This is a genomic window from Streptomyces sp. NPDC001492 (genome assembly GCF_053597275.1).
The window spans coordinates 1-57,671 of sequence record NZ_JBSFHW010000045.1; the positions used below are offsets into that span (position 1 = coordinate 1).

Annotated in this window: 47 protein-coding genes and 2 tRNA genes (1 of these 49 running past the window's edge); 36 read left to right on the plus strand and 13 right to left on the minus strand. The window is 70.3% G+C overall.

All coding sequences use genetic code 11. The features are described from left to right. Positions 1-423 precede the first annotated feature (423 nt). The 5 genes from ACWC1K_RS39705 to ACWC1K_RS39725 all read left to right on the plus strand — a co-directional run bounded on the left by ACWC1K_RS39705 (position 424) and on the right by ACWC1K_RS39725 (position 7,113). Complete coding sequence (locus tag ACWC1K_RS39705) at positions 424-1,713, plus strand: ABC transporter substrate-binding protein (RefSeq protein ID WP_450837910.1); 1,290 nt, start codon at positions 424-426, stop codon at positions 1,711-1,713. A 109-nt stretch (positions 1,714-1,822) separates the two neighbouring features. Then, positions 1,823-2,788, plus strand: coding sequence for a carbohydrate ABC transporter permease (locus tag ACWC1K_RS39710; RefSeq protein ID WP_450837912.1), 966 nt, complete (start codon positions 1,823-1,825; stop codon positions 2,786-2,788). Beyond that, positions 2,785-3,669 (plus strand): carbohydrate ABC transporter permease, encoded by an 885-nt coding sequence (locus tag ACWC1K_RS39715; RefSeq protein WP_450837913.1) that lies wholly within the window; start codon positions 2,785-2,787, stop codon positions 3,667-3,669. The genes ACWC1K_RS39710 and ACWC1K_RS39715 overlap by 4 nt, the downstream gene beginning before the upstream one ends. A gap of 8 nt (positions 3,670-3,677) precedes the next feature. Further along, on the plus strand, positions 3,678-4,268 hold the full coding sequence (locus ACWC1K_RS39720; RefSeq protein WP_450837914.1) for a hypothetical protein: 591 nt from the start codon (positions 3,678-3,680) through the stop codon (positions 4,266-4,268). 115 nt (positions 4,269-4,383) lie between these two features. After that, positions 4,384-7,113 carry an exo-rhamnogalacturonan lyase family protein gene (locus ACWC1K_RS39725; protein ID WP_450837916.1) on the plus strand — a complete coding sequence of 910 codons (2,730 nt, stop codon included), beginning with the start codon at positions 4,384-4,386 and terminating at the stop codon, positions 7,111-7,113. A gap of 116 nt (positions 7,114-7,229) precedes the next feature. Here ACWC1K_RS39725 and ACWC1K_RS39730 read toward each other — a convergent pair whose 3' ends face one another. After that, on the minus strand, positions 7,230-9,629 hold the full coding sequence (locus tag ACWC1K_RS39730; RefSeq protein WP_450837917.1) for an SCO7613 C-terminal domain-containing membrane protein: 2,400 nt from the start codon (positions 9,627-9,629) through the stop codon (positions 7,230-7,232). An 89-nt stretch (positions 9,630-9,718) separates the two neighbouring features. Between ACWC1K_RS39730 and ACWC1K_RS39735 the strand changes: the two genes are divergently transcribed. Further along, positions 9,719-10,165, plus strand: coding sequence for an SRPBCC family protein (locus tag ACWC1K_RS39735; RefSeq protein ID WP_450837919.1), 447 nt, complete (start codon positions 9,719-9,721; stop codon positions 10,163-10,165). A gap of 39 nt (positions 10,166-10,204) precedes the next feature. Then, a tRNA-Val gene (locus tag ACWC1K_RS39740) sits at positions 10,205-10,276 on the plus strand. A 53-nt stretch (positions 10,277-10,329) separates the two neighbouring features. Here the strand turns inward: ACWC1K_RS39740 and ACWC1K_RS39745 are convergent. Next, the gene (locus tag ACWC1K_RS39745) at positions 10,330-11,055 is read right to left on the minus strand and encodes a 3'-5' exonuclease (protein ID WP_099927489.1); all 726 of its coding nucleotides are present in this window, start codon (positions 11,053-11,055) and stop codon (positions 10,330-10,332) included. 168 nt (positions 11,056-11,223) lie between these two features. Here ACWC1K_RS39745 and ACWC1K_RS39750 point away from each other — a divergent pair, with 168 nt between their 5' ends. From ACWC1K_RS39750 to thrS, 3 genes are all read left to right on the plus strand, one after another. After that, positions 11,224-11,790 (plus strand): DUF4365 domain-containing protein, encoded by a 567-nt coding sequence (locus ACWC1K_RS39750; RefSeq protein WP_351466532.1) that lies wholly within the window; start codon positions 11,224-11,226, stop codon positions 11,788-11,790. Continuing rightward, entirely contained in the window at positions 11,787-13,022 is a 1,236-nt protein-coding gene (locus ACWC1K_RS39755; protein ID WP_450837920.1) for a hypothetical protein, read from the plus strand. The genes ACWC1K_RS39750 and ACWC1K_RS39755 overlap by 4 nt, the downstream gene beginning before the upstream one ends. Before the next feature lie 121 nt (positions 13,023-13,143). Beyond that, complete coding sequence (gene thrS, locus ACWC1K_RS39760; protein ID WP_450837921.1) at positions 13,144-15,120, plus strand: threonine--tRNA ligase; 1,977 nt, start codon at positions 13,144-13,146, stop codon at positions 15,118-15,120. A 27-nt stretch (positions 15,121-15,147) separates the two neighbouring features. On the opposite strand, the gene ACWC1K_RS39765 is transcribed toward thrS, so the two are convergent. Next, complete coding sequence (locus ACWC1K_RS39765) at positions 15,148-15,804, minus strand: ion channel (RefSeq protein ID WP_450837922.1); 657 nt, start codon at positions 15,802-15,804, stop codon at positions 15,148-15,150. A gap of 67 nt (positions 15,805-15,871) precedes the next feature. Between ACWC1K_RS39765 and ACWC1K_RS39770 the strand changes: the two genes are divergently transcribed. Then, complete coding sequence (locus ACWC1K_RS39770; protein ID WP_450837923.1) at positions 15,872-16,432, plus strand: HIT family protein; 561 nt, start codon at positions 15,872-15,874, stop codon at positions 16,430-16,432. A 3-nt stretch (positions 16,433-16,435) separates the two neighbouring features. Here ACWC1K_RS39770 and ACWC1K_RS39775 read toward each other — a convergent pair whose 3' ends face one another. Next, positions 16,436-18,097: a hypothetical protein gene (locus tag ACWC1K_RS39775; protein WP_450837925.1), complete on the minus strand. Its 1,662-nt coding sequence runs from the start codon at positions 18,095-18,097 to the stop codon at positions 16,436-16,438. A 213-nt stretch (positions 18,098-18,310) separates the two neighbouring features. Then, complete coding sequence (locus ACWC1K_RS39780) at positions 18,311-20,509, minus strand: elongation factor G-like protein EF-G2 (protein WP_450837927.1); 2,199 nt, start codon at positions 20,507-20,509, stop codon at positions 18,311-18,313. Between the two features lie 282 nt (positions 20,510-20,791). On the opposite strand from ACWC1K_RS39780, the gene pgsA reads away from it, so the two are divergent. The 15 genes from pgsA to relA all read left to right on the plus strand — a co-directional run bounded on the left by pgsA (position 20,792) and on the right by relA (position 36,346). Next, positions 20,792-21,472, plus strand: a complete 681-nt coding sequence (gene pgsA / locus ACWC1K_RS39785) for a phosphatidylinositol phosphate synthase (protein WP_030949426.1) — start codon at positions 20,792-20,794, stop codon at positions 21,470-21,472. After that, positions 21,469-22,398, plus strand: a complete 930-nt coding sequence (locus tag ACWC1K_RS39790) for a phosphatidylinositol mannoside acyltransferase (RefSeq protein ID WP_450837928.1) — start codon at positions 21,469-21,471, stop codon at positions 22,396-22,398. Before pgsA ends, ACWC1K_RS39790 begins: the two co-directional genes overlap by 4 nt. Further along, positions 22,395-23,564 carry a glycosyltransferase family 4 protein gene (locus ACWC1K_RS39795; RefSeq protein ID WP_450837930.1) on the plus strand — a complete coding sequence of 390 codons (1,170 nt, stop codon included), beginning with the start codon at positions 22,395-22,397 and terminating at the stop codon, positions 23,562-23,564. The genes ACWC1K_RS39790 and ACWC1K_RS39795 overlap by 4 nt, the downstream gene beginning before the upstream one ends. Before the next feature lie 164 nt (positions 23,565-23,728). After that, complete coding sequence (locus ACWC1K_RS39800; protein WP_450837931.1) at positions 23,729-24,280, plus strand: hypothetical protein; 552 nt, start codon at positions 23,729-23,731, stop codon at positions 24,278-24,280. Positions 24,281-24,397: 117 nt separating this feature from the next. Next, positions 24,398-25,309 carry a pyridoxal 5'-phosphate synthase lyase subunit PdxS gene (gene pdxS, locus ACWC1K_RS39805; protein WP_450837933.1) on the plus strand — a complete coding sequence of 304 codons (912 nt, stop codon included), beginning with the start codon at positions 24,398-24,400 and terminating at the stop codon, positions 25,307-25,309. 13 nt (positions 25,310-25,322) lie between these two features. Further along, complete coding sequence (gene pdxT / locus ACWC1K_RS39810; RefSeq protein ID WP_450837935.1) at positions 25,323-25,922, plus strand: pyridoxal 5'-phosphate synthase glutaminase subunit PdxT; 600 nt, start codon at positions 25,323-25,325, stop codon at positions 25,920-25,922. 65 nt (positions 25,923-25,987) lie between these two features. Further along, the gene (locus tag ACWC1K_RS39815) at positions 25,988-26,740 is read left to right on the plus strand and encodes a YebC/PmpR family DNA-binding transcriptional regulator (protein WP_344405749.1); all 753 of its coding nucleotides are present in this window, start codon (positions 25,988-25,990) and stop codon (positions 26,738-26,740) included. 123 nt (positions 26,741-26,863) lie between these two features. Then, positions 26,864-27,403, plus strand: coding sequence for a crossover junction endodeoxyribonuclease RuvC (gene ruvC, locus ACWC1K_RS39820; protein WP_099927474.1), 540 nt, complete (start codon positions 26,864-26,866; stop codon positions 27,401-27,403). Next, positions 27,400-28,005: a Holliday junction branch migration protein RuvA gene (gene ruvA / locus ACWC1K_RS39825; RefSeq protein WP_115909326.1), complete on the plus strand. Its 606-nt coding sequence runs from the start codon at positions 27,400-27,402 to the stop codon at positions 28,003-28,005. Before ruvC ends, ruvA begins: the two co-directional genes overlap by 4 nt. A 34-nt stretch (positions 28,006-28,039) precedes the next feature. Then, positions 28,040-29,110: a Holliday junction branch migration DNA helicase RuvB gene (gene ruvB, locus ACWC1K_RS39830; protein WP_450837937.1), complete on the plus strand. Its 1,071-nt coding sequence runs from the start codon at positions 28,040-28,042 to the stop codon at positions 29,108-29,110. 187 nt (positions 29,111-29,297) lie between these two features. Beyond that, positions 29,298-29,786 (plus strand): preprotein translocase subunit YajC, encoded by a 489-nt coding sequence (yajC, locus tag ACWC1K_RS39835; RefSeq protein ID WP_450837999.1) that lies wholly within the window; start codon positions 29,298-29,300, stop codon positions 29,784-29,786. A 134-nt stretch (positions 29,787-29,920) separates the two neighbouring features. Continuing rightward, positions 29,921-31,693, plus strand: a complete 1,773-nt coding sequence (gene secD / locus ACWC1K_RS39840) for a protein translocase subunit SecD (protein WP_450837939.1) — start codon at positions 29,921-29,923, stop codon at positions 31,691-31,693. Between the two features lies 1 nt (position 31,694). Further along, entirely contained in the window at positions 31,695-32,813 is a 1,119-nt protein-coding gene (gene secF, locus ACWC1K_RS39845; RefSeq protein WP_450837940.1) for a protein translocase subunit SecF, read from the plus strand. Beyond that, positions 32,810-33,349 carry an adenine phosphoribosyltransferase gene (locus tag ACWC1K_RS39850; protein WP_450837942.1) on the plus strand — a complete coding sequence of 180 codons (540 nt, stop codon included), beginning with the start codon at positions 32,810-32,812 and terminating at the stop codon, positions 33,347-33,349. Before secF ends, ACWC1K_RS39850 begins: the two co-directional genes overlap by 4 nt. Before the next feature lie 462 nt (positions 33,350-33,811). Next, entirely contained in the window at positions 33,812-36,346 is a 2,535-nt protein-coding gene (gene relA / locus ACWC1K_RS39855) for a GTP pyrophosphokinase (RefSeq protein WP_450837944.1), read from the plus strand. 66 nt (positions 36,347-36,412) lie between these two features. On the opposite strand, the gene ACWC1K_RS39860 is transcribed toward relA, so the two are convergent. Together ACWC1K_RS39860 and ACWC1K_RS39865 are read right to left on the minus strand one after the other, a co-directional pair. Next, positions 36,413-37,642, minus strand: a complete 1,230-nt coding sequence (locus ACWC1K_RS39860; RefSeq protein WP_450837946.1) for a DUF349 domain-containing protein — start codon at positions 37,640-37,642, stop codon at positions 36,413-36,415. 135 nt (positions 37,643-37,777) lie between these two features. Then, positions 37,778-38,632: a peptidylprolyl isomerase gene (locus ACWC1K_RS39865; protein ID WP_450837948.1), complete on the minus strand. Its 855-nt coding sequence runs from the start codon at positions 38,630-38,632 to the stop codon at positions 37,778-37,780. Between the two features lie 167 nt (positions 38,633-38,799). Here ACWC1K_RS39865 and ACWC1K_RS39870 point away from each other — a divergent pair, with 167 nt between their 5' ends. Both ACWC1K_RS39870 and hisS read left to right on the plus strand, forming a co-directional pair. Then, positions 38,800-39,507, plus strand: coding sequence for an MBL fold metallo-hydrolase (locus tag ACWC1K_RS39870; protein ID WP_450837950.1), 708 nt, complete (start codon positions 38,800-38,802; stop codon positions 39,505-39,507). Between the two features lie 11 nt (positions 39,508-39,518). Continuing rightward, the gene (gene hisS, locus ACWC1K_RS39875) at positions 39,519-40,781 is read left to right on the plus strand and encodes a histidine--tRNA ligase (RefSeq protein ID WP_450837951.1); all 1,263 of its coding nucleotides are present in this window, start codon (positions 39,519-39,521) and stop codon (positions 40,779-40,781) included. A 267-nt stretch (positions 40,782-41,048) separates the two neighbouring features. On the opposite strand, the gene ACWC1K_RS39880 is transcribed toward hisS, so the two are convergent. Further along, complete coding sequence (locus ACWC1K_RS39880) at positions 41,049-43,628, minus strand: ABC transporter permease (protein WP_450837952.1); 2,580 nt, start codon at positions 43,626-43,628, stop codon at positions 41,049-41,051. Then, positions 43,625-44,413: an ABC transporter ATP-binding protein gene (locus ACWC1K_RS39885; protein WP_365845913.1), complete on the minus strand. Its 789-nt coding sequence runs from the start codon at positions 44,411-44,413 to the stop codon at positions 43,625-43,627. Before ACWC1K_RS39885 ends, ACWC1K_RS39880 begins: the two co-directional genes overlap by 4 nt. A 424-nt stretch (positions 44,414-44,837) precedes the next feature. Between ACWC1K_RS39885 and ACWC1K_RS39890 the strand changes: the two genes are divergently transcribed. The 3 genes from ACWC1K_RS39890 to ACWC1K_RS39900 all read left to right on the plus strand — a co-directional run bounded on the left by ACWC1K_RS39890 (position 44,838) and on the right by ACWC1K_RS39900 (position 48,608). Next, complete coding sequence (locus tag ACWC1K_RS39890) at positions 44,838-46,337, plus strand: MFS transporter (RefSeq protein WP_450837953.1); 1,500 nt, start codon at positions 44,838-44,840, stop codon at positions 46,335-46,337. Positions 46,338-46,554: 217 nt separating this feature from the next. Then, positions 46,555-47,001, plus strand: a complete 447-nt coding sequence (locus ACWC1K_RS39895) for a DUF485 domain-containing protein (RefSeq protein ID WP_450837955.1) — start codon at positions 46,555-46,557, stop codon at positions 46,999-47,001. Then, entirely contained in the window at positions 46,998-48,608 is a 1,611-nt protein-coding gene (locus tag ACWC1K_RS39900) for a sodium/solute symporter (RefSeq protein ID WP_450837956.1), read from the plus strand. Before ACWC1K_RS39895 ends, ACWC1K_RS39900 begins: the two co-directional genes overlap by 4 nt. An 81-nt stretch (positions 48,609-48,689) precedes the next feature. Here the strand turns inward: ACWC1K_RS39900 and ACWC1K_RS39905 are convergent, their stop codons facing one another. From ACWC1K_RS39905 to ACWC1K_RS39915, 3 genes are all read right to left on the minus strand, one after another. After that, complete coding sequence (locus ACWC1K_RS39905) at positions 48,690-49,577, minus strand: cellulose-binding protein (protein WP_450837958.1); 888 nt, start codon at positions 49,575-49,577, stop codon at positions 48,690-48,692. A 205-nt stretch (positions 49,578-49,782) separates the two neighbouring features. After that, a complete protein-coding gene (locus ACWC1K_RS39910) occupies positions 49,783-52,671 on the minus strand; it encodes an SUKH-4 family immunity protein (RefSeq protein WP_450838001.1) in 2,889 nt (962 codons plus the stop codon). A gap of 8 nt (positions 52,672-52,679) precedes the next feature. Continuing rightward, entirely contained in the window at positions 52,680-53,678 is a 999-nt protein-coding gene (locus ACWC1K_RS39915) for an SMI1/KNR4 family protein (RefSeq protein WP_450837960.1), read from the minus strand. Between the two features lie 294 nt (positions 53,679-53,972). Between ACWC1K_RS39915 and ACWC1K_RS39920 the strand changes: the two genes are divergently transcribed. Continuing rightward, positions 53,973-54,506, plus strand: a complete 534-nt coding sequence (locus ACWC1K_RS39920; RefSeq protein WP_450837961.1) for a YwqJ-related putative deaminase — start codon at positions 53,973-53,975, stop codon at positions 54,504-54,506. Between the two features lie 110 nt (positions 54,507-54,616). Continuing rightward, entirely contained in the window at positions 54,617-55,111 is a 495-nt protein-coding gene (locus ACWC1K_RS39925; RefSeq protein WP_266965094.1) for an SUKH-3 domain-containing protein, read from the plus strand. A gap of 24 nt (positions 55,112-55,135) precedes the next feature. On the opposite strand, the gene ACWC1K_RS39930 is transcribed toward ACWC1K_RS39925, so the two are convergent. After that, positions 55,136-56,440, minus strand: a complete 1,305-nt coding sequence (locus tag ACWC1K_RS39930; RefSeq protein WP_450837963.1) for a sensor histidine kinase — start codon at positions 56,438-56,440, stop codon at positions 55,136-55,138. Between the two features lie 167 nt (positions 56,441-56,607). Here ACWC1K_RS39930 and ACWC1K_RS39935 point away from each other — a divergent pair, with 167 nt between their 5' ends. From ACWC1K_RS39935 to glmU, 3 genes are all read left to right on the plus strand, one after another. Continuing rightward, positions 56,608-57,468, plus strand: a complete 861-nt coding sequence (locus ACWC1K_RS39935; protein ID WP_450837965.1) for a hypothetical protein — start codon at positions 56,608-56,610, stop codon at positions 57,466-57,468. A 15-nt stretch (positions 57,469-57,483) separates the two neighbouring features. After that, positions 57,484-57,556: transfer RNA gene (locus tag ACWC1K_RS39940), tRNA-Gln, on the plus strand. Positions 57,557-57,668: 112 nt separating this feature from the next. Beyond that, positions 57,669-57,671 carry the 5' portion of a bifunctional UDP-N-acetylglucosamine diphosphorylase/glucosamine-1-phosphate N-acetyltransferase GlmU gene (glmU, locus tag ACWC1K_RS39945; RefSeq protein WP_450837967.1) on the plus strand. It continues 1,446 nt past the right edge of the window, so 3 of the gene's 1,449 nt are visible here — the first part of the coding sequence; it begins with the start codon at positions 57,669-57,671; its stop codon lies off the right edge, out of view.

Here is a 57,671-nt window from a genome sequence, read left to right on the forward strand (position 1 = left end):
CCCGGTCCAGGCCACCTGTATCTCCGACGACCCGGACGGCGTGCATCTGGCCGTGTACTCGTGGCTGGAGAGGGCCGGCGCGTGGGTGACGGGGCGTGGGATCTGCGGGGAGTCGAGCAGACGGGCCGCCGTCGTGTGAGCCCCCTCGGACGGGTCCCGTACTCCGGTGAGTTTCGGCCGGGCAACATGCGTGTGCCGATGCCCAGTTGATGTTCGGGCCGTCGAGAGCACGTCTCTCACCTGCGACATCGCCCCTCTCATGGGCCGTTCTGCTGCCGATGTGCCGTGAACCCGTCCGTGCACCCGGTGAGAAATTCCTGTCCGAATCATTGACGCACCCCGAGGCCCTCCGTAACTTGTGCCAGCAAGCGCTTACTTGAAACGATTCATGCAGCTGGCAATGATGCCGGGGAGGGCCCGACTGTGGGAACCAGCAGGAATGTTCAGAGGCGTACGATCCTCAAGGCCGCCGGGGCGTCGGCGGCCGCGCTGGGCCTGGCCGCGACCACGGGCTGCGGCGGCGACAGCGGCACCTCCGCCGACGGGACGGTGACGATCCGTTACTCGTGGTGGGGTGCCGACGAACGGGCCAAGAAGATCAACCAGACCATCGGGCTCTTCGAGAAGAAGTACCCGAAGATCAGGGTGAAGACGGACTTCCAGGACTACGTCTCATTCTGGGAGAAGTTCCAGACGCAGGCGGCCGGCGGAAATCCCCCGGACGTTTTCCAAAACGCCGTCACTTTCCTTAGGAAGTACGACAAGAGAAGCGTCCTGCTCGACCTCGGGTCCCAGATCGACGCGGGCAGTCTGAGCCTCGACAACTTCCGCGCGGGCGTCACCAAGGTGGGCGAGGTCGACGGCAAGCAACTCGGCATCCCCGTCGGCTCCAACACCATGGCGCTGGTCATCGACAAGAAGGTCTTCCAGAAGGCGGGCGTCGAGCCGGCCACGGGCTGGACCTGGGACGACTACTTCAAGGCCCTCAAGACCATCCACGACAGGACCAAGGTCCCCGGCGACACCGGCTACTTCAGCATCATGTACCTGTACGACCTGTATCTGCGGCAGAACGGGAAGGCGTTCTACACCAAGGACGGCCTCGGTTTCGACAAGGGCGACCTGACGGAGTGGTGGCAGGACGGCTACAGCCGCGTGAAGGCCGGCATCATCACCGACCCCAAGACCGTCGAGCAGGACCGGCCCAAGTCCTCCCTCTCCGCAGGGCACGGGGCCTCGGAATTCACCTGGGACAACTTCACCGTCCGCTACACGGCCGAGGGCGGCAGCGAGTACGGCCTCGCACCGATCCCCACCATGGACGGAAAGCACACCGGGCAGTACCTGGCCTCCCTGATGCTGAGCGCCTCCGCGCGCACCCAGCACCCCAAGGAGGTCGCCCAGTTCATCGACTTCATGGTCCACGACCCCGAAGTCGGCAAGATCATGGGCTACGACCGGGGCATCCTCGCCTCGACCCAGCAGTACGACGCGTTCAAGCCGACCGACCCGGTCAGCAAGGAGATCGCGCAGTACGAGGCGGACACCGCCAAGGCCGGCGTCCTCGGCACGATCACCCCGCACCCCTCCGGTGCCGACACCATCGAGGCGGCCTTCCTGCGCATAGGCGGCGATCTGGCCCAGGGCAAGACGAGGCCCTCCGCCGCGGTGAAGCAGTTCTTCGACGAGTCGCAGGCTGCCTTCCAGGCATAGCGCTCCGCTGGGGGCGCGGTTTGCTGGGTTTCATCTGCTGCGCCGCTGTGGCTGGTCGCGCAGTTCCCCGCGCCCCTTTGGGGCGCCCCGGAACCGATTGGGAAGCACCGTGACGCTCGTCAAGGAATCACCGCCCGCCGTCCGGAAGACCCGTTCCGCCGCCCCCGCCGCCGTCAAGCAGCGGGGGCGGCGGGAGAACCTCGCCGGTTATCTCTTCATGTCCCCGTGGATCGCGGGCTTCCTGCTCCTGACCGCGGGCCCCATGGTGGCCTCGCTCTACTTCGCGTTCACCGACTACAACCTCTTCAACACCCCGAAGTGGGTCGGTCTCGACAACTTCACCAAGATGTTCGACGACCCCCGCTGGCAGAGGTCGGTGGAGGTGACGGCCAAATACGTCGTCATCGGCACCCCGCTGAAGCTGCTGCTCGCCCTCGGGGTCGCCCTGCTGCTCGCACAGAGCCGCCGCGGACAGGCCTTCTACCGGGCCGCGTTCTACGCACCCTCGCTCATCGGAGCGAGCGTCTCGGTCGCCTTCGTCTGGCGGTCGATCTTCTCCGACAACGCCATCGTCGACCGTACGATGTCGGTCTTCGGCTTCCATGTCGGCGGCTGGGTCGGCAACCCCGACTGGATCCTCTACTGCCTGGTCGCGCTCACCGTCTGGCAGTTCGGCGCGCCCATGGTCATCTTCCTGGCCGGGCTCAAGCAGGTGCCCAAGGAGCTGTACGAGGCCGCCGAGCTGGACGGCGCCGGGGCTTTCCGCAAGTTCTGGAGCATCACGCTGCCGATGATCTCCCCGGTGCTGTTCTTCAACGTCCTGCTGGAGACCATCCACTCGTTCCAGATCTTCGGCTCGGCCTACGTCGTCTCCAACACCTACTGCGGACCGGCCGACGCCACGCTCGTCTACACCTGCTACCTCTACCAGCAGGGCTTCAAGAACGCCCAGATGGGCTTCGCCTCCGCGATGGCCTGGATGCTGCTGCTCGCCGTGGCCCTGGTGACCGCCGTCCTGTTCTGGTCCCAGAAGAAGTGGGTGCATTACGAGAACGACACGGAGGACGCCCGATGAGCGCCACCACCCCCGCCGCCCCGAAGCCGCTCGGTGGTCTCGGCCGCAAGCGCGCCGGCTCGCTGGCCTGGCACATCGGCTCGCTGCTGGTCCTCGCGGTCGTCCTGTATCCCGTCGTCTGGGTGATCGGCGCGTCCTTCAAACCGAGCAAGGACATCATCAACAGCCTTCAGCTGTTCCCCGCCCGTCCCATCCTGGAGAACTTCAAGGGCCTGGCCGACGGCATAGCCGACATCTCGATCTGGACGTTCTTCCAGAACTCCCTCCTGTACGCGGGCGGCGCCGTCGTCGGCATCCTGACCTCCTGCTCGCTGACGGCGTACGCCTTCGCCAAGATCAGGTTCGCCGGCCGGAACCTGCTGTTCTCGCTGATGATCGGCACGCTCCTGCTGCCGTACCACGTGCTGCTGATCCCGCAGTACGTGATGTTCCAGAAGCTGGAGCTGATCAACACCTATGTGCCGCTCCTGCTCGGCAAGTACCTGGCCACGGAGGCCTTCTTCGTCTTCCTGATGGTGCAGTTCATGCGCAACCTGCCGAGGGAGCTGGACGAGGCCGCCCGGATCGACGGCTGCGGGCATCTGCGGATCTACTGGTCGATCGTGCTGCCGTTGTGCCGTCCCGCGCTCATCACCAGCGCCATCTTCACCTTCATCAACGCCTGGAACGACTTCATGGGGCCGCTGATCTACCTCAACGAGCCCGGCAAGTACACCGTCTCCCTCGGCATGATGATGTTCCGCGACTCCGACGGCGTCGCCGCCAACTACGGCGGTCTGATCGCGATGTCGCTGGTGGCACTGCTGCCGGTGCTGCTCTTCTTCCTCGCCTTCCAGCGCTATCTGATCGACGGTATGGCGACCTCCGGACTGAAGGGCTGAGGCGCTCCATGGCCGGAGAGCGGGTCAAAGCACGCAAGGAGTCTGTGTTCGCGGAGCGGTTCGGGGTCTTCGCCGAGTGTCTGCTCACCGGGGTGTGGATCGCGCTGGCCTCGCTGGGAGTGGTGACCTTCCCGGCCGCCTTCGCCGCCGGGGCGCGGCATCTGCGCCGTCGCACGGGCCACGAGGGCGGCGGCCGGCGTGAGTTCGCCTCGGACTTCCGTGCGGCCGTGCGGGGCGGGTGGGTCGCCGGGCTGGCCGGGTGGCTCGCGGCGGGCGTGGCCTGGGTGGACGTCCAGGCGGTCCGCGCCGGCCTGCCCGGGGGGCCGTTCGTGGGGGCCGTCGGCCTGTTCGCGCTGATCGGACTCCTCGTGGCCGGGCTGCGTGCGGCGGCGGTGTGGGAGCCGGGGTCGGCCTGGCGGACGCTGCTCGCCGAATCCGGCCGCCGTACCGTCCTCGATCCCGCCGGATCCTTCCTGCTCGTCGGCGGAGTGGTCCTCGTCGTCTGTTCCGCCCTGCTGATCGCGCCGCTGGCGATCCCCGCCCTGGGGGCCGTCGCGGCCGCGGCCGTCGCCGTGGAGGAGCGGTACCGGCGCCGCTGACGGGCGGTGCCTTCGTGCCAGGCCGGCGCCCCGGACGCCGCATCTCTCGCTGTCATGCCCCTGACCAGCTGCTCGGAAAGAAACGTCCCGCACGGAAAGGAAAGGCTGAACTCTCATGTCTCCCATCCCCCGCAGGTCCCTCCTCAAGGCGGCCGCCGTCGCCGGAGCCGCCGCGCAGTTCAGCTGGGCCGCAGGAGCCAAGGACGCGCAGGCCGCGCCCAGAGCCGCGGCCGGCGATCCCGTGACCCTGGACTGGCTGGAGGACGGCGGCCTGGGGGCCGCGCCCGGCGCCACGGTCGGTGTCCCGTGGCCGAAGGGCGCCTTCCGGCCCGACCAGACGTTCGCGCTCACGGACGCCGACGGCAAGGCCGTGCCCGTGCAGTCCTGGCCGATCGCCTACTGGCCGGACGGCTCCCTCAAGTGGTCGGCGCACGCGGTGAGTTCGGGCTCCGGCAAGCTCACCCTCGCGGCCGGTGACGCAGCCGCCCCCGACAAGAAGGTCACCGTCGACCAGAGCGGCGGCACCATCGACGTCTCGACGGGCGTGATCACCGCGAAGATCGGCAAGAACGGTTCGACGATCATCACGTCGGTGACCCGAGGGTCGACGGAGATCGCCAGGAACGGACGGCTCGTCCTGATCCGCCAGCCGGAGATCGAGGACGAGGACCAGGGCACGGTCAAGACCGAGCGCTTCGACGGTGCCATAGGAGAGGTGACGGTCGAGCAGGAGGGCCCGGTCCGGGCCGTCGTCCGTATCGACGGCAAGCACCGCAAGGGCGACCGGAGCTGGCTGCCGTTCTCCATCCGGCTGTACTTCTACGCCGGCGCCGAGTCCTTCCGCATGGTGCACACCATCACCTACGACGGCACCCAGGAGCCCGGCAGGGCGAGCGGCGACTTCGTCCGGGGGCTGGGGGTGCGCTTCAGCGTGCCGATGCGGGACGCGTCGTACGACCGGCACATCCGCATCGGCGGCGAGGGCACCGGACTGCTGCGGGAGTCGGTCAAGGGCATCACCGGCCTGCGCCGCGACCCGGGCGCGGCCGTGCAGGCGGCCCAGTACGCGGGCCGGAAGCTGCCCGACCCCTCCACGTGGGACCAGCGGGTGACGACGCGGCTGCAGTACATCCCGGAGTGGGGCGACTACACCCTCTCCCAGCTCTCCGCCGACGGCTTCACGCTCCGCAAGCGCACCAAGAAGGGCTACGGCTGGATCGGCGCCGGCGGCGGCAGGCGCGCCTCCGGCTTCGGCTACGTGGGTGGCGTGAGCGGCGGATTCTCCTTCGGCCTCAGGGACTTCTGGGAGAAGCACCCCGCCCAGCTCGACATCCGCGACGCCCACACCGAGGAGGCCGAGGTCACCCTCTGGCTCTGGTCGCCCGAGGCCCAGCCCATGGACCTGCGCTTCTACCACGACGGCATGGGCCAGGACACATACGCCAAGCAGCTCGAAGGCCTCAACACCACCTACGAGGACTACGAACCGAAGTTCGGCACCCCCTACGGCATCGCCCGTACCTCCGAGCTCCTCTTCTGGGCCAACGAGTCGACTCCGGCCGCCGAGAAGCTCGCCGAACAGGTCGAGGCCGTGCGCGTGCTGCCGCAGCTCGCCGCCCCGCCCAGGCAGCTCATCAAGGCCAAGGTCTTCGGCCCGGGCCTGTACTCCGAACCCGACCGCTCCACACCGGCCAAGGCGAGGATCGAGGACCACCTCGACTTCCTCTTCACCTACTACAAGGACCAGGTGGAGCAACGCCGCTGGTACGGCTTCTGGGAGTACGGCGACTTCATGCACTCCTACGACACCGTGCGCCACCAGTGGCGGTACGACGTCGGCGGCTACGCCTGGGACAACTCCGAGCTCTCGCCGGACATCTGGCTCTGGATGGCCTACCTCCGCTCCGGCCGCGCGGACATCTTCCGCTTCGCCGAGGCCCTCACCCGGCACACGGGCGAGGTCGACGTCTACCACCTGGGCGACTGGGCGGGCCTCGGCACCCGGCACGGCGTCCAGCACTACGCCGACAGCGCCAAGCAGCAGCGCATCGCCAACACCACCTACCGGCGCTACTACTACTTCCTCACGGCCGACGAACGCGTGGGCGACCTCATGCACGCCAACGTCGACTCCGACGAGACCTTCCTGGTCCTCGACCCGCAGCGCAAGGTGCGGACGGACCCGTACACGCCGGACCGGCACGCGCTGTCGATCGGGTTCGGCACCGACTGGAGCGGTCTGGTGTCCGCGTGGCTGACCGAGTGGGAGCGCAAGGGCCCCAAGTGGGAGAAGGCCAAGGCGCGGGTGCTGTCGACGATGGAGGGCATCGCCGCCCAGCCCAACGGCTTCGTCCAGGGCAGCGGGCTGTACGACCTCGACACCGGCGAGTTCGCCGTCGCCTCGACGCCCGTGGTCTCCGTCTCGCACCTCTCGGCCGTCTTCGGCCTGGGCGAGCTCTGCGCCGAGCTCATCGACCTCGTGGACATGCCCGAGTTCAACCAGGCCTACTTCGACTACTGCCGCTACTTCAACGCCACCAAGGCCGAGCAGAAGGCCCGCTACGGCTCCGACTTCGGCACCCTGCTGCTGTTCCAGGGGCACTCGCGCCTGGACGCGTACGCCGCCGTACAGACGGGTGACGCTGCGCTGGCCAAGCGGGCGTGGACGAAGTTCTACAGCTCGGACGGGTATACGGAGGCTTCGCCCTGGAGGACGGAGGCGTTGAGCGGGCCCGTGACGTTGGTTGCGGGTAGCGAAGCGGCTTGGGTGTCGTCGAACGACACCGCGCTGTACGGCCTTGCGGCCATCGAGAATCTGGCCCTTCTCGGCGACAAGATGCCGTAACGCTCCGCGGGGGGCGGGGAACTGGGCTCGCTTCTCGTCTGCGGGTCCGTTGTGGCTGGCCGCGCCCACGCGGCGGAGCCGCTAATTGACAGCGCCCCGCGCCCCTTTGGGGCGCTTCAGTTCATGGTCGTCAAGATGTCCCGCACCCGGCGGACATCCCTGAGCCGGCTTTCGTATGTTGCCCCCAGCGCCAGCAGGAGCAGGCCCGCGAGTGCGAACGGCACCCAGCGGGGGAGGGCGCCGGTCATCTGGACCAGGTACGGGGCCAGTTCGTGCAGGGCGTCGAGGACCAGTACCGAGCTGCCCAGGACGAGGGGTGCCTGGAGGCGGTGGCGGGCGCCCAGCAGGGTGATCAGCAGGGCCGCCGTGCCGAGCAGCAGCGGGCGCGTCCAGTGCGGGTCGTGCCAGGCCGCGGCGAGGCTCGGCAGCAGGGTGGCGGCGAGTCCGGCGCCGTACGCCGTCCATGACGACGCCTGCGGATCGCGGGACCTGCGCCAGGCGCCGACGCACAGCGCCGGCACGGTGACCGGGAGCGTGTACGCCTCGACGGTGCCGACGTCCCAGGCGGCCAGCCGGACCCAGCCGGCCAGCAGGAACAGGGCGGCGGCCGCGTATCCGACGGCGCGGCGGTCGGAGCGTACCGCCGTGCCCGCCGCGATCACTCCGCACAGGGCGAGCACCAGGGCGAGCATCGGCGGGGCGGTGATCGCGAGGCCGACGGCCAGCAGTCCGGCGGCGGCTCCGGTCACTTCGACCGGCACGCCCGCGTGGCTCTCGCCGAGGCGCGCGGCGAGCAGGGCCGCGGCCACCGGGACCAGAAGGACCAGCAGCGCCGTGTGCTGCGGCCGCCAGTCCGCCGCCAGACCTGTCGCGCATGCCAGCGCGGTGGCGTACACGAGCGCGGCCGGGGCGGTGAAGGGGGCGAGGGGCGCCCGCGGCGAGGCGGCGGCGAACAGTGCCGTCAGGACGGACAGCACGGTGAGGGTGGCCGTCTCGGAGGCCAGTGAGAGGAAGGCGAGCGAGACCGAACCGCCCAGGGCGAGCGTGGTGGCGGTCACGGGCAGGAGCCGGAAGGCCGCCGCCGCGAGGGCCGCCCCGGTCACCGCACCCTGCAACAACAGGGCTGCGGAGTAGGGGAGTTGGAGGACCGCGGGCAGCGTCATGACGGTGGCCCAGGAGAGGAGCGTCGCGCCGGTCAGCGCCTGGGGCCGCCGGGTCTCGCCGCGGACCAGCAGGGCCAGCACGGCCGCGACGACCACCGGGCCGAGGAGCAGCTGACCGGGATACGGCGGCCACGGCATGTGGACGGCTGCCGCGGCCCGCGCGTCCGAGGGCGCACCGGTCCACCAGCGCTCCGCCCGGCCCAGTGGACCCAGCAGCGCGACCACGACCAGCGGCAGCGCACAGGCGACGGCGACCGTCTGCACGGCGGCGGAGGCCTGGACCAGCCCGCGCCGCACCGGCTCGGGCAGCCGCACCCGCAAGGCCGCCAACAGCGCGACGCCGCACGCCAGGTACCCCGGTACGGTCCACCCGTCGGGCAGCGTCACTCGCAGTACGCCACCGACCGCCGCGACCAGGAGCAGACCGCCCGTCACGGCGTTGCCCGTGGCCAGGGCGGGCTTCGGCAGCCGCCAGGCGGCCCCCAGCGCGATCGCCGCCGCAAGGGTGAGGAGCGCCGCCGCACGGGCGGCGGCGCCCGGACCGGCTGCATCCCACGAGAGCCAGCCGGCCGTCAGTGCACCCAGGGCGCCCGTGCCGTACGCGCCGACGGCGGCGAGGACGCGTACGGACCTGGCGGTCACCCGGAGCGCCACACCTGTGTCGAACCCGGCCGTCACGAGCAGCGCGGCCGCGATCCCGGGCGACCCCGCGCCGGCCGAGATCGCCCAGAAGAAGAGCGGGAGTTGGGCCGCCGCCAGGGCGGCGGGCAGCGGCAGCCGCAGCTCCGCCGCACGCGGCAGCAGACCGTACGCCGTCCAGAGCCCCGCCAGCAGCGCCGACGCGACGGCCGTGTATCCCGCGCCGTCCGTCCCCATGAAGGCGACCTGCTGCAACGCATACGCGTCCAGCACCGTCAGCGCCAGCCCCAGACCGGCCACCGACTCGGCCGTCGAACGCAGCCCGCGCCGCAGCAGGACAAACGGCGCACCGAGCGCGGCCACCGTGACCGCGCCGAGCACGAGGGCCCGCCCCGCAATCCCCAGATGCCCCCAGCTGACCAGCGTGAACACCATCGCGGCGACGGTGAGCAGGACCCCGCCGAGCAGCAGCAGAAGGTTCTGCACGCCGGGCGCGGTGGCCTCCGGGCGAGAGGCCTCGACGGGCGCCTGCGGTGCCGGGTGCACCGGGCGTGCTGCCTGGAGCGCGGCGACCAGCCAGGCACGGCGATGGAGCAACTGGGCCCGGCGGGCGTCCAGTTGCCAGAGCTCGGCGTCGAGGAGCCGCAACTCCTCGGCCGGGGGCGGAACATGCGTCATGCCTCGGAGTGTGGTCCCCGTCACGTCGTACGGCATGAGTGCAGGTACTCAGCCCCATACTCAGATCCCGCCACCGCGGCTCGACTGCGAGGGCGAACGCCCTGGGTACGGGGCAGACTCCCGCCATGGACTGGACGCATTACCGCTTCCGAAGCCTCTGGGCCCTGCCCGCCCCGCCCGCCGCCGTGTACGAGGCGCTGGAGCGGGCCGAGGAGTACCCCCGCTGGTGGCCCCAGGTGCGGGAGGTGACCCGGCTCGACGACACCACCGGCGTCATCCGGATCCGCTCCCTCCTCCCGTACGACCTGCGCTTCACCGCCCGCGAGACGCGCCGCGACCCCGCCGCGGGCGTCCTGGAGATCGCCATGTCCGGCGACATAGAGGGCTGGGCGCGCTGGACGATCACCGCCGGGGGCGCCGGCACCCTCGCCCGCTTCGAGCAGGCCGTCGTCGTGCACAAGCCGCTGCTGAGGCGGTTCGCCGTGCCGGGCCGGCCGGTGTTCCGCGCCAACCACCGGCTGATGATGCGGGCCGGGCGGCGAGGCCTGGCCGCGCACCTGGAAGCGGTTTGAAGGAAACCCGTGAAGACCTGTATGGTTCAGTGCGTTCCCGGGCGATTAGCTCAGTGGGAGAGCGCTTCGTTCACACCGAAGAGGTCACTGGTTCGAACCCAGTATCGCCCACCGGGAAAGGCCGGTCCGCAGCAGCGGACCGGCCTTCTTCATGCCACCGCCCCTCATGCCGCCGCCGGAAGATCCGGCCGCAGCGGCCACGCCGGGTTCACGATCTCCTCCGTGCCGCTCTTCGCGAACCACGCCTGCAGCCCGCGCGCCTGGGCCGCGTGCCAGGTGGTCTGCAGGGCGTGCAGCTCGGCGGGGGAGAGGCGCTCCAGCCGGGCGGCGAAACGACGCCCGAGGGCCCGTACGACGTCCAGAGCGGCCAGGGCGTCCGCCGCCGCGTCGTGCGCACCCTCCAGCGTCACGCCGTAGTGCGCGCACAGGTCGGTCAGGGTGCGGCGGCCCTTGCGGTAGCGGTCCAGGTGCTTGTCGAGGACCCGCGGGTCGAGCACCCGCAGCGTCGACGACTCGAACCAGCGGTCCAGCGAGGAGGCGCGATGGCGGCGCAACTCGCGGTCCAGGAGCGTCAGATCGAACGGCGCGTTCATCACCACGAGCGGACGGGCCATCGCCGCCTGCTCCGCCAGTTCCTCGGCTATCTCGTACATCACCGGCGCCGGCCAGCGGCCGTTGCGCTGCAGGTGTTCGTCCGTCAGCCCGTGCACCGCCGTCGCCGCCTCCGGCACCGGCACACCCGGGTTGACCAGCCAACGGGTCATCCGGGGCCGGCTGCCCGGGGCGTCCTGGACGACGACGGCGGCCGACACGATGCGGTCGGTCTCGACGTCGACACCCGTGGTCTCCGTGTCGAAGGCGGCCAGGGGCCCCTCGTACCAGGTCGTCATGCCTACACAACTCCTCGTTCACCCACGGCAGCTGACGTCCCGTCTTCTGCCTGTTTGGTGATACCCGGGCTGTTTGCGCCGTACGCCGGAAGGACACAACAGGAGTACGGGTCTTTGCAGTTCAGCGGCCCGCAGCGGGGAAACTCTTGGCGTGGAAGGCTGTTGGTCATGGCGATAGCGCAGCCCGAGCGGGGCGGGCTGCTGCCCGAACGTGCGGGCCCCCTTCGCGGCACACTCGCCACCACCGCCTGCATGGAGACACTGCAGGTGGGTTATCTGCACGCGGTCGCGGCGGCGGCCGGCTGCTCGCTGTCGCAGCCGTTTCCGGACAACGGCATCGACTGGCACGTCAGTCACGGCTCGCCCGGGCACACCGTCGACGACGAGGTGACCATCAAGGTGCAGCTGAAGTGCACGTACCAGATCGCGCCGAACCCGCCGGGGCGCTTCTTCTCCTTCACGCTCGACAACGACCATCTGCGCAAGCTGGCGCGCACGCCGGTCTCGGTGCACAAGATCCTGGTCGTGATGCTCGTCCCGAGATCCCAGGACGACTGGCTGCGCGCCAGCCACGACCGTCTCGACCTGCGGCACTGCTGCTACTGGGTCAACCTGGCCGGCCGACCGGTCACCGGGCGGACCCGGACCACCGTGCGGATACCGACCTCACGCATCTTCGACGACCGGGCGCTGTGCGAGATCATGACGCGGGTCGGGGCCGGAGGCAGACCATGACGCACCGCCCGCTGGAGGAGCCGCTGCGGCCCGTGAGGCCGCACCCGGTCGAGGCCTCCTGGCACCGTCCCCCCGAGCCCGACGAGGTCGACCCCGCCGTGCTCAGCGCCCTGCTGCGCCGGCACGGCTGGGAGCGGCGCGGCGGGGCCGCCGGACGCTACGGCCGCTGGACCCCGCCCGGCCCCGGCGGCAGCGGGACGAGCCTGCTCGTGCCCGAGAGCCGCGCCTTCCCCGACAGTGACGACCTGCTCGGCGAGGCGCTCGTCGCGCTGACCCGCAGCGGCACGCCCTCCGCCCGCGAGGTGCTGGTCTCCCTCGCCGTGCCCAGCGACGAGATCCGCTGGTGGCGGGATGTGCCGGGCGGTCCCGCCGGCTCCGCGCCCTGGGTGGTCGAGGAGCAGCTGCGCGCCTCGGCCCGACAGATGCTGCTCGCCGGAGCGCTCGCCACGCGCGCGCGTGCGGGCTATTACGGCGCCCGGCACCGCCGGGCCGCCGCCGCGCTCCTGGAGAGCGTCCTGGTCGGCTCCGCGGCCGGCGGCGGCCGGCTGACCGCCTTCGTGCCCGTCGGCACGGGCCGGCAGCTGCCCGTACGCCTCCACCAGGCCCTGTACGCCGCCCGCGAGGCCATCGACTACCGGCGGGCCACCGGCGGCATGGACGCCTTCGACGGCGCCGTCGAGGCGGGCGTGAGCCGTGAGCTCACCGAGGCCCTGGTCGCCCTGGTGCGCGGCACCGAGGGCGCCAGGATCGCCGTCGAGTGGGCACCGGCCGCGGGGGTGCCCGAGGACTGCGTGGCGGGCGTCGAGCCGGTGGAGTTCTCCCCGGGCGACCTGCCCGTGCTGCGCGAGGCCGGGGCCCGCTATCTGCGCGAGGAGCCGTCCGTGCCCGTGCGGATCACCGGCACGGTGGTGCGGATGCGCAGGTCGGGGCCGCGCGGGGAGGGCAGCGTACGGCTGCGGGTGATCGCGGGAGCCGAGGTGCCGCACGTCCGGATCACGCTGGACGAGGAGGACTACCGCATCGCCGGGCACGCCCACCTGGTAGGGCTGCCCGTGCGGCTGCACGGGCGGCTGGAGAGCCGGGGAGGCTTCCGGCGGCTGACCGGGGCGGCCGGGGTCGCACCGGTGCAGGTGGAGGAGGCGGAGCGGGACCGGCTGATGAAGTCGATGCAGGAGCACGCGGAGAAGGGGGACTTCTTCGAGGAGGCGTGCACCGGGGAGGCCGACGACTGAGCGCGGGCCTGCCTGCACGAAGGGCGACCGTTTCGCGGTCGGAGGGTCGGGGTCGGTACGATCCTCTCTTGCGCGCGCTCCTGGTATGGCGCCGCACTCCACCTTCAGTCAGGAGAGACCGGTGTCAGACGTCCGTGTGATCATCCAACGCGATTCCGAGCGGGAAGAGCGCGTGGTGACGACGGGCACTACGGCCGCCGAGCTCTTCGCCGGCGAGCGCTCGATCGTCGCCGCGCGCGTGGGCGGCGAGCTCAAGGACCTGGCGTACACGCCGGCCGAGGGCGAGGTCGTGGAGCCGGTGGAGATCTCCTCCGAGGACGGTCTGAACATCCTGCGCCACTCCACCGCGCATGTGATGGCGCAGGCCGTGCAGGAGCTGTTCCCTGAGGCCAAGCTGGGCATCGGCCCGCCGGTCAAGGACGGCTTCTACTACGACTTCGACGTCGAGAAGCCGTTCACGCCCGAGGATCTCAAGGCCATCGAGAAGAAGATGCAGGAGATCCAGAAGCGCGGGCAGAGGTTCGCCCGTCGTGTGGTGACCGACGAGGCGGCCCGCGAGGAGCTGGCGGACGAGCCGTACAAGCTGGAGCTGATCGGCCTCAAGGGCTCGGCGTCGAGCGACGACGGCGCGGACGTCGAGGTCGGCGCCGGTGAGCTGACGATCTACGACAACCTGGACGCCAAGACCGGCGAGCTGTGCTGGAAGGACCTCTGCCGCGGTCCCCACCTGCCCTCCACCCGCAACATCCCGGCGTTCAAGCTGATGCGCAACGCGGCCGCCTACTGGCGCGGCAGCGAGAAGAACCCGATGCTCCAGCGCATCTACGGCACCGCCTGGCCGTCCAAGGACGAGCTCAAGGGCTACCTCGACTTCCTCGCCGAGGCCGAGAAGCGCGACCACCGCAAGCTGGGCAGCGAGCTCGACCTGTTCTCCATCCCGGAGCAGATCGGCTCCGGCCTCGCCGTCTTCCACCCCAAGGGCGGCATCGTCCGCCGGGTGATGGAGGACTACTCGCGCCGCCGGCACGAGGAGGAGGGCTACGAGTTCGTCTACACCCCGCACGCCACGAAGGGGAAGCTCTTCGAGACGTCCGGGCACCTCGACTGGTACGCCGAGGGCATGTACCCCCCCATGCAGCTCGACGAGGGCGTGGACTACTACCTCAAGCCCATGAACTGCCCGATGCACAACCTGATCTTCGACGCGCGCGGCCGCTCCTACCGCGAACTGCCGCTGCGCCTCTTCGAGTTCGGGACCGTGTACCGGTACGAGAAGTCGGGCGTCGTGCACGGCCTGACCCGCGCCCGCGGCTTCACCCAGGACGACGCGCACATCTACTGCACCCGTGAGCAGATGTCGGAGGAGCTCGACAAGACGCTCACCTTCGTCCTCGGCCTGCTGCGCGACTACGGCCTGACCGACTTCTACCTGGAGCTGTCCACCAAGGACCCGGAGAAGTTCGTCGGCTCGGACGAGGTCTGGGAGGAGGCCACGGAGACGCTGCGCCAGGTCGCCGAGAAGCAGGGCCTGCCCCTGGTGCCCGACCCGGGCGGCGCCGCCTTCTACGGCCCGAAGATCTCCGTCCAGACCAAGGACGCCATCGGCCGCACCTGGCAGATGTCGACGATCCAGCTCGACTTCAACCTGCCGGAGCGCTTCGACCTGGAGTACACGGGTCCGGACGGCTCCAAGCAGCGCCCGGTCATGATCCACCGCGCGCTGTTCGGTTCGATCGAGCGGTTCTTCGCGGTGCTCCTGGAGCACTACGCGGGCGCCTTCCCGGCCTGGCTGGCCCCGGTGCAGGCGGTCGGCATCCCGATCGGAGACGGGCACGTGGAGTACCTGGAGAAGTTCGCCGCGGCCGCGAAGAAGCAGGGCTTGCGGGTCGAGGTCGACTCCTCCTCCGACCGCATGCAGAAGAAGATCCGCAACGCCCAGAAGCAGAAGGTGCCCTTCATGGTCATCGCGGGCGACGAGGACATGTCGGCCGGTTCCGTCTCCTTCCGCTACCGCGACGGCTCGCAGGAGAACGGCATCCCGTTCGACGAGGCCATCGCCAAGATCGCGAAGGTCGTGGAGGAGCGGACTCAGGTCTGAACCGGTATGTCGTGGGCCCCTGGGGAGTCAGATCCCCGGGGGCCTTTCGTCGTCCTCCCTGGCGAAGACCTGCAGCAGCCACGAGGCGAAGGTGCCGGTCACCGCACCCAGCAGGGCCAGACCGATGGCCATCATCCCGACCGCGATCAGCCGGCCCAGCGGGGTCACCGGGGTGATGTCGCCGTAGCCGACGGTGGTGAGGGTCGCGCAGGCCCACCAGACGGCGTCCCCGAACGTCTTCATGGACGCGCCGGGCGCCCCGCGTTCCTGCTGGTAGACGGCGAGGGCACCGGCGAAGCCGAGCAGCACCGTCGCCAGCCCGGAGTACGCGATCACGCGCGCGTGCAGCGCGAGCCGGGGCTTTCCGTGCCGTCGCTGCATGGCCTCGTAGACCTTGACGATCCGAAGGGGCCGCAGCAGCGGCAGGACCAGCACGGCCGTGTCCAGCAAGTGCTTCCGCACGAACCTGTGCCCCTGCCCGCTCAGTCGCCAGAGCACCGCGTAGTTGAAGGCGAACAACGCCCAGGAGGCCAGCAGCACCACGAGAGCCAGGTCCTGCACGGGGTCCGTCAGACCGGGTGCCAGGACGCGGACCGCGTACGAGGCGAGGAAGGCCAGGGACGCCACGGCGAGCGGAAGCTCGGTCCGCTGCTCCCAGCGATCTGCGCGAGTGTCATCGTCCACCGGCCCAGCTTGGCCCGGCGGGCTTTTCGCACAACCCCGCCGACACGCCGCGAACGGGCGACGCAATATGCTGCATGGCATGACGAGTGAGCCCGAGCAGCAGTTGGGAGTAGGGGTCCAGGACGCGTTCCAGCGCCTGTGGACGCCCCACCGGATGGCCTACATCCAGGGCGAGAACAAGCCGACCGGCCCCGGTGCCGACGACGGCTGTCCCTTCTGCTCCATCCCCGCCAAGTCCGACGAGGACGGGCTGATCGTCCGGCGCGGTGAGCAGGTCTACGCCGTGCTCAACCTGTACCCGTACAACGGCGGCCACCTCATGGTCGTCCCCTACCGCCATGTCGCCGACTACACGGACCTCACGGACGCCGAGACCGTCGAGCTGGCCGCCCTCAGCAAGCAGGCCATGACGGCCCTGCGCACCGCCTCCGGCGCCCACGGCTTCAACATCGGCATGAACCAGGGCACGGTCGCGGGCGCCGGCATCGCGGCCCACCTCCACCAGCACATCGTCCCGCGCTGGGGCGGCGACACGAACTTCATGCCGGTCGTCGGCCACACGAGGGTGCTGCCGCAGCTGCTGGCGGACACCCGGAAGATGCTGGCAGAGGCCTGGCCCTCGGCGTAGGCCCTACGCGTCGTACACGTCCGCCTTCTTGGGCGTGGGGTCCTGGATCTGCGTGCTCAGGAACGCCGACCTCGTGCCGAACTTCTCCGTGTCCACGCCGTTCTCCTGAAGGACCCGTATCGCCGCCGCGTGCACCACCCGCAGCACCGGTGTGGCGGCGCGCAGCGCGTCGTCGGCCATGAAGCGGTGGCGCCAGGGCTGGTCGGCCCAGGCGTGCCGGAGGCCGAAGGGCTCGGGCAGGGCTATCGTGCCGCCCAGCCAGTTCAGCAGGGGCGGGTACCAGGAGAGCGGAGCGCGGACGGCCAGTCGTACGACCTCGTCGGTGGTGACCAGCGGGAGGGACACCTTCCGGGTCTCCCACGGCTTGAACGACTTCTGGACCTCCTTGGTCGGCGCCTCGGGCTTGCTGGTGAACAGGGAGTTCACGGGACCGAGCGCATGCCCGGTGACCTCGATGCGCAGCGTCTCGTGCAGCACGGTGACCGTGATCATCATGGTGATGACCAGCTGCCCGTCCCACAGGGTCCACTGCACGCCCAGGTAGTGGCGGTCGCCCGCGCCGAACTGCTGCTTGTTGCAGATGTCCTGTATCGCGTGGGACTTGACCTGGTACGCGTCCACGTCCGTGCCCTCGGGCCGGGAGACCTCCTTCGCGCCCTCGCCGATCGGCGTGACGATCCAGTGCCGTACGGAGGGGGTCGGGAAGCCGCCGGTGTTGAGCGTGTTGCGCTCCAGCATGCGCAGCTGGTCGTGGATCGAGCGGACGACGTCCCAGCTGCGGAAGGGGTGGATCTCCCGGGTCGGGTCGGCGGGCACCAGGTCCTCAGCGAGCTGCCAGCTGCCCCAGCGGGTGCCCATGCCGAGGATGCCCTTCGGGCCGGCGTAGAACACGGAGTTGGACTGCTGCTCTGCGCTCAGCTTGGCCAGCGACTGACGCAGCGCGTCCGCCTTGGTCTCGCCCGGGCTGGTCGGCACCGCCTCGGGCACCTTGGCCCCGATGCTGCTGCCCGCGAGCAGGCTGTCCCATCGCTCGCGCAGGTCCTTCGCCGTCCGCTCGCAGATCTGCCTGGCCCAGAACCAGCCGATCACGGGCATGACCACCGAGGCCCGCGCATACCAGGCCCAGAAGCCCGTGAACGGCATGCGGATCAGGAAGATCACGGCGAGCGCGCCCACCGCGACCAGCAGGGTGGTGGCCAGCGCCCCGGCCCGCTTGTCGTCACGCCTGGCGACGGTGGTGCGGATCGAGAAGACCAGCAGCCAGACCAGGAGGCCGGGCAGGAACAGCAGGCCGCACAGCACCATCACGATGGTCAGCAGATTGTCGCGGTCCTTGCGGATGTTGTTGGCCGCCAGGCAGTGCTCGACGACGACCGGCGGCTCGGCGCCGAAGGACTGGATGAGCGGCTTGCGGCCGGACCCCACCATGCGGTCCACCACCGCCCGCGAGAAGGCCTCACCCAGGTTGGGCCGGAATATCCGCGCCCACTTCAGGCCGGGTTTGACGGTGGTCTGATGCCACTCGTTGTCCGCCTTCTTGATGTCCGCGACCGGGTTGTCCCGGTAGGCCGCGGAGGCCAGCGCGAACGTGGCCGTCTGGCCCTCGTTGCCCGTGCGGGGCACCTGGGGGCCGAAGATGTCCCCGTAGCCGCTCTCAACGGTCATTCCCGCCCCCGATCGCCGCCGACGTCGCTTCTGCGGCTTTCCCGACTTCCTTGCTCCGCACACCTGTTGATCAGGTCGTCACGGTGTTCGCCCGACAACTTGATCAGTCATCAGCGTATCCGCAGGCACTGACATTCGTCGGCGGACGGCCGAAGCCGCCCGCCGACGGAGGGGAGCGTTCCACAAAAGCGACTTGGAAGCGCCCGGCGCCAACTACGAGGCGTCGCGCGCCTCTTCACGGATCCTTTCTGCGATCTGCGGAGGCATGGGCTCGTGCCGCGCGTAGGCGCGGTTGAAGCGCGCGGTGCCGTGCGAGAGGGAACGCAGGTCCACGGCGTACCGTCCGATCTCGATCTCCGGCACCTCGGCCCGAATGAGTGTGCGGTTTCCAGTGGTCTGTTCCGTGCCCAGCACCCGGCCGCGCCGTCCGGACAGGTCGCTCATCACGGCGCCCACGTACTCGTCGCCGACCAGGACGGTCACCTCGGCCACCGGTTCCAGCAGATGGATCTTCACCTCGGCCGCCGCCTCCCGCAGCGCCAGCGCGCCGGCCGTCTGGAAGGCCGCGTCCGAGGAGTCCACGGAGTGCGCCTTGCCGTCCAGCAGGGTCACCCGGACGTCGATGAGCGGGTAGCCCGCGGCAACCCCCTTGGCGGCCTGGGCCCTTATGCCCTTCTCGACCGACGGGATGAACTGCCGCGGCACCGCGCCGCCGACGACCTTGTCCACGAACTCGATGCCCGAGCCGCCGGGCAGCGGCTCCACCTCGATCTCGCAGATCGCGTACTGCCCGTGCCCGCCGGACTGCTTCACATGGCGGCCGCGGCCGCCCGCCTTGCTCGCGAACGTCTCCCGCAGGGAGACCTTGTGCGGGATCACGTCGACCTGGACGCCGTAGCGGCTGCGCAACCGTTCCAGCGCGACGTCCGCGTGCGCCTCGCCCAGGCACCACAGGACCACCTGGTGGGTGTCCTGGTTCTGTTCGAGCCGCATGGTCGGGTCCTCGGCGACGAGCCGGGAAAGACCCTGCGAGAGCTTGTCCTCGTCCGCCTTGCTGTGTGCCTGGATGGCGAGCGGCAGCAGCGGGTCGGGCATCTGCCACGGCTCCATGAGCAGCGGGTCGTCCTTGGCCGAGAGGGTGTCGCCGGTCTCCGCGCGGTTCAGCTTCGCCACGCACACCAGATCGCCCGCGATGGCGTGTGTCACGGTGCGCTGCTGCTTGCCGAAGGGGGTGGAGAGGGCGCCGATGCGCTCGTCGACGTCGTGGTCCTCGTGCCCGCGGTCCGCGAGCCCGTGCCCGGACACGTGCACCGTCTCGTCGGGGCGCAGCGTGCCGGAGAAGACGCGGACCAGCGAGATCCGGCCGACGTAGGGGTCGGACGTGGTGCGTATGACCTCGGCGACCAGCGGGCCGTCCGTGTCGCAGGCCTTCAGCTCGCGCGGCTTTCCGTCGGTCGTGGTGACCCCGGGCGTGGGGTGCTCGAACGGCGTCGGGAAGCCGCCCGTGATCAACTCCAGCAGTTCGACGGTGCCGAGCCCCTGGTGGGCGCCTCCGGCCGCGGGGGCGGCGGCCAGGACCGGGAAGAAGACCCCGCGTGCGACGGCCCGCTCCAGGTCCTCGACGAGCGTCTTGACGTCGATCTGCTCGCCGCCCAGATAGCGGTCCATGAGGGTCTCGTCCTCGCTCTCCGAGATGATCCCCTCGATCAGCCGGTTGCGGGCCTCCTCGATCGGAGGCAGCTGGTCCTCACCCGGCTCCGACTCCTTGCGCTCGCCGGACGAGTAGTCGAAGACCTTCTGCGACAACAGCCCGGTCAGCCCCGTCACGGGCGCGTGCCCGTCCGGCCCCTGCGGGCCGTGCAGCGGCAGGTAGAGCGGGAGCACGGCGTCGGGATCGTCCCCGCCGAAGGCCTCCGCGCAGGTCCGCGTCATCTCCTCGAAGTCCGCCCGGGCGGCCTCCAGGTGGGTGATCACGATGGCCCGTGGCATGCCGACGGCCGCGCACTCCTCCCACACCATGCGGGTCGAGCCGTCCACGCCGTCGGCGGCCGAGACGACGAAAAGGGCCGCGTCCGCCGCTCGCAGACCGGCCCGCAGCTCCCCGACGAAGTCCGCGTATCCGGGGGTGTCGAGAAGATTGACCTTGATGCCGTCCCATTCGACCGGCACCAGGGAGAGCTGCACCGAGCGTTGCTGCCGGTGCTCGATCTCGTCGTAGTCGGAGACGGTACCGCCGTCCTCCACGCGGCCCGCCCGGTTCACTGCTCCCGCGGTGAGCGCGAGAGCTTCCACCAGTGTCGTCTTGCCCGATCCGCTGTGGCCGACCAGCACCACATTCCGTACGGACGCGGGGTGGTCGGCCGCTGTAGCCCTGCCGGCGGCTCCGGGGTGTGCGCTTGCCTTGTCGCCCATGGCCTTGCCTCCCGTGCACGGTGAGGTCACTGTGGGCGCGGGCATGCCGGGCCGCGTGCGGTGGCGGCTCCGATGACGCCCGCGGTCCTTCGAGCTTTCCACTCCCGTCACGGTGCGTCCATACGAAGGACGCGATCGCGCCGCCCGCCGTCCGCCCGGGCCGTCCGCCGGATCTCCCCGCAGACGTCCGGGTGCCCGGCAGTCGCACATGCGCGCGCGTGGCTACGATGGGCCAGCCGGAGGCCAGCAGGGGCCGCGGCCACACCGACCGTCGGGAAGGCCATGCTGAACAAGTACGCGCGTGCATTCTTCACGCGTGTCCTCACGCCGTTCGCCGCGTTTCTCATCCGCCGGGGCGTCAGCCCCGACACGGTCACGCTCCTCGGCACCGCCGGCGTGATCGCGGGCGCACTGGTCTTCTACCCCCGGGGTGAGTTCTTCTGGGGCACGGTCGTGATCACGCTGTTCGTGTTCTCCGACCTGGTCGACGGCAACATGGCGCGCCAGCTGGGCCGCACCAGCCGCTGGGGCGCCTTCCTGGACTCCACGCTCGACCGGGTGGCCGACGGCGCGATCTTCGGCGGTTTCGCCCTCTGGTACGCGGGGAGCGGCAACGACAACGTCCTGTGCGCCGTCTCGATCTTCTGCCTGGCCAGCGGCCAGGTGGTGTCGTACACCAAGGCCCGCGGCGAGTCGATCGGCCTGCCGGTCGCCGTCAACGGTCTCGTCGAGCGTGCCGAGCGCCTGGTCATCTCGCTGGTCGCGGCAGGGTTCGCCGGACTGCACAAGTTCGGTGTGCCGGGCATCCAGTACCTGCTGCCGGTCGCGCTGTGGATCGTCGCCGTCGGCAGCCTGGTCACGCTGATCCAGCGGGTGGTCACCGTCCGTCGCGAGTCGGCGGAGGCGGAGGCCGCGGCGGCCGCCCCGGAGAACGCCTCACAGGGGAGCGAGGCGGCGAAGTGAGCCCTCGCGATCAGCTGACGGACGCTCTGTACGGCCTCGGCTGGGGCACCGTCAAGAAGCTCCCGGAGCCGGTCGCCGTACGGCTGGGCCGCTCCATCGCCGACCTGGCCTGGAAGCAGCGCGGCAAGGGCGTGCAGCGCCTGGAGAGCAACTACGCGCGCGTGGTGCCCGATGCGAGCCCGGAGCGCCTCGCCGAGCTCTCGCGCGCGGGCATGCGCTCGTACCTGCGCTACTGGATGGAGTCCTTCCGGCTCCCGGCGTGGAGCGCCGAGCGGATAAAGGCCGGTTTCGACCCCAAGGACGTGCACTACCTGACCGACGGGATCGCCTCCGACCAGGGCGTCATCCTGGCGCTGCCGCACATGGCCAACTGGGACCTCGCCGGGGCCTGGGTCACCACCAAGCTGGAGACGCCGTTCACGACGGTCGCCGAGCGCCTCAAGCCCGAGACCCTCTACGACCGCTTCGTCGCCTACCGCGAGGGCCTCGGCATGGAGGTCCTGCCGCACAGCGGCGGCACCGCCTTCGGCACGCTCGCCCGGCGGCTGCGTGACGGGGGGCTGGTCTGCCTGGTCGCCGAGCGCGACCTGTCGTCCTCGGGCGTCGAGGTCGAGTTCTTCGGCGAAGCCACCCGGATGCCGGCCGGCCCCGCCCTCCTCGCCCAGCAGACCGGCGCGCTGCTCCTGCCGGTCACACTCTGGTACGACGACTCGCCCGTCATGCAGGGGCGTGTGCACCCGCCGGTCGAGGTACCCGAGACAGGTGGCCGGGCCGAAAAGACGTCTGTCATGACACAGGCGCTGGCTGATGCCTTCGCCACCGGCATCGCCGACCATCCGGAGGACTGGCACATGCTCCAGCGCTTGTGGCTCAAGGACCTCGATCCCGCGAGGAAACCCCCGGCACCCGAGAAGGGCACGTCGTGAGGATCGGCATCGTCTGCCCGTACTCCTGGGACGTGCCGGGCGGCGTCCAGTTCCACATCCGCGACCTCGCCGAGTACTTCATCCGCCTGGGCCACGAGGTGTCGGTCCTGGCCCCCGCCGACGACGACACCCCCCTGCCGCCGTACGTCGTCTCGGCCGGACGCGCGGTCCCGGTGCCGTACAACGGCTCGGTGGCCCGGCTGAACTTCGGCTTCCTGAGCGCCGCCCGGGTCCGGCGCTGGCTGCACGACGGCGCGTTCGACGTCGTCCACATCCACGAGCCGACCTCGCCCTCCCTCGGCCTGCTGACCTGCTGGGCCGCGTCCGGCCCGATCGTGGCCACCTTCCACACCTCCAACCCGCGCTCGCGGGCGATGATCGCCGCCTACTCGATCCTCCAGGCGGCCCTGGAGAAGATCAGCGCCCGGATCGCGGTGAGCGAGTACGCCCGCCGCACACTGGTGGAACACCTCGGCGGCGATGCGGTCGTCATCCCGAACGGCGTCGACGTCGACTTCTTCGCCCGGGCCAAGCCCAAGGCCCAGTGGCAGGGCGACACCATCGGCTTCATCGGCCGCATCGACGAGCCCCGCAAGGGCCTTCCGGTGCTGATGAAGGCGCTGCCCAGGATCCTCGCCGAGCGCCCGCAGACCCGGCTGCTGGTCGCCGGGCGCGGGGACGAGGAGGAGGCGGTCGAGTCGCTGCCCGCCGAACTGCGCCCCCGCGTGGAGTTCCTCGGCATGGTCAGCGACGAGGACAAGGCCCGCTTCCTGCGCAGCATCGACCTGTACGTGGCGCCGAACACCGGCGGCGAGAGCTTCGGGATCATCCTCGTCGAGGCCATGTCCGCGGGCGCCCCCGTGCTCGCCTCCGACCTGGACGCCTTCGCCCAGGTCCTGGACCAGGGCGCGGCCGGCGAGCTGTTCGCCAACGAGGACTCCGACGCACTGGCCGAGGCGGCCCTGCGGCTGCTGGGGGACCCGGAGCGCCGGGCGGAGCTGCGCGAGCGGGGCAGCGCCCACGTACGGCGTTTCGACTGGTCGACGGTCGGCGCGGACATCCTGTCGGTGTACGAGACGGTGACGGCGGGAGCGGCCGCGGTCGCGGCGGCGGAGGACGAGCGGGGACCGGGCCTTCGGTCGCGGCTGGGTCTGGCACGGGACTGAGGGGCGCCTGCGGGCGCCGGTTGGTCGAACCGGCCTGGTCCGGCGTCTGAGGACGAGGCCGTCCGGGCCGAAGCGGGGGTCCGGGGGCGCCGGCCCCCAGGGACGGTCACATCGATGCCTCGCACGTCTTTCGGCCGACCCGGCGGAGCGTAGGGTTGCGGCCCGTGACCGCAACACTCATCTGGATCCTCGTCGCCCTCCTGGCGATCGGCCTCTACCTGAGCTGGACGGCGGGCCGCCTGGACCGGCTGCACGCCCGTATCGACGCCGCCCGGGCCGCGCTCGACGCACAGCTGCTGCGCAGGGCCTCCGTGGCCCAGGAACTCGCCACCTCCGGTGTCCTCGACCCGGCGGCCTCGATCGTCCTGTACGAGGCGGCGCACGCCGCCCGGCAGGCCGAGGAGGAGCAACGGGAGGTCGCCGAGAGCGAGTTGAGCCAGGCGCTGCGGGCCGTCTTCGCGGAGGCACCCCAGGTGGAGGCGGTCCGCGAGGCACCCGGCGGGGAAGCGGCCGCCCACGAGCTCACCGAGGCCGTACGACGGGTCCCGATGGCCCGCCGCTTCCACAACGACGCGGTGGGTGCGGCCCGCCGTCTGCGCGAGCACCGCAAGGTCCGCTGGTTCCGTCTGGCCGGCCACGCCCCCTTCCCGATGGCCTTCGAGATGGACGACGAGGCACCGGCGGCGCTGGCCGACCGGGTCGCCCAGCAGCCGTAACACCACCGCGGCCCCGAAAAGGATCCACCGGCTTCCCATTGGCCCTTGCCGTGGACTGGTCCACTCACGTTTCCTCGGTGCCTGCAGAAGCCTTCTTTCACTCAGTGAGGTCAACCCGTGTCCAGCACGCTCTCCGAAAACCAGGCCCCCGAGACCGGCACCGCGCGCGTGAAGCGCGGAATGGCCGAGCAGCTCAAGGGTGGCGTGATCATGGACGTCGTCACGCCGGAGCAGGCGAAGATCGCCGAGGACGCGGGCGCCGTCGCCGTCATGGCCCTGGAGCGGGTCCCGGCCGACATCCGCAAGGACGGCGGCGTGGCCCGGATGTCCGACCCGGACATGATCGAGGGCATCATCGAGGCCGTCTCCATCCCGGTCATGGCCAAGTCCCGCATCGGCCACTTCGTCGAGGCGCAGGTGCTGCAGTCGCTCGGCGTCGACTACATCGACGAGTCCGAGGTCCTGACCCCGGCCGACGAGGTCAACCACTCCGACAAGTGGGCGTTCACCACCCCCTTCGTCTGCGGTGCCACCAACCTGGGCGAGGCCCTGCGCCGCATCGCCGAGGGCGCGGCCATGATCCGCTCCAAGGGCGAGGCCGGCACCGGCAACGTCGTCGAGGCCGTCCGCCACCTGCGCCAGATCAAGAACGAGATCGCCAAGCTGCGCGGCTTCGACAACAACGAGCTGTACGCCGCCGCCAAGGACCTGCGCGCCCCGTACGAGCTGGTCAAGGAGGTCGCCGAGCTCGGCAAGCTCCCCGTGGTGCTGTTCTCCGCAGGCGGTGTCGCCACCCCGGCCGACGCGGCCCTGATGCGTCAGCTCGGCGCCGAGGGCGTCTTCGTCGGCTCCGGCATCTTCAAGTCCGGCGACCCGGCCAAGCGCGCCGCCGCCATCGTGAAGGCGACCACCTTCTACGACGACCCCAAGATCATCGCGGACGCGTCCCGCAACCTCGGCGAGGCCATGGTCGGGATCAACTGCGACACCCTGCCCGAGACCGAGCGCTACGCCAACCGCGGCTGGTAAGGCACTGGATCACATGAACACCCCCGTCATAGGCGTCCTGGCCCTCCAGGGCGACGTACGGGAGCACCTCATCGCCCTGGCCGCGGCCGACGCCGTGGCCAGGCCGGTCAGGCGCCCCGAGGAACTCGCCGAGGTGGACGGCCTCGTCATCCCCGGCGGCGAGTCCACCACCATCTCCAAGCTGGCCGTCCTCTTCGGCGTGATGGACCCGCTACGCGCGCGCGTGCGTGCCGGAATGCCCGTCTACGGCACCTGCGCGGGCATGATCATGCTCGCCGACAAGATCCTCGACCCGCGCTCGGGCCAGGAGACCATCGGCGGCATCGACATGATCGTGCGCCGCAACGCCTTCGGACGGCAGAACGAGTCCTTCGAAGCGGCGGTCGACGTCCGGGGCGTCGAGGGCGATCCTGTAGAGGGCGTCTTCATCCGCGCCCCGTGGGTGGAGTCCGTCGGTGCCGAGACCGAGGTGCTCGCCGAGCACGACGGCCACATCGTCGCGGTCCGCCAGGGCAACGCGCTCGCCACGTCGTTCCATCCGGAACTGACCGGCGACCACCGCGTGCACTCCCTGTTCGTCGACATGGTGCGCGCGAACCGGACAGCGGAGTAACGCCGGAGTCCTTGTAGGATCTCTGGCGTTCGTTCATAGATGGGTTACGCGAAGGAGACAGGCAGATGTCCGGCCACTCTAAATGGGCCACGACGAAGCACAAGAAGGCCGTGATCGACGCCAAGCGCGGCAAGCTCTTCGCGAAGCTGATCAAGAACATCGAGGTCGCTGCGCGTATGGGCGGTGTCGACCTCGAAGGCAACCCGACGCTGTACGACGCCGTGCAGAAGGCCAAGAAGCAGTCGGTGCCGAACAAGAACATCGACTCCGCGATCAAGCGCGGCGGCGGTCTCGAGGCCGGTGGCGCCGACTACGAGACGATCATGTACGAGGGCTACGGCCCGAACGGCGTCGCGGTGCTCATCGAGTGCCTCACCGACAACCGCAACCGCGCTGCCTCCGACGTGCGCGTCGCCATGACCCGCAACGGCGGCAACATGGCCGACCCGGGCTCCGTGTCGTACATGTTCAGCCGCAAGGGCGTCATCATCGTCCCCAAGGGCGAGCTGACCGAGGACGACGTCCTGGGTGCCGTCCTGGACGCGGGCGCCGAGGAGGTCAACGACCTCGGTGAGTCCTTCGAGGTCATCAGCGAGGCCACCGACCTGGTCGCGGTCCGCACCGCCCTCCAGGACGCCGGGATCGACTACGACTCCGCCGACTCCAGCTTCGTGCCGTCCGTCCAGGTCGAACTGGACGAGGAGGGCGCCAAGAAGATCTTCAAGCTGATCGACGCGCTCGAGGACAGCGACGACGTGCAGAACGTCTTCGCCAACTTCGACGTCAGCGACGAGGTCATGGAGAAGGTCGACGCGTAACGCTGCCGCGAACGAAGCGATTTCGGCGGGCCGGTGGGACAACACGTCCCACCGGCCCGCCGCCGTTGTCGGTGGCAGCGGCTAGCCTGGCGTGGAAGTCGAAGATCACTGAGGGGAGGGCGCGTGCGGGTGTTGGGGGTGGACCCTGGGCTCACGCGATGCGGCGTCGGCGTGGTCGAGGGGGTCGCGGGCCGGCCGCTCACCATGGTGGGCGTCGGTGTCGTACGGACGCCCGTGGACGCCGAGTTGGGGCAGCGCCTCGTCGCCATCGAGCAGGGCATCGAGCAGTGGCTGGACGAGCACCGGCCCGAAGTCGTCGCCGTGGAGCGGGTGTTCAGCCAGCACAACGTACGGACCGTGATGGGCACCGCCCAGGCCAGCGCCGTCGCCATGCTGTGCGCCGCCCGCCGCGGCCTGCCCGTCGCCCTGCACACCCCGAGCGAGGTCAAGGCGGCCGTCACCGGCAGCGGCCGCGCGGAGAAGGCCCAGGTCGGCGCCATGGTGACCCGTCTGCTCCGGCTCGACGCACCCCCGAAACCGGCCGACGCGGCCGACGCCCTCGCGCTCGCCATCTGCCACATCTGGCGCGCCCCCGCCCAGAACCGACTCCAGCAGGCGGTCGCCCTGCACGCAGCCAACGCAACGAAAGGCCGTACGGCATGATCGCCTTCGTGAGCGGCACGGTCGCCGCACTCGCCCCCGACGCCGCCGTGGTCGAGGTCGGCGGTGTCGGCATGGCCGTGCAGTGCACGCCGAACACCCTCTCCACGCTCCGTCTCGGCCAGCCGGCCAAGCTGGCCACCTCCCTCGTCGTACGGGAGGACTCGCTGACGCTCTACGGCTTCGTGGACGACGACGAGCGCCAGGTGTTCGAACTGCTGCAGACGGCCAGCGGGGTCGGCCCGCGGCTGGCGCAGGCGATGCTGGCCGTGCACACCCCGGACGCCCTGCGCCGGGCGGTGTCCACGAGCGACGAGAAGGCCCTCATCGCCGTCCCGGGCATCGGCAAGAAGGGCGCCCAGAAGCTGCTGCTGGAGCTCAAGGACCGGCTCGGCGAGCCGATCGGCGCCCCGGCCGTCGGTACGGCGGTCACCTCCGGCTGGCGCGACCAGCTGCACGCCGCGCTGATCGGCCTCGGGTACGCCACCCGCGAGGCCGACGAGGCCGTGTCCGCCGTGGCACCGCAGGCCGAGGCGGCCGGGGGCACGCCTCAGGTCGGTCAGCTGCTGAAGGCGGCCCTGCAGACCCTCAACCGTGCCCGCTGACCGACCTGCGCCACCCCAGTGAGGAGAGATCTCAGTGAACTGGGACGACCCGACCGACGCCCCCGGCCCCGAGCGGCTGGTGGGCTCCGTCGCCGACCGTGAGGACCAGGCCGTCGAGGCGGCCCTGCGCCCCAAGGACCTGGACGAGTTCATCGGCCAGGAGAAGGTCCGCGAGCAGCTCGACCTGGTGCTGCGCGCCGCACGCGCGCGTGGCGCCACCGCCGACCACGTGCTGCTCTCCGGCGCCCCGGGCCTCGGCAAGACCACCCTGTCGATGATCATCGCGGCCGAGATGGGCGCCCCGATCCGCATCACCTCCGGCCCCGCCATCCAGCACGCGGGCGATCTCGCCGCGATCCTCTCCTCCCTCCAGGAGGGCGAGGTCCTCTTCCTCGACGAGATCCACCGCATGTCCCGGCCCGCCGAGGAGATGCTGTACATGGCGATGGAGGACTTCCGCGTCGACGTCATCGTCGGCAAGGGCCCCGGCGCCACCGCCATCCCGCTCGAACTGCCCCCGTTCACGCTGGTCGGCGCCACCACGCGCGCGGGACTGCTGCCGCCCCCGCTGCGCGACCGCTTCGGCTTCACCGCACACATGGAGTTCTACGAGCCCGCCGAACTGGAGCGCGTCATCCACCGCTCGGCGAACCTGCTCGACGTCGAGATCCAGGCCGAGGGCGCCGCCGAGATCGCCGGCCGCTCCCGCGGCACACCCCGTATCGCCAACCGCCTGCTGCGCCGGGTGCGGGACTACGCCCAGGTCAAGGCCGACGGAATCATCACGAGGGACATCGCGGGAGCCGCGCTGAAGGTCTACGAGGTCGACGCCCGCGGCCTCGACCGGCTCGACCGCGGTGTGCTGGAGGCTTTGCTCAAGCTTTTCGGTGGCGGGCCCGTCGGCCTGTCCACCCTCGCGGTCGCGGTGGGGGAGGAGCGCGAGACCGTGGAAGAGGTCGCCGAGCCCTTCCTCGTACGGGAAGGACTGCTCGCGCGTACCCCGCGCGGCCGGGTCGCCACGCCTGCCGCTTGGGCGCATCTCGGTCTCACCCCGCCCCGCTCGGCCACTGCGGGAAACGGACAACAGGACCTGTTCGGGACGTGATGCCATTGTGACGGCGCGGGCATTGGCCGGGCCAGGAACCCAGGTGCCATGCTGAGCGTTGTTCCATGCGCGGAGACTCGCTTAGACTCCGCCGATGCCGCCTTTGTCGGCGGTATACATACCCCCATCCATGAGGCCGCTCTCCATCGCGGTCGTGCGAAGGAAATTCCGTCCCGTGAATATCACCATGCTCCTCCCGTTCATCGTGCTCATCGGGGCCATGTTCCTCATGACCCGCTCGGCCAAGCGCAAGCAGCAGCAGGCCGCCCAGATGCGCAATGAGCTGCAGCCCGGCAGCGGCGTCCGCACGATCGGGGGCATGTACGCGACGGTCAAGGAGGTCAACGAGGACACGGTCCTCCTGGACGCCGGCCCGGGCGTCGAGCTCCTCTTCGCGAAGAACGCCATCGGTTCCGTGCTCAGCGACGACGAGTACAACCGCATCGTGCACGGCATCGAGCACGACCTGAAGTCCGACTCCGACCTGGTCCCGGACGACGCCTCCTCCCTCACCGAGACCGACGACTCCGCCGACGAAGCTGCCGCCTCCGACGACAAGTCCGTCGACCTCGACAAGAAGGACGCGCCCGAGGAGCCGGCCGACGACACCCCGGCCGCCGAGGCCACGTCGGACGAAGAGCCGAAGAAGACCGACGGCGACTCCGAGGCGAAGTAGTCACGTCCCAGGGCGCGCGGCCGACCTCGCGCGCCCCGGGACGTGCGCATCTCGCACACGGGGATCCCGACACCATGTCATGGCCGACACCGCGCTGACCCGGCGCGGATCGGCCCGAGAGGGAGTACGAGAAGGTGGCAGCACCTAAAAAGGGCCGGAGCGCGAGCGCCCAGAGCAAGCCGGGGCGCTCGCTGGCCCTCATCCTGATCGCCATCGTGGCGCTCACCGGAGGAATGTTCGCCTCCGGAAACACCACTCCGCGTCTCGGTATCGACCTGGCCGGTGGTACGAGCATCACCCTCCGGGCGGTCGCAGAGCCGGGCCAGGAGTCCGCGATCAACAAGACCAACATGGACACCGCGGTCGAGATCATGAACAACCGCGTCAATGGTCTTGGTGTCTCGGAGGCCGAGGTTCAGACCCAGGGCGACAAGAACATCATTGTCAACATCCCCAAGGGCACGAACTCCAAGGAAGCGCGGCAGCAGGTCGGCACCACCGCCAAGCTGTACTTCCGCCCGGTGCTCACCACCGAGGTCTCCGGCGGCGCCGCGACCAGCCCGTCGCCGAGCGCCTCCACCAGCCCCTCGGGCAAGGCCACGGACAAGGCCACCGAGAAGGCCACGGGCAAGTCGACCCCGTCCTCCTCCGCGACGCCGTCGGCGACCGCCACCTCGCAGGGCCGCGCCGTCACCGGCGCCCTGAAGGCCGACGCGACGCCGAGCGCCACCGCCTCCTCGAGCGCGAAGACCTCCGCCTCCCCGTCCCCGAGCACCAGCTCCTCCGGCAGCGCGGCCGCCAGCAAGCTGGAGGCGCAGTACACCGCACTCGACTGCACGGACAAGAAGCAGCGCGCCGTCGCAGGCAGGGGCGCCAAGCCCAGCGACCCGACGATCGCCTGCGGCCAGAACTCCGCCGGCCAGTGGCAGAAGTACATCCTCGGCCCCGCCGAGGTCGACGGCACCGACGTCAAGAGCGCCCAAGCCCGCTTCAACACGCAGACCGCCGCCGGCTGGACTGTCACCATGGACTTCACGGGCAAGGGCTCCAAGAAGTTCGGTGACATCACCGGCAAGCTGGCCAAGAACCAGTCCCCGCAGAACCAGTTCGCGATCGTCCTCGACGGCAACGTCGTCTCCGACCCGTCCGTCAACCAGGCGCTGACCGGCGGCAACGCGGAGATCACCGGCAGCTTCAGCCAGCAGGAGGCCCAGAGCCTCGCCAACATGCTGTCGTACGGCGCGCTGCCGCTGACCTTCAAGGAGGACAGCGTCACCACGGTGACCCCCGCGCTCGGCGGCGAGCAGCTGCACGCCGGTCTGATCGCCGGTGCCATCGGCCTCGCACTGGTCGTCATCTACCTGCTGATCTTCTACCGCGGCCTGTCGGTCATCGCGATCCCCTCGCTGCTGGTCTCCGCGATCCTCACCTATGCGCTCATGTCGCTGCTCGGTGAGGCCATCGGCTTCGCGTTGAACCTGCCGGCGGTCTGCGGTGCGATCGTCGCGATCGGTATCACGGCGGACTCGTTCATCGTGTTCTTCGAACGGATCCGGGACGAGATCCGCGAGGGCCGCTCGCTGCGCCCCGCCGTCGAGCGTGCCTGGCCGCGCGCCCGGCGCACCATCCTGGTCTCCGACTTCGTGTCGTTCCTCGCCGCCGCGGTGCTGTTCATCGTCACGGTCGGCAAGGTCCAGGGCTTCGCGTTCACGCTCGGTCTGACCACCGTGCTGGACGTGGTCGTCGTCTTCCTGTTCACCAAGCCGCTGATGACGGTCCTCGCGCGCAAGAAGTTCTTCTACGGCGGTCACAAGTGGTCGGGCCTCGACCCGAAGGCCCTGGGCGCCAAGCCGCCGCTGCGCCGCACCCGTCGTCCCTCCGCCCCCGTCGACCCGAAGGAGGCGTGAGATGTCGAAACTCGGCAGCCTCGGCGCCCGACTGCACCGTGGCGAGGTCGGTTACGACTTCGTCGGCAAGCGCAAGATCTGGTACGGCGTCTCGATCCTGATCACCATCACGGCCATCCTCGGCCTGGCGGTGCGGGGCCTGAACATGGGCATCGAGTTCCAGGGCGGCGCCGTCTTCACCACCCCGAAGCACATGACCGCCTCGGTCGCCACGGCCGAGGGGTACGCGAAGGGGGCCTCCGGGCACGACGCGATCGTCCAGAAGCTCGGCGACGGCAGCCTGCGCATCCAGATCGCGGGCATCGACACCGACAAGTCCGACGCGATCAAGGACAAGCTCGCCAAGGACCTGAACGTCAACGCCGAGAACATCAACGCCGACCTGGTCGGCCCCAGCTGGGGTGACCAGATCGCCAACAAGGCCTGGCAGGGCCTGGCGATCTTCATGATCCTCGTGGTGGTCTATCTGGCGATCGCGTTCGAATGGCGGATGGCGGTCGCCGCCCTCGTCGCCCTGATCCACGACATCACCATCACGACCGGCATCTACGCCCTGGTCGGCTTCGAGGTCACGCCGGGCACGGTGATCGGTCTGCTCACGATCCTCGGTTACTCGCTCTACGACACGGTCGTCGTCTTCGACAGCCTCAAGGAGCAGACGAAGGACATCACCAAGCAGACCCGCTGGACCTTCAGCGACGTCGCCAACCGCTCGATCAACAGCACCCTGATGCGGTCCATCAACACCACGGTGGTGGCGCTGCTGCCGGTCGCGGGCCTGCTGTTCATCGGTGGCGGCTTCCTCGGTGCCGGCATGCTCAACGACATCTCGCTGTCGCTGTTCGTCGGTCTCGCGGCCGGTGCGTACTCCTCGATCTTCATCGCCACACCGCTCGTCGCCGACCTCAAGGAGCGCGAGCCGCAGATGAAGGCGCTCAGGAAGCGCGTCCTCGCCAAGCGCGCCCAGGTCGCGGCGGAGGGCGGGCCGCTGGAGGCCGAGACCGCGGACGACCGCTACGACGACGAGCCGGAGGACGCCGCTCACGCCGTGGTCGGCCCGCGCCACCAGCCCGCGTCGCGCAACCGCGGCCGTGGCCGTCCCTCCGGGAAGCGCCGATGACGGACATCAAGGAGCTGCTGCTCAGCCGCATCCGTGACGTGGCCGACTACCCGGAGCCGGGCGTGATGTTCAAGGACATCACCCCGCTGCTCGCGGACCCGGCGGCCTTCACGGCGCTCACCGACGCGCTCGCCGAGATCGCCGCCAACACGGGTGCCACCAAGGTCGTCGGCCTGGAGGCCCGTGGGTTCATCCTCGGCGCCCCGGTCGCCGTCCGCGCCGGCCTCGGCTTCATCCCCGTACGCAAGGCCGGCAAGCTCCCCGGGGCCACCCTCGGCCAGTCGTACGACCTGGAGTACGGCTCGGCGGAGATCGAGGTGCACGCCGAGGACCTGCTCGCCGACGACCGCATCCTGATCGTCGACGACGTCCTCGCCACGGGTGGCACCGCCGAGGCCTCCATACAGCTGATCCGCCGCGCGGGCGCCGAGGTCGCCGGCCTCGCCGTCCTGATGGAACTCGGCTTCCTCGGCGGCCGCAGCCGCCTGGAGCCGGCCCTCACCGGAGCCCCGTTGGAGGCCCTGCTCACCGTGTGACCCCACGGCACACACCCACAGCCGAACGGCCGCCCCGGACCCCGGGGCGGCCGTTCGCGCATCACCGACCTGCGCACCGCCTTTCCCAGCGCCGCTTCGGCCCGAGCTCCGGCGCTCCCGCAACCGCCCGGCCTGCTCTTCCCGCGCGGGGCTGTGGTGCTCCGCAGGTCCGGGAGGCCCTGCCGCGCCGCGAAGCACTGCTCCGGCGCAAGCGCCGGTCAGCTTCTCCGGCGCGACCTCCCGCAAGCCTCCGCGATGCCACGCCGGCGGCAAGCCCCCGGCCACCCCCAGGACACCCTCGGATCGCCCCGAAGCCGCCTCCCGGAATCCTGCGGCAGCCCCTTGTGTTTCTCCCGTAGACGGCCCTCACATTGGCCTGAAGGCGATCCTGCGGCCCAGGATCGCTACCATGGGGTCTCCGGAGCCTGACCGGGGGACCCGGATCGCGCACGAGGAGTCCTCTTGCCAGACGAGGCCCAGCACCTGACCGCCGCCAAGCCCGAGTCCGCCTCGGCAGCCGCGGCCAAGCCCGCGCCGACCGCGCCGCACGCGAAGAACGACACCCGCGGGCCGGTCGAGCACGCCCAGTCCGCGCCCGTCGACAAGTCGGCCGAGCAGTCGCGCCCCAAGCCCGCGCCACCCGAGCGGCCCACGCCCTCTCCCGCGGTGCGCCCGAACACCGGCCAGCCCGCCCGCTCGGGCTCCTCCAACCGCGTCCGCGCCCGCCTCGCCCGCCTGGGCGTCCAGCGCTCCAACCCGTACAACCCGGTCCTGGAGCCGCTGCTGCGGATAGTGCGCAGCAACGACCCGAAGATCGAGACGTCGACGCTGCGGCAGATAGAGAAGGCCTACCAGGTCGCCGAGCGCTGGCACCGCGGCCAGAAGCGCAAGAGCGGCGACCCGTACATCACGCATCCGCTCGCCGTGACCACCATCCTGGCCGAGCTGGGGATGGATCCGGCCACGCTGATGGCCGGTCTGCTGCACGACACCGTCGAGGACACCGAGTACGGCCTCGACCAGCTCCGTCGCGACTTCGGCGACTCCGTCGCCCTGCTCGTCGACGGTGTCACCAAGCTGGACAAGGTGAAGTTCGGCGAGGCCGCGCAGGCCGAGACCGTCCGCAAGATGGTCGTCGCCATGGCCAAGGACCCGCGCGTCCTGGTCATCAAGCTGGCCGACCGCCTGCACAACATGCGCACCATGCGCTACCTCAAGCGCGAGAAGCAGGAGAAGAAGGCGCGCGAGACCCTTGAGATCTACGCGCCGCTCGCCCACCGCCTGGGCATGAACACCATCAAGTGGGAGCTGGAGGACCTCGCCTTCGCGATCCTCTACCCCAAGATGTACGACGAGATCGTGCGGCTCGTCGCCGAGCGGGCGCCCAAGCGGGACGAGTACCTCGCCATAGTGACCGACGAGGTGCAGCAGGACCTGCGCGCGGCGCGCATCAAGGCGACCGTCACCGGCCGCCCGAAGCACTACTACAGCGTCTACCAGAAGATGATCGTCCGCGGCCGTGACTTCGCGGAGATCTACGACCTGGTGGGCATCCGCGTCCTCGTCGACACCGTCCGCGACTGCTACGCCGCCCTCGGCACCGTGCACGCGCGATGGAACCCGGTCCCCGGCCGGTTCAAGGACTACATCGCGATGCCCAAGTTCAACATGTACCAGTCACTGCACACGACGGTCATCGGCCCCAACGGCAAGCCCGTCGAACTGCAGATCCGCACCTTCGACATGCACCGCCGCGCCGAGTACGGCATCGCCGCGCACTGGAAGTACAAGCAGGAGGCCGTCGCCGGCGCCTCCAAGGTGCGTTCGGACGCCCCCAAGAGCGGCGGCAAGGACGACCACCTCAACGACATGGCCTGGCTGCGCCAGCTCCTCGACTGGCAGAAGGAGACCGAGGACCCGGGCGAGTTCCTGGAGTCCCTGCGCTTCGACCTGTCGCGCAACGAGGTCTTCGTCTTCACTCCGAAGGGCGACGTCATAGCGCTCCCCGCCGGGGCGACGCCGGTGGACTTCGCGTACGCGGTCCACACCGAGGTCGGCCACCGCACCATAGGAGCGCGGGTCAACGGCCGACTCGTACCGCTGGAATCGACCCTCGACAACGGCGACCTGGTCGAGGTCTTCACCTCCAAGGCGGCAGGCGCGGGCCCCTCCCGTGACTGGCTCGGCTTCGTGAAGTCGCCGCGCGCCCGCAACAAGATCCGCGCGTGGTTCTCCAAGGAGCGCCGCGACGAGGCGATCGAGCAGGGCAAGGACGCCATCGTCCGCGCCATGCGCAAGCAGAACCTGCCGATCCAGCGCATCCTCACCGGTGACTCGCTCGTCACGCTCGCGCACGAGATGCGCTACCCGGACATCTCCGCGCTGTACGCGGCGATCGGCGAGGGCCATGTCTCCGCGCAGAACGTCGTGCAGAAGCTGGTCTCCGCGCTCGGCGGCGAGGAGGCGGCCACCGAGGAGATCGACGAGACGGTCCCGCCGTCCCGCAGCCGCAGCCGCAAGCGGCGCTCCAGTGCCGACCCGGGCGTCATCGTCAAGGGCGTCGAGGACGTGTGGGTCAAGCTGGCCCGCTGTTGTACACCCGTTCCCGGCGACCCCATCATCGGTTTCGTCACGCGCGGTAGCGGAGTATCGGTTCACCGCAGCGACTGCGTCAACGTGGAGTCACTGTCCCGCGAGCCCGAGCGCATCCTCGAGGTCGAGTGGGCGCCCACCCAGTCCTCGGTCTTCCTGGTCGCCATCCAGGTCGAGGCCCTGGACCGCTCCCGGCTCCTCTCGGACGTCACCCGTGTCCTGTCCGACCAGCACGTCAACATCCTCTCCGCGGCCGTCCAGACCTCCCGCGACCGGGTGGCCACCTCCCGCTTCACCTTCGAGATGGGCGACCCGAAGCATCTGGGCCACGTCCTGAAGGCGGTGCGTGGCGTGGAGGGCGTCTACGACGTCTACCGCGTGACCTCGGCGCGCAGCAGGTCGTAGAACCAGACGTACGACGAGAAGGGGCCCGTACCTCGCGGTACGGGCCCCTTCTCCACGCAACAGGTGTCAGCCGCCGAACTCCTGGAGGCCCTTCAGAGCCTGGTCCAGGAGCGCCTGGCGGCCCTCCAGCTCGCGCTCCAGCTTGTCGGCCCTGGCGTTGTTGCCCTGGGCGCGGGCCTGCTCGATCTGGCCCTTCAGCTTGTCCACGGCGGCCTGGAGCTGACCGGTCAGACCCTCGGCACGCGCGCGTGCCTCCGGGTTCGTCCGGCGCCACTCGGCCTCCTCGGCCTCCTGGATGGCCCGCTCCACGGCGTGCATCCGGCCCTCGACCTTCGGGCGCGCGTCCCGCGGTACGTGGCCGATGGCCTCCCACCGCTCGTTGACCGAGCGGAACGCGGCGCGCGCCGCCCTGAGATCCGTGACCGGGAGGATCTTCTCGGCCTCCTCGGCCAGCTCCTCCTTCAGCTTCAGGTTCTCCGACTGCTCGGCGTCCCGCTCAGCGAAGACCGAGCTGCGGGCGGCGAAGAACACGTCCTGGGCACCGCGGAAGCGGTTCCACAGGTCGTCCTCGTGCTCGCGCTGGGCGCGGCCCGCGGCCTTCCACTCGGTCATCAGCTCGCGGTAGCGGGCGGCCGTGGGTCCCCAGTCCGTCGAGCCGGACAGCGCCTCGGCCTCGGCGACCAGCCGCTCCTTGGCCTTGCGGGCCTCCTCGCGCTGCGCGTCCAGCGAGGCGAAGTGCGCCTTGCGGCGCTTGGAGAACGCCGACCGGGCGTGCGAGAAACGGTGCCACAGCTCGTCGTCCGACTTGCGGTCGAGCCGCGGCAGCCCCTTCCAGGTGTCCACCAGCGAGCGCAGCCGCTCACCGGCCGCCCGCCACTGGTCGGACTGCGCCAGCTGTTCCGCCTCGGCGACCAGGGCCTCCTTGGCGCTGCGCGCCTCGTCGGACTGCTTGGCGCGCTGCTGCTTGCGCTCCTCACGGCGCGCCTCGACCGTCGCCACGAGCTTGTCCAGCCGCTTCCGCAGCGCGTCCAGGTCGCCGACCGCGTGGTGCGCGTCGACCTGCTCGCGGATGTGGTCGATGGCGGTCTGCGCGTCCTTCGCGGACAGGTCGGTGGTCTTCACTCGCTTCTCGAGGAGGCCGATCTCGACAACCAGGCCCTCGTACTTGCGCTCAAAATAGGCCAGCGCCTCCTCGGGGGAGCCGGCCTGCCAGGAACCGACGACCTGCTCGCCGTCGGCCGTACGCACGTACACGGTCCCCGTCTCGTCGACGCGGCCCCACGGGTCGCTGCTCACAGCGCCTCCTCCACATGATGCCTGCGAGGGGCCTCAGTGCCCCCGGGCATCGTCCACAGTTTCGTCACGGCCAACATAGGCGACCGGCGGGTTGCCTGTCCGCATCCCGCGCGACCGAAATTTCGCACTTGACGGTCAGGATTTGGTGATCGTCGCCTTGTTGATCACCACGGTCGCATTGGGTGCCGTGTTGCCCGTCGTGGGGTCGGCGGCCTGGGCTCCCGCGGCGGCGATTTTCTTGAGAACCTTCATGCCCGACGCGGAGATCGTGCCGAACGGGGTGTAGTCGGGCGGCAGCGGACTGTCCTGGTAGACCAGGAAGAACTGGCTGCCGCCGGTGTTGCGGCCCTGCTTCGTCTGGGCGTTGTACTGGTTGGCCATGGCGACGGTGCCCGCCGGGTACACCTGCCCCTTGAGGCCTTTGTCCTTGAGGTTCTCGTCCGGGATCGTGTAGCCGGGACCGCCCATTCCGGTTCCCTGCGGGTCGCCGCACTGCAGCACGTAGATGCCCTGATCGGTCAGCCGGTGGCACTTGGTGTGGTCCAAGTAGCCCTTGCCGACGAGGAAGTTGAACGAGTTGACGGTGTGCGGCGCCGCCGACGCCTTCAGCGCGATGTCTATGTCACCGCACGTGGTGGCGAGATCCATCGTGTACTTCGCCGACTTGTCGATGGTCATCGCCGGCTCCTTCTTCCAGCTCAGCTTCTTCACCGAGCCCGTGGCCGGCTTCGCGCACGGGTCGGGTGCCTTGCTGGTCGGGGCGGCGCTCGGGGACGTCTGGGAGCTCGCGTTGGCCTTGTCGTCGCTCTTGTCGCCCTTGAGGACCCCGGTCGTGTAGAGCGCCACACTGCCGATGACGACCACACCGAGCACCGACGCGATCACAGAGTTGCGCATCCTCGCCTTGCGCCGCGCGGCCGTGCGCCGCTGCTGCTGGCGCAAGAACTTCTCCCGGGCGAGCTGACGCTTGCGCTGTTCCTGGGTGACCACCGGGTTCTCTCCTCATGCGTCTCGTATGTCCACCGGTACGCGTGCGTCCTGTGAGCCGACCGCCTGCGTGTGCCCCGTACCGTATATGGGTTCGCTGAGGAATCGGCAGCGCCGGTAGGCTCTGAGGTCAGCAGCAGCCGCCCGTATCGACACAACGAAGGACGATCGTGCTCATTGCCGGGTTCCCCGCCGGGGCCTGGGGGACGAACTGTTATCTCGTCGCCCCCGCCGCCGGTGAGGAGTGCGTGATCATCGACCCGGGCCATCAGGCCGCCCAAGGAGTCGAGGAAGCGCTGAAGAAGCATCGGCTCAAGCCCGTCGCGGTCGTCCTCACCCACGGTCACATCGACCACGTGGCCTCGGTCGTCCCGGTGTGCGGCGCGCACGACGTACCGGCCTGGATCCACCCCGAGGACCGCTACATGATGGCGGACCCGGAGAAGGCGCTCGGCCGCTCCATCGGCATGCAGCTGATGGGCGAGCTGACGGTGGGGGAGCCCGACGACGTCAAGGAGCTGACCGACGGTGCGAAGCTGGGACTCGCGGGTCTGGAGTTCTCCGTCGCGCACGCGCCCGGCCATACCAAGGGGTCGGTGACCTTCCAGATGCCGGAGACCACGGAGATCCCTTCCGTGTTCTTCTCCGGGGATCTGCTCTTCGCCGGCTCCATCGGACGCACCGACCTGCCCGGCGGTGACATGGCCGAGATGCTCGACTCGCTGGCCCGCGTGTGCCTGCCGCTCGAGGACTCGACCGTGGTGCTGTCCGGCCACGGCCCCCAGACGACCATCGGCCAGGAGCGCGCCACCAACCCGTATCTGCGGCAGGTGGCCGCCGGCCTCGGGAGCGTGGACGCTCCCCGACGAGGAATGTGACGAGACTTTCCGTGAGCACCTTCAAGGCCCCCAAGGGCACGTACGACTTGATCCCGCCGGACAGCGCCAAGTTCCTGGCGGTCCGCGAGGCGATCGCCGCGCCGCTGCGCAACTCCGGTTACGGCTACATCGAGACCCCCGGTTTCGAGAGCGTGGAGCTCTTCGCGCGCGGTGTCGGCGAGTCCACCGACATCGTGACCAAGGAGATGTACGCCTTCGAGACCAAGGGCGGCGACAGGCTCGCCCTGCGCCCCGAGGGCACGGCGTCCGTGCTGCGCGCGGCGCTGGAGGCCAACCTGCACAAGCTGGGCAATCTGCCCGTCAAGCTCTGGTACTCGGGCTCCTACTACCGCTACGAGCGCCCGCAGAAGGGCCGTTACCGGCACTTCTCGCAGGTCGGCGCCGAGGCGATCGGTGCGGAGGATCCTGCGCTCGACGCCGAGCTGATCATCCTGGCGGACCAGGCGTACCGCTCACTGGGGCTGAGCAACTTCCGGATCCTGCTCAACAGTTTGGGCGACAAGGAGTGCCGCCCCGTCTACCGGGCCGCGCTGCAGGACTTCCTGCGCGGTCTGGACCTCGACGAGGACACCCTGCGCCGCGCCGAGATCAACCCGCTGCGCGTCCTGGACGACAAGCGCGAGTCGGTCCAGAAGCAGCTGGGCGACGCCCCGCTGCTCCGCGACTACCTCTGCGACGCCTGCAAGGCGTACCACGAGGAGGTCCGTGAGCTGATCACGGCGGCGGGCGTCGCTTTCGAGGACGACCCGAAGCTGGTCCGCGGCCTGGACTACTACACCCGTACGACCTTCGAGTTCGTCCACGACGGTCTGGGCTCCCAGTCCGCGGTGGGTGGCGGCGGCCGCTACGACGGTCTGTCGGAGATGATCGGCGGTCCGGCCCTTCCGTCCGTCGGCTGGGCGTTGGGCGTCGACCGCACGGTTCTCGCCCTGGAGGCGGAGGGCGTGGAGCTCGAACTGCCCTCCACGACCAGCGTGTTCGCGGTGCCGCTGGGCGATGAGGCGCGTCGTGTGCTGTTCGCCAAGGTCACCGAGTTGCGCAAGGTGGGCATCGCCGCGGACTTCTCGTACGGGGCCAAGGGGCTCAAGGGTGCGATGAAGAACGCCAACCGCAGCGGCGCCCGCTACACCATCGTCGCCGGTGAACGCGACCTCGCCGAGGGTGTCGTCCAGCTCAAGGACATGGAGTCCGGTGAGCAGGCTGCGGTCGGGGTGAACGAGATCGTGGCGGAGCTGGAAGCCCGGCTGGGCTGAGGCTTTTCGCCCCCGCCGCCCCTACCCGTCCCGTACCGGGGGCCAGCCCCCGGACCCCCGCTCCTCAAACGCCGGAGGGGCTGGTTTTCAGCCCGTCCGGCGTTTGAGGACGAGGCCGTTCAGGCCGAAGCGGGGGTCTGGGGGCGGCAGCCCCCAGGGGACGGGAATGGGAAGGGGCGGCGGGGGCGAGCAAAAGTGCCCGGCACCGGTGAGTCCCCCAAGACTCCCCGGCACCGGGCGCTCCCCCGCAACCCCCGTGTGCGGTGGCTATTCGGTGGCGATCGCGTTCAGTACGTTCATGCGACCCGCCCGGAAGGCCGGGATCAGCGCGGCGAACAGACCCACGAAGGCCGAGCCGAGGAAGACCGCGATCAGGGTCGACCAGGGGATTTCGAGGACCTTCAGGCCTTCCAGCGCGAGCAGCTGCTGGGCCGTCGCGCCCCAGCCCATGCCCAGGCCGAGCCCCAGCAGGGCACCGAACAGGGCGATCACCACGGACTCCATGCGGATCATCCGGCGCAGCTGCCGCCGCGACAGGCCGATCGCCCGCATCAGCCCGATCTCCCTGGTCCGCTCGACCACCGACAGCGCCAGGGTGTTCACGACACCGAGGATCGCGACGATGATCGCGAGGGCCAGCAGGCCGTAGATCATGTTCAGCAGCTGGCCGATCTGGTCCTTCAGGGCCTGCTTGTAGTCGGTCTGGTCGCGCACCTTGTACTGCGGGTAGTCGTGCAGCGCGGACTTCAGCGACTTGTACGCCGTGTCCTGCTGCCCGTCCTTGGCGGTGGCGAAGACCAGCTGGTCCAGGGGCATCCTGTCGGCGGGGACGTACTTGGCGAGCGTGGTGATCGCCGTGTACTTCGAGCCCGAGTCGATCAGACCGTCGCTGCTGGTGATCGCCCGGACCGTCAGATTCGCCGTCGCGCCGTTCCTGAAGGCCACCTTGATCTTCGAACCCAGGTGGATGCCGTGCGCCTTGGCGAACTTGTCGTGGACCGACATCGAGTCGGGCTTGTACGCGTCCTTGAGGTTGCCGGCGACGGTCTTCGTACGCAGGTCGGTCGCGTACGTCGGGTCGGCCGCCGTGATGTCCGTGTCCTTGAGCAGCTTGCCGTCGGGGGTGGTGTAGTCGGCCTTGGCCATCCTGTACTCGGTGACCCGCTCGAGACCCGGCGTCGACTTCACCGCCTTCACGGCCTGCGGGACGATCGGCTGCCCCTTGTCGTTCCCGATGATGAAGTCCGTGCCGACGGTCTTGTCGAGCTGGTCCGTCGCGGAGGCGACCATGGACGAGCCGACCACCGACAGACAGGCGACCAGCGCGAGCCCGATCATCAGGGCGGCACCCGTGGCGCCGGTACGGCGCGGGTTGCGCAGCGCGTTCCGCTCCGCCATCCGCCCGACGGGGCCGAACATCCGCAGCAGTACGGCGCCCAGGACACGCACCACGCCGGCCGCGAGCAGCGGGCCGACGACGACGAACCCGATGAGCGAGAGCACGACGCCGAGGCCCAGCCACGGCGTGCCGTCCTTCGCCTTGTCGACGTTCGCGGCCAGGTAGAGGCAGTAGCCGCCCGCACCGGTCAGCACCACGCCCACCAGGGCCCGTATGCGGCCCGCCTTGGCGTCGGCCGGGGTGCCCGCGTCGCGCAGCGCGGCCATCGGGGAGACCTTGCCGGCCCGGCGGGCGGGCAGGTAGGCGGCGAGGACGGTGACGACGACGCCGAGGAGGAGGCCGACCACCGGGGTCGTCCAGGCGACCGTCAGGTCGGCGGTCGACAGGTGCATCCCCAGCGAACCCATGATCTTCATCAGGCCGACCGCGAGGCCGACGCCGGCGCCGACACCCAGCACCGACCCGAAGACACCCAGCAGCAGCGCCTCGACCAGCACGGACCGGTTGACCTGCTTGCGGCTGGACCCGATGGCCCGCATCAGCCCGATCTCTCGGGTCCGCTGCGCGACCAGCATCGAGAAGGTGTTGATGATCAGGAAGATGCCGACGAGGAAGGCGATCCCGGCGAAGCCGAGCATCGCGTACTTCATGACGTTCATGAAGCTCTCGACGTTCTTCTGGTTGGCTTCGGCGGTCTCCTTGGCGGTCTGCACCTTGTAGCCGGTGCCGAGGGCGGCGACCACGTTCTTCTTCAGCTGCGGGTCACTCGTGCCGGAAGCGGCGGTGACGTTGACGTTCGTGTAGACGCCGGTCTGTCCGACGAGCGTCTCCTGCGCCGTCCTGGTGTCCAGGTAGAAGATCGCCGCACCGGGGTTGGTGACCTGGAAGTCGGCGATGCCGGAGATCTTCGCCTGGTGCGTGCCGACCGCGCTGATCAGGCCGAGTCCGTCACCGAGCCTGAGGTGGTGCTTGTCGGCGGTGTCGCGGTCCACCATCACCTGGTCCGGCCCCTTGGGCGCCGTACCGGAGGTGATCTTCATGGTGCGGGCGTCGTTGGAGTTCCAGTTGCCGACGATGGTCGGGGCGCCGCTGCTCGGCGACAGGTCGTCCTTCTGGGCGTCGACGACGGTCACCGAGGTGGAGAAGACGGTCCCCTCCGCCGACTTCACGCCCTGCGCGGCGCGCACCTTGCCGACCACGGACGCCGGCATGACCGGCGGCTTGCCGTTGCCGGCGGTCGTCTCACCGCTGTCGGAGGCGCTCTTGGCACTGACGGTCACGTCGGAGGACGTGGCCGCGAACAGCTTGTCGAAGGTGGTGTTCATGGTGTCGGTGAAGACCAGCGTCCCGCAGACGAAGGCCACCGACAGCAGCACGGCTATCGCGGAGAGGGCCATGCGCCCCTTGTGCGCGAAGAAGTTGCGCATCGACGTCTTCAGCACGGTCATGACGTGCGCCCCCGGGCGTCGAAGTCCTTCATGCGGTCGAGGACCGCGTCCGCGGTCGGCTTGTACATCTCGTCGACGATCCGGCCGTCGGCGAGGTACAGCACACGGTCCGCGTACGAAGCGGCCACCGGGTCGTGCGTGACCATCACGATGGTCTGCCCGAGCTCGTCGACCGAGCGGCGCAGGAAGCCCAGCACCTCGGCCCCGGCACGGGAGTCGAGGTTTCCGGTCGGCTCGTCACCGAAGATGATCTCGGGCCGCGCGGCCAGCGCACGGGCCACGGCGACGCGCTGCTGCTGACCGCCGGAGAGCTGGGTGGGCCGGTGCTTGAGCCGGTCGGAGAGCCCGACCGTGTCCACGACCCGGGCCAGCCACTGCTTGTCCGGCTTACGGCCCGCGATGTCCATGGGCAGCGTGATGTTCTCGAGCGCGTTCAGCGTCGGCAGCAGGTTGAACGCCTGGAAGATGAACCCGATCCGGTCCCGGCGCAGCTTGGTGAGCTTCTTGTCCTTGAGCCCGGTGATCTCGGTCTCGTCGAGGTAGATCTGCCCCGAGGAGACGGTGTCGAGCCCGGCCAGGCAGTGCATGAGCGTGGACTTGCCGGACCCCGAGGGGCCCATGATCGCGGTGAACTGCCCGCGGGCGATGTCCACGTCCACGTGGTCGAGGGCGACGACACGGGTCTCACCGGCCCCGTACGCCTTCACGACCTGCCGCGCCCGCGCGGCTACGGCCGTACGCCCTCCAGTGCCCCCGTGCCTGGGAATGGTCACGGCCGAAGTCATGGTAAATCTCCTATGTCGGTTGTGAAGATGACGCACGAGTGCTGCGTCGGACCGGTCCTGCCGGATGTGCTGTGCTGGTTACGCGGTTGAGTCTGGCCTCGCGGAGGGGTCCGGCGCGCTGGTGCCCGGCACCCTCTTGTCCTGGGGAAAACCCCACCCCCGCCGGTTCGGTCAACCACCCCTCACCGGCGCCCCAGAGACGTAAGACCAGGTTAAGGACGCCCTGGGCCCCGTTCCTCCTCCGGCGGAACGAACCCTCCCCGGGCCGTAGTACGGAGGAACCCCTAGGGGCAGTCCACCGACGGGTGGAGACGTTCTCGGGGTTGCGGTCCACCCTCCGGCCCGGTCAGCTTCCACCCTCCCGTCGCGTCAGGGTCAATGGGAAGCTGTTCGGCGGCAGATAGATGCAAGGGGAAGGAATCCTGTGGACCAGGGGGAGACCGGCATACGGACGGCCGCCACGGAGCGCACGCGGGACCCGCACAGACGCGGCGCCGTGGTCGCCGCGCTGATGCTCGCCATGGCGCTCGCCGCCCTCGACTCCACCATCGTCTCGACGGCCGTCCCGCAGATCGTCGGTGACCTGGGCGGCTTCTCGGTCTTCTCCTGGCTGTTCTCCGGCTATCTGCTCGCCGTCACGGTGACGCTCCCGGTGTACGGCAAGCTGTCGGACACCTTCGGCCGCAAGCCGGTCCTGATAGCGGGCGCCTCGGTGTTCCTGGCCGGTTCGCTGCTGTGCGCGGTCGCCTGGAACATGGGGGCGCTGATCGCCTTCCGCATCCTCCAGGGCCTGGGCGGCGGGGCCCTCCAGGGCACGGTGCAGACGCTCGCCGCCGACCTCTACCCGCTCAAGGACCGTCCCAAGATCCAGTCCAAGCTGTCCACGGTGTGGGCGGTGTCGGCGGTGGCCGGCCCGGGCGTGGGAGGCGTCCTGGCCGCCTACGCCGACTGGCGCTGGATCTTCCTGGTCAACCTCCCCATCGGCGCGCTGGCGTTGTGGCTGATCGTCCGTCATCTGCACGAGCCGCAGCGGGAGTCGGCCGCGCGTCCCCGTATCGACTGGGCGGGCGCGCTGGCGGTGTTCGCGTGCGGGGGCGTCCTGCTGACGGCCCTGGTGCAGGGCGGGGTGGCCTGGCCCTGGCTGTCGGGACCGTCAACGGCCTTGTTCGCGGCGGGACTTGCGCTGGCCGGGGTGGTGGTCCTGGTGGAACGCAGGGCGGCCGAGCCGATCATCCCGGGCTGGGTGTGGCGGCGCCGTACGATCGCGGCGGTCAATCTCGCCCTGGGCTCGCTGGGGCTGCTGATGGTGGCGCCGAGCGTGTTCCTGCCGACGTATGCGCAGTCGGTGCTGGGCCTGGCCCCGGTGGCGGCCGGCTTCGTCCTGTCCGTGTGGACGCTGAGCTGGCCGGTCTCGGCGGCCCTGAGCCAGCACGTGTACCGGCGGATCGGCTTCCGCAACACCGCGATGCTCGGCATCGGGGCGGCGGCGCTGATCCTGTTCGCGTTCCCGTTCCTGCCGTATCCGGGCGAGGCGTGGCAGCCGGCCCTGCTGATGCTGCTGCTGGGCGCGGCCCTGGGCCTGTTCCAGCTCCCGCTGATCGTGGGGGTGCAGTCGACGGTGGGGTGGGCGGAACGCGGCACGACCACGGCGTCGGTGCTGTTCTGCCGTCAGACCGGCCAGACGATCGGGGCGTCGGTGTTCGGCGCGGTGGCCAACGGCGTGCTCGCCGGCCGGCTGGGCGGTGCGAGCGACCTGGACTCGGTGACACGGGGCCTGGACGGGGGTGCGGTGCCGGAGGCCACGCGGCGGGCGATCGCGGACGCGGTGCACGCGGTGTATCTGGGCGCCGGGTGCGCGGCCGCCGCGGCCTTCCTGGTGCTGCTGCTCCTGGCGCCCCGCCGCTTCCCGGTCCTCAAGGACTGACGGTCCGCGGCGGGGCGCATCGGCCGCTCCCGGACCGCAAAAGTCTGAGTTAACGCGGGTAACACCGCAGGTCAGCGTAGTAAGCGCATACCGACCGGCCAGTTTGGTGAAAACGCCACGCGCCCGGAAACCGGCGAGTAGCGTGCGTGGCTCCGCACGCCCCCCAACCTCCCTGCGGTCCCCCGCACAGGACCCGAGCCACGCAAGGAGCACCGGGATGTCCTACGACCGGTCCCCGTCGTACCCGTACCGCCATGCACCACAGAACACGTCCCTGCCGTACGAGGCCAGCTATCCGTGGATGCCGCCCTCCCCGCCGCCCGAGCCGGCCAGACGGCGCCGCCCTGCTGAGGCCCCTCTCGGCCACCACAGCGACCTGCGGATCCTGCGCAGCGCGCACCGCTGGCAGCGGCGCACCGCCACCCTCACCGCGCTCGGCTACTTCACGCTGTTCCTGATCCTGTCCGCGTTCGCCCCGTCGTTCATGACGACCACCGTCACCGACGGACTGCCCACCGGGCTGCTGCTCGCCCTGCTCCAGATACCCGTCACCTGGCTGGCGATCGCACTGTACGAGCACACGGCCCGCCGCTACGTCGACCCGATCGCGGAGCGCATCCGCAAGCAGGCCGAGCTGGACGCCAAGCGGGAGGCCGCGCGATGACCGGGTTCAGCGGAAGCGCCCAGGCCATGTCCCTGGTCGCCTTCTCCACCGTCGCCGCGATCACCCTGCTGCTGTGCGTGATGACCGGCCCGGACGGCGACGACCTCGACGAGTTCTACACCGGCTACGGCTCCCTCTCCCCCATGCGCAACGGGCTCGCGATCGCCGGCGACTACATCTCCGCGGCGAGCGTGCTCGGCACGGGCGGCGTGATCGCCCTGTGCGGCTACGACGGGATCGCGCTCGCCCTGAGCACCGCCCTGTCGCTGATGCTGCTGATGTTCCTGCTGGCCGAACCCCTGCGCAACGCGGGCCGGTTCACCATGGGCGACGCGCTGACCCGCCGTATGCCGGGCCGCAGCGTCCGCATGGCCGCCTGTGTGGTGACCATCGCCGCACTGCTGCCGCTGATGCTGGTCCAACTGGCGGGCACCGGGCAGCTGTTGGCGTTCATCCTCGGCTTCTCCGGCGACTCGCTGAAGACCGGCTGCATCATCGGGCTCGGCGCCCTGATGATCAGCTACGCGGCGATCGGCGGCATGAAGGGCACCGCCCTCATCCAGATCCTGAAGATCGTGATGCTGCTCGGCTCCGGCGCCGTCGTCGCCCTGCTCGTACTCCAGCGCTTCGACTGGGATCCGGGAGCGCTGTTCAACGCCGCGGCCACCCAGAGCGGCGTCGGCTCCGCCTTCCTGCACTCCGGCGTCGAGTTCGCGGGCAGCGCCAACCCCCGCCTGGACATGATCACTTCGGAGCTCACCATCGTCCTCGGCGGCGCCTGCCTGCCGCATGTCACCATGCGCATGTACACCGCGCGCAGCGCCCGTCAGGTGCGCCGCTCGATGTCCTGGGCGGTGTCGTCGGTGGTGCTGTTCGTCCTCATCATGACGGTCGTCGGATTCGGCGCCACGGCCCTGATCGGACGGGCGGCGATCGCGCAGGCCGACCCCCAGGGCAACACGGCCTATCTGCTCGGCTCACGGGCGGCGTTCGGTGCGAACGTGTCGACGTCGGAGACGTTCCTGTTCACCACGGTCACCACGGCGATCTTCCTGACCCTGCTCGCCTCGGTCGCCGGGATGATCCTCGCCTGCGCCAACTCCCTCGCCCACGACGTCTTCGCCACCCGTGTGCAGGAGATGTCGGAGCGCCGCGAGATGCTGCTGGCCCGCCTCTCCGCCCTCGCGGTGGGCGTCCCGGCGATCCTGCTGGCCACCCTGGTCCAGCACCACAGCCTGCAACCCCTGGTGACCCTGTCCTTCTGCCTGGGCGCCTCCGCGATCGCCCCCGCGCTGGTCTACAGCCTCTTCTGGCGCCGCTACACCCGTATGGGCCTGCTGTGCACGCTGATCGGCGGCACGCTCGCGGTCCTGCTGGTCATGCCGGGCACCAACCTGGTCTCCGGCTCCCCCGTCTCCGCCTTCCCCGGCGCGGACTTCAACTGGTTCCCGTTCACCACCACCGGCCTGGTGACGATCCCCCTGGGCTTCGCCTTCGGCTGGCTCGGCACGGTGGCCTCCGGCCGCCGGGCCTCCGAGGAACAGCGACGCCAGTACGAGGCGGTCGAGGGGTGGATCCTGGCGGGAGCGGTCCGCAGGAGCGGGTGACGGCCCGCGGCACGCGGGCGGCACAGGCCGTGGTCGGCGGGACGGAGGCGCGGCCTGTGCCGGGCGCCCCTGTCCCGCCCGTCACTCCCCCGACGCCGAACCCGTCAACGCCGTAAGACTGTTGCGTACGTTGTCCATCTGCACCTGCAACTCGTCCGACTGCTCGCTGTGCTGCTGGAGCACCTGCTCGGTCTCCCGGGCGATCTGCTCCTCCTGCCGCCGCGCCGCCGCGAGGATCTCCGCGGCGCGCGCACTCGCCTCGTCCTGGCAGCGGTGGGCGTACTCCTCCGCGTCCATGAACTCCCGCCGCGCCTCGGCCAGCTCGGCCTCCGCCCGGGCCATCAGCCCGGCGGCGTGCGCATCGATCGCCGCCGCGCGCTCGGCCTCGGCCCGCTCCACCTCGTCCCACCGCTCGGCGAACTCCTTGGCCTGCTCGGCGAGTTTCACGGTGGCGCGCTGCCGTGCCTCCCTGAGCACGGACAGCACCTCGCCCCGGCCGTCCTTCAGCGCACGCCGGGCACCGATGCGGATCTCGTCGGCCTCGGTGCGCGCCGCCAGCAGCCGCCGGCCGGCGTGTTCCTCGGCGGCGGCGCGTACGGACTCCGCGTGCGCCTCGGCGGCACCGAGCACACTGCTCGCATGCGCCTGGGCGGCCTCCACCAGGCGCTGCGCCTCCTGCCGGGCGCGCTCCCGCACGGCCGCCGCCTCGTCCTGTACATGCTGGAAGAGGTCTCGGGCGCCCTCCCCGAGCGCCTCGTACGTCTGCGGGGACAGCTGCGCCACGGTCTCCTTCAGCAGCGCGGCCTCCGCCTCCATGTCCTTGGCGAGGACGGTGAGCCGGGCCGCCCGCTCCCAGGCGGCATCCCGGTCCAGGGAGAGCGCCTCGGCGAACACCTCGACCTGTTCGGGACAGTAACCACGCCCCCGTACGGCCCCGAAGCCATGGGGCGAGATCGGTGTGCTGCTCATCCTGGAACCCCTCTCCGCCGAACTCTCCGCCGTACGGGCGCGCAATGATGATTTCGCGCACATCTTGATATATCGGGCAGAAGTGTTCATAACGCGACACTCCGTAGGCGGATTGCGATCGGCGTACGAACGCAAAAGGGCCGGGCCGGTCACAACGACCGGCCCGGCCCCGCAGCAAGCAGCCCAGGTTCTCAGCGGTGGTGCATCACAGCAGCCCGTCCCACATCTGCTCCAGCAGCACCGACCACCAGCTCTCCGGCGAACCGAGCGCCGCCGGGTCGAGAGAGGCCAGCTGAGCCTGGAAGTCGACGGTCCAACGGCCCGCCTGCTCCTGGTTCAGCCCGAACCGCAAGCGCCACATCCGGCCCAGCAGCGCCAGACACCGCTGGAACTCCGGCAGCCCCGTGTTCACGAATTGCGGCGGCACCGGCGCACCACCGGGCCCCGCCTCCACCGGCACGGCCACGATGTTCGCGGTGCCGTACTGCACACACACCGCCCGCCCGAAGTCGCTGCCCATGACGAGATACGAACCCGCGTCCGAGGCCGGCTGCACACCTCGCTCCTGCGCGAGCTCGGCGAGCGTAGGCACCGGCCGCCCCGGCTGGGCCTGCGCCCAGAAGAACGGACCCATGTCCGTCGGCAGCCCCGCCGCCACCAGCGAGTGCGCCACCACCGGCGGCACACCCTGCCGGGACACGGCGGCCTGCTCGAACCGGAACACACCCGGCCCGAACGCACCCGCCAGCTCCTGCCCCACCGCCTCCGGCGGAATCGGCGCCGCCGCCTGCACCGGCGGCAACGGTGCCCGCACCGGCGCAGGACGGGCCGGCCCGTCCGCCACCTGGTGCAACTCGCCCTGGTGCGCGAGCAGTTGCTGCATGCCCTGCTGCCGGCTCGCGTGATCCGTCCCGTACGGCGCGATGGACGTGATCCGCGCCTGCGGCCACTGCTCCCGGATCATCCGCGCACAGTACGCACCCGGCAGCTCGCACGACTCCAGCTCCGTGTGCAGCTCCAGCACCTGGTCCGGCGGCACGTTCATCCCGCGCAGCTCATGGAAGATCTGCCACTCCGGGTGCGGCACACCCGGCGCCGACCGCCGGATCAACTGCTGCTCGGACCCGTCCTGCGCCCGGTACCGAAGCACCGCCTGATAACCGGGTCCGACCGTGGGCTGCCCCTGCGGCTGCGGATAGCCGTACGCGGGCGGCGGCACGGGCGACTGCGGCGCGCCCGGAGCCATACCGGGGGCACCGGGAGCCGGCGGCGGGGGCGCACCGGGTGCGCCCACCGGAGGCCCGGCCAGCACCGTCTCCGCATGATGTACGGCACCTCGACCACCGGCAGAACCGGGAGCACCGGGGCCGCCAGGACCTCCCGGAGCGCCAGGGGGCAGCGGGGTGCCGGGGGCCGCGGGTGCATTCGGAGCTCCCGGCGGCTGCGGGAAGCCGGGGCCGGCCGGAGCGCCGGAAGGCTGAGAACCACCGGGAGCACCGGGACCACCGGGAGGCTGCGGGAAGCCGGGGCCACCCGGACCACCGGGGCCCACCGGAGGCTGCGGGGCACCCGAACCACCCGGAGCACCGGAAGGCTGAGAACCACTGGGGCCACCAGGAGCACCTGGAGGCTGCGGGAAGCCGGGGCCACCCGGAGCACCGGAAGGCTGCGGGAAGCCGGGGCCGCCCGGACCACCAGGGCCCACCGGAGGCTGCCCGGCACCAGAGCCACCCCCAGCGCCGGAAGGCTGAGAACCACCAGGAGCACCTGGAGGCTGCGGGAAGCCGGGACCACCCGGACCACCGGAAGGCTGCGGGAAGCCAGGGCCGCCCGGAGCACCGGGAGACTGAGGCACGCCAGGACCCCCCGGAGCGCCAGCAGTACTTGGCGCCTGCGGAAAACCAGGCGCACCGGGAGCACCCGGAGGGAAGGGACCGCCGGGAGCACCCGGAGGCTGCGGAGCGCCGGGAGCACCCGGAGGCCCCGGAGGCTGCGGCGCCCCCGCGCCCGGAGCACCAGGTGCGCCCGGAGGCTGCGGCGCCCCCGGCCCCATCCGGCTGGGGTCGGCGAGCATCGTGGCGGCCTGGTGGACGTTGGCCGGAGGTGTACCGCCCGGCGCGTTCGGCGCACCCGGCGGGTGGGGGCCGCCCGGAGGAGTCGGTGCACCCGGCGGATTCGGGGCACCCCCCAGAGCCCCAGGGCCCGCACCCTCAGGCCCCTCGGGACCGAGCGCCGACACCAGCTGCGTCGGAACGTACCCGCCCGCACCGGGCCCCGGCGGAGGTGCGCTCGGCGGAGGCGGCGTGGACGGACCCCGGCGCGGCGGAGCCGCCTTGCTCGTCGCGGCGTCGGCGATCTCCCCGGCGTTCGGCGCGAGCGGCCGCCCGGGGACACCCGGCGCCTGCGGATAGCCGTACGACGGAGGGGCCGGCGGCGGAGGCGGCGGCCCCTCCGTCGTCCGCGGAAGCCCGCTGCCGCCCGCCATCAGCGCCGTCTCGGCGTCCGGCGGTGTCTCCTCGCCCGCATCGTTCAACGGCGGCGCGAACACGGTCGCCGGCAGCGGGACGGAAAGGTCCTCACCGCCACCGTTGGTGTCCGTCCCGGCCCACGGAGTCGCCCCCACGGGCGAACCCGGCGCACCCGGCGCGTCACCCGCCCCGGCCTCCGGCCACCGAGCACCGTCACCCGGCGAAGCAGCCGCACCACCCCGCCGATCCGCGATCCCCAACTTGTCCGCCGCCTCCTGCAACCACTCCGGAGGACTCAGCAGAAACGACGTCTGATTCAGATCCACCCGCGCCGAAGCCGCCGGCACCGGCTCCGCAGCCTCGTCCCGCCGGCCGTACTCCTCCTCGTACCGGCGAATCACCTCACCCACCGGCAACGACGGCCACAACGTCGCCTCACCGCTGTCCCGGGCGATCACCAGCCGCTGCAGACCCCCGTCCGAACGCGGCCCCTCCGCCCGGTCCTCGGCCCACACCACGAACCCGAGCCCGAACTCCCGCACCCGCACCTCACGATGCTGATACGCCGGCACATCCCCGTTGATCCACTCCTCGGCGCGCTCCTGCGCCTGCGCGAAGGTCACCATCGCAACGCTCACTCCCCCACCGAAGAGACGGAAGCGACCGGAACGGAATGCGCGAACCCGCCGTCCACCATCAGATTCGCCACCGTCTCCAACTCCGGCGGATTACCCGCAAGCCGCGCCAAGAACGCGTCGAAGTCCTCACCGCACGGCAGCAGCAACCGCTCCACCCGATCCGCCGGCGCCCACGAAGGATCCACGTCCCGCGCGTCGTCATACGCACAGAACCACACCGAACCGAGCCGCTCGCCCTTCACCTTCACCGCCAGCAAACCGCCCTGCACAAACCCAACACCCAAGTAATCCTTGGTCAGATGGTCACGCAGACACTTGTTGACGTAGACCAGATCATTGACCGCCGCCTCGTCCCGCACCGTGAAGAACGGCTGGTCGACCAGCAACCCCAGCTCGGCATCCAGCGCCGCACCCACCGGCGCACACCCACCCGCAGCCTTCAGAAACGAACGGTACGCACCCGGCAGCCGATACCCGAGGTCCTCCTCGACCCCCTGCACCTGCGACTCCGTCACCGCCACACCCGACTTCGGCAACCCGAAATGCGCAGGCCGCGTCTCCTGCAACGGCCGCGTCCCCCGCTTGCCCTGATCCACCGCCGCCGTCGCGATCCCACCGTGATGCCGCAGCAACGCCTTCACCTCGACCGGCACCAACTCCAGCCGCCGCGAACCCACCACGTGATGCCACGTCCAGCCATGCGGCGTCGCCACCGCAGGCACCGTGTCCCACAGCTCATGACCCGAGGCGGCAAGAGCCGCGTTCGCCGAGACGTAGTCCGTCAGCCGCAACTCGTCGACACCGAAACCCTCCGGCGGCTCCGCGATCTCCGCAGCAGCACGCGCATAGACCGAGAAATCGGGGTACCCACGCTCGTCAACGCGTACCCCTCTCGGGTGACGTGCCGCCCGGACCGGATCCGGGAAATGCACGACCTGCCCGGCATAGGCCGCGTTCGGCGGCGCGGCTTGCTGCCCGAGCCGACCTGTCGTCATGGCGGTTGCCCCCTGCGGCGTTCGTTACGGACCGCGATGACCGCCATCGGCCAACCCGCCCCGTATCTCCTGTACAACCCTCTCCACACGTCGGCCGCGTGGATCGCGGTGCCGACAGCCTATGCGGTACGACCGCACCGGTCACCGGGCACCGGCCAGCCGCCCTCCGCTTCCGTGACCAGCCGTCACCCCGCCGTGACAGCCCGCCCAAACCCGGGCGTGTCGCACCGCCCCAGCTTCCGCACCAGCCACGGCATTTGGCACTCTGTGACCTCCGGGGAGGCTCGGGAGGGGATGACGATCATGAACGCCACGCAGGCCGGACCACACACGGCACCGCACACAGGGCCGTCCGGCGACCCCCGCATCGGCTGGAGCGCCACCGAAACCCCCCACGCACCCGCCCTCCTCCACCGCCGCGACGGCATACTCCCCACCATCGCCGCCGCCCTCTCCGTCCGCGGCGCCACCCTCACCGGCACCGCCGCCCGCGGCGACCAGCCCCCACCCCTGCACCCACTCGTCCAGGACTTCCTCGACACCCTCCCCAGCGCCGGGCGCGACCGCTTCACCGGCCGCTGCGCCGAAACCATCCTCATCTCCCGCCACATAGCCGCCGCCGACGCCGCCCGCAGCAAACGCGCCACCCGCAAACCCATGACCCACGGCGAAGCCCGCAAAGCCCTCAAACAGGCCAAACTCACCGCCCGCCGCATCCGCGAGGACGGCGACCCCCTCCACGGCAGCTTCGCCACCCCCTGCCGCGCCTGCACCGCCCTCAGCGCCCACTACGGCGTCCGCATCGTCGACCCCGCAGCAGACGACTGACCCCCACCACTACAAGAAAGACGCACGAGAAAGACCCACAAGGAAGACCCACCAGGAAGACGGCCCCGCGCCGAACCGTGACCTCAGCGAACTCGACGATCGAAGGGCAGATGCACCCCGACCGCACCTCGACCACGCGCTTCCCCGTACCCGTCGACGCCGCCCTCCGCGCCGCCGGCTGGCAACCCGGACGCTGGGACATAAAACAGGCCGAGATCTGGGCCGACGCCCTCCGCGACCACACCTCACCCGCAGGCCACCGCCACGCCGTCTTCCCCGCCGCCGTAGAAGCCTGGGCAGAATTCGGCGGCCTCCACATCACCCCCACCGGACCCGGCCGCCAGATCGCCCCCGCAGCCCTCCACCTCGACCCCCTGCACGGCCTCCACATGGCCCGCACCCTCAACGACCTCGGCCGCGCCCTCGACACCGAAGTCAGCCCCCTCGGCACCGAGACAGAGACCCACTCCCTCCTCGCCGTCGACACCGAAGGCCGCATCTACGCCCTCGATCACACAGGCGACTGGTACCTCGGCCCCGACATCGACCAAGCCCTCGGCGGCCTCATCTCAGGCATCGAACCCGTACGACTCACCGCAGGCTGAACGCCCGGAAACACACACGGGCCACTACGCCGCCGGAATCACCGCCGACACCCGGAAACCCCCCGCATCCGTCGGCCCCGACACAAACACCCCACCCAGCGCCGTCACCCGCTCCTTCATCCCCACCAGACCGTTCCCCCCGGACGGCAAACGCGCCGACGACGCCGAAGCCACCTCCGGCGGCGGCTCGTTCTCCACCTGCATCGCGATCTCCGACACCCGATGCGCAAGCCGCACATGCGTCTTCGCACCCGCCGCATGCTTGTGGACGTTCGTCAACGCCTCCTGCACCACGCGATACGCCGTCTGCTCCACCTCAGCGGCATACGACCGCACATCCCCCTCGACGGACAGATCCACCACCATCCCCGCGGCCGCCGACTGCCCGACGAGCTCCTCCAACTCCTCCAGGCAGGGCCCCTCCCCCTCATCCACGACCCTCGAAGCCGCCACAGCAGCAGCCACCCCCACCGCCACAAGCGGCACGGCCTGCTCGCTCCGCCGAGCCCCGTCCCCACTCCGCAGCACCCCGAGCATCTCCCGCAACTCGGTCAACGCCTGCCGCCCCATGTCCCCCACCAACGCGGCATTCCTGACGGCCTTCTCCGGGTCCTTACGAGCAACGGCCTGCAACGCGGCGGCATGCACCACCATCAGACTCACCCGATGCGCGACAACGTCATGCATGTCCCGCGCAATCCGAGTCCGCTCCTCGTTCCGCGCCCACTCGGCCCGCTCCTCGGCCCGCTCCGCCAGCAACTGCAACTCACGCTCAAGACTGTCCGCCCGCTCCCGCAAGCTCTCCATCAGCCGCCGCCGAGCCCCCACATAAAGCCCCAGCAGCAGAGGCGGCGCGGTCATCCCGATCGCCGTCGTGATCGCAGCGAACGGAACGAACCAGTCCCCCAGATCCCACGTCCCCCGCGCCATGTCCTGCCGCACCCGCACGAACATCACGATCAACATGCCGACGAGCGACATCCCCGCCAACGACCCGATGATCCGCCGCGGCAGTTCGGAGGCCGCCAAGGTGTACAGCCCGACGATCCCCATCAGGTAACCCATCTGGGCCGGGGTAATGGCGATCGACACCAGCACCACAGCAATCGGCCACTGCCGCCTCACCAGCAGCGCCGAGCCGGCAAGCACCCCGAAAACAACCCCCGCGGCCACCGGAATCCCCGCGTCCCGAGCAAACCGAACACCCTCGAACGCACACTCCACCGCGGACACAAAAGCCAAGCTCACGTCCAGCACGGCACTGCGCCACCTGGCCCACCACCACGGCCCTCCCCGGGCCGCCGCGTGCACTTCCCCCGTCGTGGTCATGCCTCCAGCCTACGGGCGTCCGCGCCCCGTTTTCCGGCGAGTTTTCGCGATGGGTCTACACCACACTCCGTAACCGAACGTAAGCGAAACAGACCGATATCCCTCGAACTGCTGAATCGCACATTGTTCGCCCCCGGAACCCCGGATTCCGCCCGGACGGTATGCCTATGGCACATGCACAAGGCAAATACGCCGACTTCGAGGGACTACGGGAGCGGGCGGTCGCGCTGCGGCGGTCCGGCCTCAGCCGCCGCCAGATCCGCGACCGCCTGCACGTCGACAACAACGACATCCTCAACCGCCTCCTGGAGGGCGAGCCCCCTCCGGAATGGACGAAGCGCCCGAACGCGAAGGACGACCTGCGGGACAGGGCACGGGAGCTCCGACTCCAGGGCTGGACGTACGACCAGATCCAGGTGGAGCTGGGGTGCTCGAAGAGTTCGATCTCGCTGTGGGTACGGGATCTGCCGAGGCCGGAGCGGCGCGATCCGTCGGAGCAGGCGAAGCTGGCAGCCCGGAAGCGGTGGGAACACGAGCTGGCGATCCGGGACGAGGAGCGGCAGCGAACCAAGTCGGCCGCGTCAGAGCAGATCGGCGAGATGTCCGACCGTGATTTGTTCATGGCGGGTGTCGCCCTGTACTGGGCCGAGGGCTCCAAGGACAAGTCGTATGCCCGCCGAGAGAACGTCCTCTTCGTCAATAGCGACCCTGGTGTGATCCAGCTCTACCTCGCCTGGCTCACCTTGCTCGGCGTCGAGCCCGAGCGCCTGGCATACCGCGTGATGATCCACGTGACTGCCGATGTGGAGGGCGCCAAACGCTACTGGGCAGACGTCGTAGGCGTCGACGTCTGCCGCTTCCAAAAGACGACCATCAAGAAGCACAACCCCAAGACCGTGCGCAAGAACGTCGGCGATGACTACCGAGGCTGCCTGGTCATCCGCGTGGCACAAGGCGCCGAGCTCTACCGCAAGATCGAGGGCTGGTGGAAGGGAATGGTGGCTCAGGCCCCAGCACGTCTCAGGTAAGGTCTGACGCAGCCATCCGCCATGGGGTAACTGGTAGCCCGCGGGCCTTTGAAGCCCTGTAGTGCTGGTTCGAATCCAGCTGGCGGAGCTGCTCGGTTCGGGCCCTGACAGCACCGTCAGGGCCCGCTCCCATGTCCCCCAAGAAACGCCCCGGTATCCTGCGGATGTCCCCACTCACTCCACAGCCGAAGGGCAACCCCGTG

Coding starts and splice junctions, on each gene's coding strand:
- ACWC1K_RS39735 (WP_450837919.1), top strand. CDS start 9,719: ATGGACTGGACGCATTACCGCTTCCGAAGCCTCTGGGCCCTGCCCGCC.
- ACWC1K_RS39925 (WP_266965094.1), top strand. CDS start 54,617: ATGCACCCCGACCGCACCTCGACCACGCGCTTCCCCGTACCCGTCGAC.
- ACWC1K_RS39915 (WP_450837960.1), bottom strand. CDS start 53,678: ATGACGACAGGTCGGCTCGGGCAGCAAGCCGCGCCGCCGAACGCGGCC.
- ACWC1K_RS39750 (WP_351466532.1), top strand. CDS start 11,224: ATGGCGATAGCGCAGCCCGAGCGGGGCGGGCTGCTGCCCGAACGTGCG.
- ACWC1K_RS39885 (WP_365845913.1), bottom strand. CDS start 44,413: ATGACTTCGGCCGTGACCATTCCCAGGCACGGGGGCACTGGAGGGCGT.
- ACWC1K_RS39930 (WP_450837963.1), bottom strand. CDS start 56,440: ATGACCACGACGGGGGAAGTGCACGCGGCGGCCCGGGGAGGGCCGTGG.
- ACWC1K_RS39720 (WP_450837914.1), top strand. CDS start 3,678: ATGGCCGGAGAGCGGGTCAAAGCACGCAAGGAGTCTGTGTTCGCGGAG.
- ACWC1K_RS39725 (WP_450837916.1), top strand. CDS start 4,384: ATGTCTCCCATCCCCCGCAGGTCCCTCCTCAAGGCGGCCGCCGTCGCC.
- ACWC1K_RS39920 (WP_450837961.1), top strand. CDS start 53,973: ATGACGATCATGAACGCCACGCAGGCCGGACCACACACGGCACCGCAC.
- ruvA (WP_115909326.1), top strand. CDS start 27,400: ATGATCGCCTTCGTGAGCGGCACGGTCGCCGCACTCGCCCCCGACGCC.
- ACWC1K_RS39895 (WP_450837955.1), top strand. CDS start 46,555: ATGTCCTACGACCGGTCCCCGTCGTACCCGTACCGCCATGCACCACAG.
- ACWC1K_RS39745 (WP_099927489.1), bottom strand. CDS start 11,055: ATGACGACCTGGTACGAGGGGCCCCTGGCCGCCTTCGACACGGAGACC.
- ACWC1K_RS39715 (WP_450837913.1), top strand. CDS start 2,785: ATGAGCGCCACCACCCCCGCCGCCCCGAAGCCGCTCGGTGGTCTCGGC.
- ACWC1K_RS39730 (WP_450837917.1), bottom strand. CDS start 9,629: ATGCCGTACGACGTGACGGGGACCACACTCCGAGGCATGACGCATGTT.
- ACWC1K_RS39880 (WP_450837952.1), bottom strand. CDS start 43,628: ATGACCGTGCTGAAGACGTCGATGCGCAACTTCTTCGCGCACAAGGGG.
- ACWC1K_RS39900 (WP_450837956.1), top strand. CDS start 46,998: ATGACCGGGTTCAGCGGAAGCGCCCAGGCCATGTCCCTGGTCGCCTTC.
- ACWC1K_RS39815 (WP_344405749.1), top strand. CDS start 25,988: ATGTCCGGCCACTCTAAATGGGCCACGACGAAGCACAAGAAGGCCGTG.
- ACWC1K_RS39775 (WP_450837925.1), bottom strand. CDS start 18,097: ATGACCGTTGAGAGCGGCTACGGGGACATCTTCGGCCCCCAGGTGCCC.
- ACWC1K_RS39910 (WP_450838001.1), bottom strand. CDS start 52,671: ATGGTGACCTTCGCGCAGGCGCAGGAGCGCGCCGAGGAGTGGATCAAC.
- ACWC1K_RS39780 (WP_450837927.1), bottom strand. CDS start 20,509: ATGGGCGACAAGGCAAGCGCACACCCCGGAGCCGCCGGCAGGGCTACA.
- pgsA (WP_030949426.1), top strand. CDS start 20,792: ATGCTGAACAAGTACGCGCGTGCATTCTTCACGCGTGTCCTCACGCCG.
- pdxT (WP_450837935.1), top strand. CDS start 25,323: ATGAACACCCCCGTCATAGGCGTCCTGGCCCTCCAGGGCGACGTACGG.
- ACWC1K_RS39850 (WP_450837942.1), top strand. CDS start 32,810: ATGACGGACATCAAGGAGCTGCTGCTCAGCCGCATCCGTGACGTGGCC.
- ACWC1K_RS39755 (WP_450837920.1), top strand. CDS start 11,787: ATGACGCACCGCCCGCTGGAGGAGCCGCTGCGGCCCGTGAGGCCGCAC.
- secF (WP_450837940.1), top strand. CDS start 31,695: ATGTCGAAACTCGGCAGCCTCGGCGCCCGACTGCACCGTGGCGAGGTC.
- yajC (WP_450837999.1), top strand. CDS start 29,298: ATGCTCCTCCCGTTCATCGTGCTCATCGGGGCCATGTTCCTCATGACC.
- ACWC1K_RS39905 (WP_450837958.1), bottom strand. CDS start 49,577: ATGAGCAGCACACCGATCTCGCCCCATGGCTTCGGGGCCGTACGGGGG.
- ACWC1K_RS39935 (WP_450837965.1), top strand. CDS start 56,608: ATGGCACATGCACAAGGCAAATACGCCGACTTCGAGGGACTACGGGAG.
- ACWC1K_RS39770 (WP_450837923.1), top strand. CDS start 15,872: ATGCTGCATGGCATGACGAGTGAGCCCGAGCAGCAGTTGGGAGTAGGG.